This window comes from Evansella vedderi, assembly GCF_030813435.1.
Classification (GTDB): domain Bacteria; phylum Bacillota; class Bacilli; order Bacillales; family Salisediminibacteriaceae; genus Evansella; species Evansella vedderi.
The window spans coordinates 57,672-115,342 of the sequence record NZ_JAUSUG010000013.1; the positions used below are offsets into that span (position 1 = coordinate 57,672).

Genomic DNA, 57,671 nt, shown 5'->3' on the forward strand with positions numbered 1-57,671 from the left:
TTTCTAGTTTGCCAATGCTGATATTATACCCATTTCTTCAACGCTATTTTGTAACAGGGTTAATGATTGGCTCTATTAAAGGATAAAAAATAAGGGGTGGTTATTTTGAAAATGAATCTTTTTGTTACTGTATTTGTGCTACTTTCACTTGTATTGGTAGGTTGTTCAGATTCAACAACTGGTATTTCTGAAGAGGACAGAGAAAGTGCTTTAGAAAATTTAAATGACGAAGGTTTTCCAATTGTTAATGAGAAAATTGAAGTTGAAGGGTTTGCTGCAAAGTTTTTTGCTGCTCAGGATTGGAATAACTTAATGCTTTGGGAAGAGTATGAGAAAAAATCCAATATTAAAGTCAATTGGGAAACAGTTACAACAGAAGTATTAGCTGAAAGACGGAATCTCAAGCTTGCGAGTGGTGATTATCCAGAAATTATGTTTGCATCTGCATTATCTAGGACAGATTTAGCGCAATATGGTAACCAAGGGACATTTATTGCATTAAATGAATTAATAGATTTATATGCTCCAAATTTCAAAAAAATTATGGAAGAATATCCGATAGTGGAAAAGGGTATTACGATGCCGGACGGAAATATATATGGGTTCCCAGCAATATTTGACCCAGATTTTAAAGGGTTACACATAGGAACACCATGGATTAATAAAGAGTGGTTGGAGAATCTAGAATTAGAAGAGCCAAAAACTTTAGAAGAACTATATGAAGTATTAACAGCATTTAAAGAGCAAGACCCTAATGGAAGTGGAAAGGATGATGTCATTCCATGGGGAGGGGTATCAATTAATGGTGTAATTAATTATTTAAGAGGTGCTTTTGAATTAAATAATCGCGGTGTTGCAAACCTTCACATAGACCAAGATCCACAAACGGGTAATGTTCGGTTTATACCAACCACAGATAATTATAAACAGTTACTCGAATATGTAAACAAACTATACAGCGAAGGGCTGATCGATCAAGAAATCTTCACGATTGCATATCATGAGTTTACATCAAAAGGAACACAAGGTATTTACGGGGTTATTAACGGTATAGATCCAGGGACTTTAATGAACTTAGAAGGCTATGTTGGACTACCAGTATTAGAGGGAATTAACGGAAAGCGGTTAAATACTGCTATAGGATCTCCACTCGGAAATATAGGAATGTTTGTTATAACAGATAAAGCTAAAAACCCTGAAGCAATGGTAAGATGGATAGACTATTTCTATGGAGATGAAGGAGCGAAAAACTTTTTCTTAGGATTTGAAGGGATAACATATATTGAGACTGAAGATGGAGTATATGAATATACAGAGGAAATTACTAATAACCCTGATGGATTAAATTTGGATCAGGCAATTAGTCAATATTTAACCTGGCCAGGTGGTTTTTATCCAGGGATCGTAAAAGAACAATATTTTAAAGGAGCAGAAGGTAATGAGGCATCTAGGGCTAGAGCTGAAAAAGCAGAACCGTATACTTTAGACATGAATGAAGTTTGGCCAGTTTTTAACTTTACATTGGAAGAACATGAAGAACTTACAGTAATTCAGAATGATATTAACACCTACGTAGAGGAATCTACTGCTGAATTCGTAACAGGCAGACGTTCTTTCTCCGATTGGGATAATTATGTAAATCAATTAGAAAGAATGGGGTTAAATCGCTATTTAGAAATTATTCAAGCAGCCTACGAACGGTATTTAGAAGAATAACTATAGAGAGCATGCGAAGTTATTCGCATGCTCTCCTCAAAAACAAAAAAAACTAAAGTTGATGAATCGAATAAAAGACAGGTGTGAGGCACTGTGGTTAGGGGAATTTTTCAAGGACTGTATAGTATAGGAGATTTCTTATTAAAAATTCTTTATTTACAACTATTGTGGGTAATATTTACATTGTTGGGGTTTGTAATTTTAGGTATTTCACCAGCTACACTCAGTTTATTTATTGTAATAAGAAAGTGGTTAAGGGAAAAACAAAGACAAATATCATTTGGGAAATTATATTGGCAAACTTACAAAGAAGAATTTATAAAAGGAAATATACTGGGGTGGGGATTTGGACTTATAGGTTATTTTATTATAGTAAACATTCTTTTATTAAAATATATTGATAATTATTTCAAGATTGTGGTCTTAGTACTAGTAATAGCTGTTGCGTTCATTTTTATAATTATGTTAATTTACATATTTCCAGTTTATGCTCATTTTAAAGTTCCGTATTTGAGGTATGTTACCTTAACACTTATTATAGCAGTTTCTTTTCCCGTACATACGGTTGGTATAATTGTAGGATTATTTGTTCTATATTATTTATTTATATATGTACCGGGTTTAATTCCATTCGTAAGTGTAAGTCTTGTTGCAGTATTTATTACTTGGGTTGCATTAAATGCCTTTTACAAGATGGAAAATTTAACAAATGCCTCATAAATTTTGACTGAGAAAGATGATAAGAAAGTAGAAGAATTAGCTGATTGGACAATTTCGGTAAATACGAAAGGAAATATAGTACAAACGATTTTTATCTAGCATTATTTTATATTATCTTTGCAAAAAGTTTAGCTTTAAAAAAGTCTATTAATCTTGCTCTAACTCCGGATAATCCAAGCCCAGATGGACGTGTAAATCGAGTTGTTAAGGGTGTTACTATTTATGATTATACCGTATAGAAAAACAATGTAACAAATTAGGAGGAACAATCTATGGGCTATTTGCAAAATACAAAGTAAATGTTAATGAAAGCTACTAAATAGAAGTATGCTGTACCTGCCTTCAATATCCATAACCTTGAAACAATTCAAACCGTTGTTGAGGCTGCATTGGAAATGAGAACCCCGGTAATATTAGCAGCTACTCCTGGGACGATGAATTATGCCGGTAGGGCATATATCCAAGCCATAGCTGAAGTAGCTGCGAAAGAGAATGATATTCCTATTGCATTACATTTGGATCACCATGAAACTATTGATCTGATTGTTGAATCATTAAAACTTGGAACAAAGTCGGTGATGATTGACCGCTCACATAAAACTTTTGAGGAGAATATAGAAATCTCTAAAAAAGAAGTTGACATTGCTCATAAATATGATGCAACGGTAGAGGCTGAGCTTGGGAAATTAGTTGGGCAAGAAGATTTGATTGTTGAAGCAAGTGATGCAGCCTATACAGACCCTGATACGGTGTTGGAATTTGTTGAGCGGACAGGAATTGATTCATTAGCGGTGGCAATCGGAACGGGTCATGGTCTATAAATGAATTAGGTGAACTACTGGGAAAACTAGTTACTAATGATATTCAATTATTTGAAGCTGTAAATGACCCTTTATTCGACGATGTTGAGTGGATTGTTATTCCTTTAGGAGCAGATGGTGCAATAGTTTAAGCATAACCAAATAAACTATCGTGTAAAGATACCACCTGTAAAAACAATAAATCCAGTTGGATCTGGAGACTCCGTATTAGCTGGGTTCACTGAAGGTATATATAGGAATCTTTTTGGTCAGGAGTTAATAAAATTTGGTTTAGCAATGGGAGTACTAAATGCAATGGAATACACAACAAACTATATAAACTTAACTAACCTAAATTGGTGTTTAAAGGAGATAGAAGTTGAAAAAATAATGTAGGTAGAGAAAGAAGGCATAGGGAGTGGTGAACAAATTATTGCTTATTTGATATATCAATAGCTTCTCAACTCTTACATAGAAAGTAAAAATGTAGCTCAAATAATATAGTCTAGAAAGCCACTCATTTACCTATATTTTAGGGGAAATGAGGTTTTTTGTTTACTTGGTTACAAGTTTGTTATGTAGTGAATGTTTAAGTTTTCATCTACTCATAAAATATCTGCGTCCTTCCCCTTCGCTATGCTCCCTTTTCTACCGTATTGATTTATTTGTTTCGCAGGGTTGATAGACGCCATTTGCATGATGTCTTGCAAACTTGCATCGGTATATTTAACTATATTTTTGACGCCATCAATCATAGTGAGAATACTACCAGCTAAGTTGCCATTGTCCAGTCTAACAGTTGTTCCTGACACGGTGACATTTTGTCCTCCTAAATCATAGGTTCCTGATCCTAAACCTTTGGCACGGATGGAATCAGTAATAAGCATAAGTCTGTCTGGTCTAATCGTCTTAAATAGTAGCTTAATCATTTCTGGGGAAACATGCTCTCCGTCTACAATAAGCTGACTTTGTAAGTCCTTGATGAGCATTGCAGCTCCTACGGCTTCCACATCCCGATGGTGGACTCCATTCATAGCAAAGGGTGCTGCTTTCCCCCATGGGAAACGGTAGTTTGCATTTCTTGAAATCAAGCCATTAAAGGGGATCACCAGCTTCACAGAAGAAATGCTATCGAGAAATATGACCCCGACTTCGTCTGTGATTAGCTTTAAAGAGGTGGAAGCAAAAGGAGATATAATTGAGAAATTAAAGTTGGACGAGGGCTCCATCGTATTTGAAATTTACCGTGTCCGTTTAGCTGATAGTAGTCCCATTGCTGTTGAATTGACGTATACACCGAAAAGTATTGTAGGAAACTTGTCGGAAAAGGAATTTAACCACTCCTTTTATGACTATATTGAAAATACGCTTAACCTTAAAATTTTCCATGTTGACTAAGAAATTGAATCCGTTTTGGCAAATGAAATGGAAATTGAGTAATTAAAGCTAGAAAAGGGAGAACCAGTTCTATTAGTACATCGACTCACTATGCAAAAGGGAGGTACCCCTTTTTAGTACTGTAGTACTACATATCGAGCGGACAAATATAAATACAAAATAAAGCTGGAAAGGTGATTAAATACTGACATTTTGTTTCGGTCTTTATCATTTGGAAGAAAACTAGTATTCAATTATGGGTGCTAGTTTTTTTACGTAATTAAACTGTACTTAATATAACGAATGGAACAGTTTGAATTAATGTTGTCAAAATTGAAAATAAATTTGACAATAACTTTTCTAAATGTTACTATTTTTTTGAAAACTTAAGTCAGGAGAACAAAGGAGGGAAGACGCTTTCGGTTCATGTTAATATTGTAGGCGCTTACTTGTTTTGAGAGAATACGAGAAAGGTGGAGAGGTACGATGAAAAAAGCGGTGGTAACGAGTTTCATTTTAGTAGCTTTTACACTAGTTTTTGTTCAACAAGTATTTTCACAGAATAGTCTAGAGAACCCCGAACCTTTATTACGAGTGGAAAATCAGCAAATTGGCGGAGGATATTATACGAATTTAAATAACTATGTGGATAAATTGAAGGAATTAGATGAGGGGACCATCATTGTTAGGTTTCGCCACAATGGTTCCTCCTTCATGTCCTTATTTTCATTAAGCAATTCTAATTTTGCTGATGGACATTTTCATTTTTACGTTTCACCAGGAGCTATAGGAAGTGAGAATCGTTTTGAGAAGCCAGGTGAACCGAAGCATAATACTCACATTAATACGACCTCCGTATCTGTACCGGCGAACGAAGTACATACGGTCGCTATGGTGGTGGATAAGGAAGAAGGCTATAAATATTACTTTAATGGTGAGCTGGTATTGGAAAATACGCAAGCGCCACGGCGGTTCTTAAGTAATATTTACGATCCGAACAGCGCTCAATTAGGTCGGACGGAAAGGGCGGGGAATGCTAACCGCTATCCATTTAAAGGGGATATTGATTTTGCCGAGGTATACAGTGAACCCCTTAGTGATGAAATCCTTAAGCAGATTACAGGAGAAACGAAACAAAAACCTTTAACCAATCCGATGCCAGATAACGTATTTGTAACAGATCCGTATAACGTCTTTTATCCAGGTTTCATGGATTCAAATAATTATAGAATTCCAGCATTGTATTATACAATGCAAGGAACGCTTCTAGCGGGAATTGACAGACGAGTGGAGCATGGTGGTGACTCCCCTAATAATATTGACGCTGTGGTAAGGCGGAGTTTTGATGAAGGGGACACATGGGAGGAAGATGGTATTGTCATTAATGATTACCCAGACCAAGCCTCAAACATAGACCTATCTTTCGTGCAGGATGAAACGAATGAAAGAATCTTTGCTCTAGTGGACGGGTTCCCACATGGTGGCGGACTGATGGGCGGATTTGGTAATAATGCATATAAAGGTACGGGATTCACAGAAATAGATGGCGAACGATACATGTATCTTCTTGATGAGGATGAAGTAGAGTATACGATTCGTGAAGAAGGAAAGGTTTACGACAATAACGGTGAACTGACAAGCTACACGGTCGATCAACGAAGAAACCTTTACTTAAATGGGGTGAAAATTGATAACATCTTTAGTGCAACGTCACCGTTAAAGCCGTTAAAGACTTCTTATTTGGAGCTCTATTATAGCGACGATGAGGGGGAAACCTGGACTGGACCAATTGATTTAAATCCACAAACGAAAGAAGAATGGATGATTTTCTTAGGTGTTGGACCAGGTAACGGGATTCAATTAACTGAAGGAGAAAATAAAGGTAGACTTGTATTCCCAGTGTACTTCTTAAATGAGTACAATAGACAGGCAAGTGCGGTCATTTATAGTGATGATAACGGGGTCACTTGGCACCGTGGACAGTCTCCAAATGAAGGCAGAGTGACAACAGATGGAAGAACGATTAATGAAAGGTACTTTACGGATCATTCCTTACAAATTACTGAATCCCAAGTAGTAGAAATGCCAAATGGTCAATTGAAGCTTTTTATGAGAAACTATTCTGGGTTTGCGCAAATTGCTACTAGTTTTGATGGGGGAGAAACGTGGTATCATGAGGTAGTGACAGAACAGGCATTAGTTGCTCCGTATAGCCAAATGTCGGCGATTCGTTACAACGGACAGGTTGATGGGGAGGAAGCAGTCATCTTCTCCAGTGCCAATCATCCAACAAACCGTATTAACGGTGCCGTTCGTGTTGGTTTAATTACGGAGGATGGTACCCATGAAAATGGAGAAACTCGCTATGTATTTGACTGGAAGTACGAGCAGCTTGTGAAGGAAGGGCACTATGGCTATTCGAGTTTAACTAATTTATCCGACGGAAACATTGGCTTATTCTATGAAGGTACTGCCAATACGGTGATGGATTTTATTAAATTCAATGTGGACTTTCTGAAATGGGAACGAACACTTCCTCCTCCTGAGCCTGCATTAGTGTCTGCGGAAATATTGTCAGAGAGGAATCAAAATGTTTATCGCCCTGGTGATACAATTAGGATTCAAGTAGAATTTGATAATTTTGTAATGCTTATTGGTGAACGTCGTTTGCACGGTGAGGCAGGTGGCGCAACTATAGAATTTGATTTGGTAGAGAACATCGATAATCGGAAGTTTATTTTCGAAGGCACGTTGCCGAATTTACTGCCGAGAAATTATGAGCTGCAAGTATGGTTGGATGAAGGCTTAAATATTTATAATGTCTACGGTCAAATCTTTTCTGAAGATGAAATGTCAGAGGAAATAATGAACAGTAGATTACGAGTCGCTAGAAATTAGGGAGTAAGGAAGACCATCATCCAAGGGTGATGGTTTTCCTTAATTTATGAAGGGGGCATTGCTCGAATTTACAGACTGGCAACCATTGGGCACCTTATGCTTTTCTTAATAAAACTTAGTAGAAATCTCTTCTGCGACTCTTTCTTTATTTTTCTTCGCTTGATCATAAAGCTTGATGGATATGCCAGTACATATAAGGTCGAAAACAAACAATTGGGAAACCTTCGAGATAAGAGAGCCACTATCTAACGGGTTTTCCTTTGCGGATGTTAACAGTAAGTGGTCCGCGAATTTCGTTAGCGGTGACTTAATATAGTTCGTAATCGCTACAACCTTGGCGTTATTTTTTTTTGCTACCTTTACGGCGTCGACAATATCCTTTGTTGATCCAGTTAAACTTATGGCAATGATTAACGTTTTGCTCGATACGGAGATGGAACGAGTAACTTGCATATGGGAATCTGTAATTACTTCAATATGCTTTCCAATCCGCATTAAGCGATTTTGCATATCCAACCCAGCGATTCCGGAAGAAGAAACTCCATAAACGATAACATTGTCCGTTTCGATAATATGGTCAATCACCTTTTGCAGTTCTTCATGATCCACAATTTCATAGGTGTTATGTATCGTTTCAACCATACTGTTTTTTACCCTGTCAATAAATGTTTCATCGCTTTCGGAATGATTAATGGATGCTAACTCTTGTGCGAGAGCGAATTTAAAATCCTGATACCCTTTAAAGCCCAACTTTCTGCAAAACCGTAAAACAGTAGATTCACCAATATCACATGCTAAGGAGATCTCTGTTAAGGATTGATAGATCACTTCTTTTAAATTTTTAAGTACAAAATCATAAACCTTCAGTTCTGATTTAGTTAGACTAGTTTTATTTTGTTCCATTAATAACGTTAATTTTGGTAAGCTTCCTCCTGATGATTCTTCATATTTCATGGCTTTCACCTCCTTTTTTTCCCTTCTTTAATAATATGTTACAGTAACTTCACTTGTTTATGAAGTAACAAAACACGCTTTAAATAAATTATAACTAATTTTGGAGTGAAACTTCAAAATTGAAATTATTATTGACAACTATCATTCTATTTTGTTATTATTTAAAATATAATAAATGTAAACGCTTTATCAAAGGGAGGTTATTATGAAAAAAGTAATTACAGCACTCCTTACTCCTTTTTTCCAGGACGGAACGGTTCATGAAGAAGGGCTTAGGGAAATTGTCCGCTATAACATTGATGAAATGAAGGTTGATGGTCTTTATGTAGGTGGTTCCACTGGTGAAAGCTTCTTACTTGATGAAGGAACAAAATCGAATATATTTCGAATCGTAAAAGAAGAAGCGGGTAACGATGTTATGCTTATTGCCCAAATTGGATCGTTAAATATTGATGAAGCCGTAAGGTTAGGGAGGAAATGTAAAGAATTAGGTTATGATACCTTATCTGCCATTACCCCTTATTACTATAAATTTAGTTTTGAAGAAATTAAAAGCTATTATGAGCGCTTAACGAAGGAAACAGAGATGCCTATGTTACTTTATTCTATCCCAGCATTTACAGGCTCTCAAATTTCTATCAATAATTATGAGAAATTGTTGGCTATCCCTCATGTTATAGGTGTGAAGTACTCTGACACGGATGTGGTGAAATTAGGACAATTAAAAGAGCTTCATCCAGATAAAGTGTTTTACAGTGGGTGTGATGATATGCTATTCGAATTTGCGGTTTCAGGTGCAGATGGAGCCATTGGCAGCACATACCATCTTATTGGTCAAGAAGCAAAACAAATTTATGGCGAAGTTGCTCGTGGAAATGTGGCTGAGGCTCAGAAACTTCAGCTGCAAATGAATAAAGTGATTGATAAGCTTGTAGAATTTGGAGTCTATCAAACTATTAAATATGTTTTAAAAAAATTAAATATTAATTCCGGGTATATGAGATTTCCATTTCGTGAGCTGACAGAAGAAGAAAAGAAATCTGCTGATAGTATCCTGCCGTTACTGCGGGCAAGTCAGTAAAAAATACAAGTCTATCAATGGAGTGGGGAAGGATGTACAGTAAATTAATTATATCTTGTCAAGCATTGGAGAATGAACCTCTCTATAGCCCGTTCATTATGTCGAAAATGGCGTTAGCTGCTTATCAAGGTGGAGCCAGTGGTATTCGTGCGAATGGAATTGAGGATATTCGTGCCATAAAAAAGGAAGTGAATATCCCAATTATTGGCATTATCAAGAAGGATTATGAGGATAGTGAGATTTTCATTACGCCAACGATTGAAGAGGTGGAATTATTAAACGAAGAAGGCGTTGATGTGATTGCATTCGATGCAACCGCTCGTGACAGACCAGAAAACGTATCCTTAAAAAACTTTATTTCAGCTGTAAAACGACGTTTCCCCGAACAAAAGTTCATGGCAGACGTATCGACTCTGGAGGAAGCGGTTACAGCAGAAAAGCTAGGTGTCGATTGGGTTGGAACAACGCTTGTTGGTTATACGGATTACTCTAAGGGTCTTGATCCACTAGAAGTTTTAAAAGAGATTTTAGACAATGTGTCGATCCCAGTAATTGCGGAAGGAAACATTAATACACCAGAAAAAGCGCGGAAGGCTCTTGAGCTTGGAGCACATGCAGTTGTGGTGGGTAGTGCAGTAACTCGTCCAAAATTTATCACTGAACAATTTTTGGATGAGATGAATAAATGTAGTCAATTAAACCAAAGGGGGAATTAACTATGAAGAAAATGGTAGGATTGTTGGTTGCGCTATTACTTACGATCATGATGGCAGCTTGTGGAGAAACGGAAACGGATTCAGAAGCAGGTGGAAATGGAGGGACTGATGCAGGTACAGGGTCTGATGAAGGTTCCAGTACTGAAGAAGCGACAGAACCAGAAGAAGAGGAAGTGGTCCTTCAGTTTGGAATGGTTGCAGGGACACAGTCCAATGAGTACAAAGCTGCAAACTTTTTAGCGGAATATGTGGAAGAGCATAGCAACGGAAGCTTAAAAATTGATGTTTTTCCTGACTCGCAGCTAGGAGATGATCGTGCGATGATCGATCAGCTTCAGGAAGGAACCCTTGATTTAACATTTTCTGAAACAGGACGTTTCGGTATTTGGGTACCAAGAGCAGAACTATTAGGATTACCATATATTGTAGACGATATTGAACATTTAAAGCGTGTCGTTTATGATACAACCTATGGACAAGAGTTACATGAAGAGTTATTAAACGATTTTAATTTAAGAATACTAGGCATTGCATACAACGGAACACGCCAAACAACTTCTAACCGTGAAATTAATTCATTGGAGGATATGAAAGGCTTAAAGCTTCGTGTCCCTCAAGCACAAACATTACTAGATTACGCTAGTTATTCGGGAGCATCCCCGACTCCAATGGCATTTACAGAAGTTTATTTAGCACTTCAAACAAACGCGGTAGATGGTCAAGAAAATCCATTATCGACAATCGAAGCAATGAAATTCTATGAAGTACAAGATTACTTAGCTATGACTAACCATGTTGTTAACGATGCGAATTATGTTGTCAGTGAAAGTACGTGGAACAAATTATCAGAAAATCAACGAAATATTTTACAAGCTGGAGTAGAAGCAGCCGCAGCTTATCACACGGAATTATTTGAAACAGAAGAATCGGATTTAATAAGCTATTTCGAGGAGCAAGGCGTAACAATAACATACCCTGATTTAGATGAATTTAGAGCAGCAGTTTCTGAAGCGTATCCAAGCTATTTTGATGGAATTGGTGAGAATGCAGAAGAATATATGGCTGAAATTGACGAAGTAAGATAACTACTGAAAACAGGTGGGGGAACGAAAATGAAGAAATTTCTGAACAACTTTGAAGAAATTGTTGGTGGAAGCTTATTTATCGCGATGTTTATCGTCTTAGTTGCCCAAATATTTGCAAGGGAATTCTTTAGCTCCCCTTTAGTTTGGTCAGAGGAACTGGCTCAGCTTATCTTTATCTATGTAGGACTTTTAGGGGTTTCTGCCTGTATTAAGGATAATAGCCATGTGTCAATCGATTTCTTTGTTCTAAAGTTCCCGCCTGTCCTTCAGAAGATCATTAATATTTTCATTCAAGTATTGATTTTAGCCTGTGTAGCTTTGATTTTCTTTATTAGCATTCGGATTACAGGGAGACAGGTGCCAATTGACATTGTCTCCTTGAAAATCTCTTCTGTTTATAAGTACATTGCACTCCCTATTCTTTCCTCGCTGATTATTTATCGATTACTTGAGCGCAATTATTTAGCTTGGAAGCGGAGAGAAAGGGGGGTAGAACAATGAGTGTAACTTGGATCTTTATTATTTGGATATTACTTCTATTATTAAGTGTACCAGTCGGATTTTCTTTAATTGCCGTCGCATTTCTTTATTTTATTATGGGTGATTGGGCATTAGTTTTCCCTTCTGGTCAAAGACTTATTTCTGGAATTGACAGTTTTGCCTTATTAGCAGTCCCGTTCTTTATTCTAACGGGAAGCCTGATGAATTCATCGGGTATTACGGATCGTATTTTCACCTTTGCTAAGACGTTAGTTGGGCATTTGACTGGTGGAATGGGGCACGTGAATATAATGGCCAGTCTTATGTTTTCTGGAATGTCCGGCTCTGCGTTGGCGGATGCGGGAGGATTAGGTCAGCTGGAAATTCGTACAATGAGAAAGGCAGGCTACGACGATGATTATAACGGAGGGCTTACAGCTGCCTCTGCTATTATTGGACCATTAGTTCCGCCGAGTATTCCTATGATTATTTATGCGATTATTTCTGGCTCGTCTATTGCGAAGATGTTTTTAGCTGGAATTATACCAGGTATTATTACAGCATTTTCTTTAATGACAGTTGCCTACTTCTTAGCGAAAAAACGAGGTTACCCCCGTTTACCAAAAGCGACGGCAAAAGAGTGTGCTACAAGCTTTTGGAAAGCGTTTTGGGCCTTGTTAACGCCGTTTATTATAATCGGTGGTATTTTCTCAGGAAAATTTACCCCGACTGAAGCAGCTGTTATTACTACTTTATATGCCATGATATTAGGGTTTTTCGTATACAGGGAGTTAACCTTTAAGAAGTTGTTTGAAAATGTCGTGTATTCTTTTAAGTTAACTGGTGTTGTTGTTCTAATGATTATGGGGGTAGAATTTCTCGGTCAAATGATTGCTCGCGAAAGAATTCCTACTAAAGTAGCAGACTTCTTTATCGCTGTAACGGACAATCAAATTTTACTATTATTTATGATCGTTTTATTGTTAATCGTACTTGGTACTTTTATCGAATCGTTAGCTTTATTAGTTTTATTAGTTCCTATTTTAGTACCAGTTGTAGTCAATGCTGGAATTGATCCTATCTTTTTTGGAATCTTAACAATTTTAACACTGATGATTGGAATTTTAACTCCTCCAATGGGGATGGCCTTGTTCGTTGTTGCTAGAACGGGGGATATACCAGTTGGAACCATCATTAAAGGGGTTATTCCATTCTTGATTCCATTATTCGCTACTTTAATTCTATTAATCTTGTTCCCGCAAATCGTCCTTTTCTTACCGAGTCTCTTTTAGCTAGTAAGATGTAAGGGAGGTGCGGATATGGAAAGGGGAGGAAGCTTTGACGTGAATATCATAGTCTTTGATATTGGCGGTACAAATATTAAGTATGGGGTAATCAATGAGGCAGGAGAAATATTATATAAAAGTTCAGTAGCGACGGCAATAACTGCTGAATCCAATGACATTGTTCGTCAACTCCTTGACTTAGGTAAAGAGCTGAAATTAAAGTGGGGGGCTACTGGAGTTGCCATCAGCAGTGCTGGACAAATCAACTCTCATACAGGAGAAGTTATCCACGCAACAGACACGATTCCCGGTTATAGGGGGACGAACTTAAAGCAGGAAATTGAATCGGTTTTAAACGTACCAGTAGTCGTAGAAAATGATGTGAATTGTATGGCTATCGGGGAATATTGGAAAGGTGCGGCGAAGGGGAAGGAAAACTTCTTATCCCTCGCCTTAGGCACTGGGATTGGTGGGGCAATTGTTTTAAATGGCTCCCTCCATACTGGTGCAAGCTTTTCGGCAGGAGAATTAGGACATATGACTCTTTACCCCAAGGGAAAGCTCTGTACGTGTGGTGATAAGGGTTGCTATGAAATGTATGCCTCGAGCTTAGCATTGGAAAAAAAGGCGCGGGGAGTTTTGCAAACCGATGTCACCTTGCCTGAACTTTTTGCTGGAGCCAAATCTGGAAATTCAGTAATGGAATCGGTTATTGATGAGTGGATAGAGGATATGGCACTTGGAATAAAAACACTCGTTCATATTTTTAATCCAGAACTTATTGTTATTGGTGGAGGAGTTTCTGCCCAAGGAAGTTATTTGCTAGAGAAGCTGCGGCCTTCTGTATACGGTAAAATAATGCCACCCTTTAGGAGTTTAATGAGCATTGAAGTGGCACAACAAGGAAATGATGCTAATTTAATTGGTTCTAGCTTCCTGTTTTTCAGAGATTTGGAAGCTAGGCATAATGGTGACTATGTTGAGAGTAGTATTACTTGTGATAAAAAGTAATCAACTGGTAGGTTTTTTATAATTTTTTTATCTAAACGATCTTTGTTTTAATTGAAACAAGACTTTAGCAACAATCAAATGTAGCAGGGGATGTATTGTATTATTTGTTAGTAGAAAAAATAGATGGATTTATTTTATGTGATAATTGACTTTTAAATTAATTTGTTTTAGATATGCCAGTACACTTTATGTAAAAACAATAAAAGTGTACTGGCTTGCTTTGATTTATATTAGTTTAATGCTTGTAATTCTCGTTTTTTTATAATGGGAAGGTTGTAAAGCGGTATATTCGCTTTGTGAGAAGATAACTCGATACAACCAAAATTGACGATTCCAGTTTACGGACAAAAAAGGAGCCCTCACCCACCAGCACAGGCTCCTTTATCAAAAACCGTAGTGTCTACTTTATGGAACGCGACACACAGGCACCACAGCAAGATTTATTTCGTCGCGAACTCTGCGGCTACTTTTGAGTGAATGTAAGTTGTATTAAACAAAGGCAGGGATGTGTCGTTCTGGTTAATGAGCAGTGGGATTTCTGTGCAGCCAAGAACTACACCCTGTGCACCTTTGTCAGCAAGCCTTGATAGAATCTTCAAGTAAGCTTCCTTCGATGATTCTTTTATAACTCCCTGGCAGAGCTCCTCATAAATGACATTATGGACGATTTGCTGGTCCTCCTCGTCAGGAACGATCACATCGATCCCATGTTTTTTCAAACGCTTTTTATAAAAATCCTGTTTCATAGTAAAGTTAGTGCCAAGGAGGCCGACTGTAACCAAGTCTTGCTCCTTTATTTTTACCGCGGTGGCATCGGCGATATGAATCAGTGGGATCTTTACATTTTCTTCTATTACCTCAGCCATCTTGTGCATCGTGTTCGTGCATATGACAATGGCCTCGGCCCCGCATTCCTCCAGTTTTTTCGCCGCGTCTACCATAGTCTGTGTCGCTTTTTCCCATTCTCCGTTATGCTGCATCTCAACTATTTCTGCAAAATTAAAGGAGTGCATCAGACATTTTGCAGAGTTTAATCCGCCTCGTTCTTCTTTCACAAACGTGTTGATGTAACGATAGTATTCTGTGGAAGACTCCCAGCTGAGTCCACCTATTAAACCGAGTGTTTTCATATTAAATACCTCCCTGTCTGTAAAAAAATCATATCATGCTATACTGGTAGGTAATAGATCCACAAACCAGTTAATTTGACAGTACCAGTTAAGGGGCGGGGTGTTATGATTGCTTACTGTAAAGCGCGAGAGTAAGGTATCTCTTACACAACAAGTGTATGAACAAATACGAAACAGTATTTTAGAACAAAAATTTATGGAAGGGGAAAAACTCCCCTCCACGAGAGAACTGGCATCCAGCCTGGAAGTTTCAAGGAATGTCTGTCTGGAAGCTTTCGATCGGTTAATTACCGAGGGCTACCTGGAAGTGAGACCCAGGTCAGGCACTTATGTAGCAAAAGGGATAACCTTTCAGCGGGAGAAGGAACAGCCTCACCCCGTTTTTCCAGCAGTGGTTTCTAATATATCGAAGGACGTTATTGACTTTCGGGCTGCTAATCCTGCAATGGATCATTTCCCGCGAAAAATATGGGGACGTTTAACCAAAGAGGTGTGCAACGACACGCCCGAAGTTGCGTTTGCTTACAGCGGTTCAGAAGGAGTGAAGAAACTCAGAGAGGTGCTCTCCCAGTATTTAATGAAAATAAGAGGGGTACGCTGCCATGCGGATCAAATCATCATTACATCCGGTGCGACCCAAGCGCTGTACATGATTTCTAGGTTAATAACAAACCGAAATGATCAGTTTATTGCAGTAGAGGATCCGGTGACTGATGAGATGAGGCGAATTTTTTCTCTCGCTGGAGCAGAAGTACATCCTGTTCCGGCTGACGAAGAGGGAATTATTCCAGAAAGTCTGCCACTTCACAGAAAGCCAAGCTTTCTTTTCGTCATTCCGTCCCACCAGTTTCCTTTAGGAGGAACACTATCCATTCAGCGGAGAGTAAAGCTTATGGAATACAGCCGAAAAATGGATACCTACATCGTGGAAGATGATTATGACAGCGAATTTACGTATGAAGGAGTTCCAGTTCATTCAATTCAGGGGCTGAATCCAGAGAGAGTACTGTATGTGGGAACCTTCAGTAAAATCCTCTCGCCGGCACTGAGAATAGGATACGCTGTACTGCCACCGAATCTGGTAGACAGTTTCCGCGAGCTTAAATGGTACACCGATCGTCATACCTCCTCGCTGGAACAGCTCGTATTAGCCAGGTTTATTGAAGAAGGCTTCCTTGACCGCCATGTCAGACAAATGAAAAAAATTTATAAAAAACGACGCGAAGCACTGACAGCAAGCATTCGTGATCATTTCCCGTCTGCAAAAATATTAGGACAGTCAGCGGGGATGCATTTAGTGGTGGAGTTCCCGGGAGTCGTATTTTCTGAAGAGGTGAAGGAGCTGCTCTGTGAAACTGGAGTGCTCGTCTACCCAGTGGAAGATTATGCACTCACCAAAGGTGCTCATCAGCACAAAATTGTCTTAGGGTACGGCAGCTTAACAGAGAAGAGAATTGTGGAAGGTGTGAAGAGACTGAGTGAAGGACTGCAGAAATATACCTGAACAAGTAGCACAGGGACAGTTCTTTATGTTATTGTTAGACGAAATTACAGACAAAATTTAGTAAAACCTTGAAATACCACACTATTCGCACACTTATTTTCTCAGGTTGACTGGCAGCGAAGAGGTCGTGCCATGCTCCACTTTACATATTGTGTAAACGATACGTTTTTTCGCAGGACGAGGGGGTGTGTCGTTTTTTTATTTTTTGCTCTGTTAAAGGATAATTTTGATTTTTAAACATAGTTGATTGAAGCGTAAGATATGAGACTCCTACGGGAAAAGCAAGAGGCCACTGAAAAAGATCGCTTTTTGAGGCCACTGAAAAACTACACTATTTTAGCCGCGCTTATATTTTATATAAATAAAAAAGAACTAAAAATGTTCAAAAGTACCATGATGAACATTTTTTAGTTCTTTTTTTCCTTATCCACTACTAAAATGTGACGTATTCTTGCTACATCTAGTTCATTAATCTTAGAATTCTCTTTATATTAACTGCAAATATGGTGATGGCTGCTTGCATTTCCATGCCAAATAGACCTGAGGAGGACGCCGTTTCAAACCCATGTCTGTGTTTTAATTCACTATTTTTCGCTTCGATTTTATACCTTTCTTTGGCTCTTTCTTTAAAGTAATCACTTTCTTGAAAGTTAATATGATCTTGGTGTGTATGGGACTTGATCGACACGGAGTACGTTTTGGTTTTGGCTCCTTCTTTGTAACATCCCTCACGAAATGGACAACGTTTACACTTCTCAACGTCAAAGTAGTAGGACTCTACGTACCCATTCCCATCTTCTAAGTGTTTATTCGGTCTACTGCTACCTTTTCTAATACTCATATGTCCAGCCTGACAAACGTACATTCCCGCGTCTTTATTAAATTCAAACTTATTTTTATTGATTCTGTTTCCGTGCGTTACGGTTTTACTTAATTTTGATATAAGTTGAAGGTTTTCTTTTTTTGCATATTCTAAATTTTCCTTCTCTGAATATGCGGCATCTCCAATAATCTCAACTACGTCTATACCTGCGGCTTTACTTTTTTCAACTAATTGTTTCAATTCTTTTCCATCATGCTTTTCTCCTGTGGTCACTGTTGCTGCCGTTATGAGTCTTTCTTCACTTAATGCAAGATGCGTTTTGTAGCCAAAAAAAGATGTGTCTGCTGTTTTGTGTCCTGTTTTTGCATCAGTATCATGAGATAGGGCCAAGTATTCTAAGTCATCATTTACGGCTTCCTTTAGTAAATTTAATTTTTCTTTCACCTTTGGGTAATGAACGAGCACTTCGTTTTTTTCGATGACATCGATTAATTTTTGGCTATATTCGATTTCGTCTTCTAATATTCCATTATTCACTTTTGAAGGAAATTGAGCTTTCATGTTTTCGTCTACTTCGTAGACGGATTTCCTCAGTTTTCTCGTATAATCCAGTAGTTGTTCTCTAAGAGATTTTTGATTATATCGTGCACTGGTATGAGTAGAATCCACAATAATGGTTGTACTTTTAATAATTTCTTTTTCGATAGCTATTTCCACTGTTTTATTAATCAATAAATCCAAAAGGTTTATATCCTGCAAGCGAATTTTTCTGAATTTCGTTAGTGAACTTGGATTAATGACACCTTCTTCGGGAGCCATGCCTAAAAAGAATTTAAAAGACATATCATATTTAGAACGTTCCACAACGTCTACATCTGAAAGGTCAAACATCTTTTTTAAAAACAAATATTTAAACATTCTGATAGGATCAATCGCACCGCGTCCGTTATCGTGACAATATTTGGTCGTCAATTCTTCATAAATAAAAGAGAAATCAATCAATTCATTGATATTTCTTAATACGTTATCCTTTGGTATTATAAGATCATAGATTTCATAGTATGGACTTAAAATTAAGTTGGATTGACCCTTCAACATGTTATTGCCTTCTTCTTTCATTAGTAATTAAATTTTACAATAAAAAAGACATGACCCCTACAATTTTTTGAGAGGTCATGCTTTTTTTTTATATTTCAGGACTTTTTCAGTGGCCTTGAAAAGCAATGGCTGAAGACCCCGCAGGGACGAGGAGGCTGAAGCGTTGCCCGGGAACCAGGACGGTGACATTACGCCGTTGCCCACAGGACGTGGGCTGCCATTAGGCGTAATTGGAGTATCTGAAGCGAAAATCAACATCAAAATTTACCAGAGCCTAATTTTTAATAAATCGATACGGACACGAAAAAAGATATATAGAAATTTTGTATTGTTATATAATTTCTTAGGTATTCTTATAATCAAATTTAAGGTATAGTTAATTATTGTAGAAGGAATGGGAGGGAATAGATAAACATGTATCAAAATAGAGTTTCCATGATCATCTTTTTAATATTTTGGATTTTTGTTCTCCGCCTATTCTTTTTTGAAGAGGAACGTTCATTAATCCACTTCTTACTAGGAAGTACCATATTTGTTGTTTTATTAATAAGATATAAAACTTTATCTAAAACGAAAAGAAAATTACAAGGGAATATTACTCTCTTCGTGAGTGCGGTAGTCCTGATTTTCCTTTTCTTTTGGTATATTCAACCGTTTTTTATATAAAAAAACCTTGTTCCAAAAGTGATAATATTAGTCCAAATTATTTTGCCCAATATGAAAAATCAACTCATGTTGGGCTTTTCAATATTTTTAGACTGCGGAGGAATTCTTCGAAGGAGAGTCAATAGGTTAGGAAGATACCTTCTGGTACTCCCTCCTTTCATATACAAGGAATCTCTTAAATTAAATATAAGGGGAGTTCTCAATTGAGGATAATCACTATATTAATGTTATGTATATTATTACCTTTTGCCTTATTAGCCTGTGCAGAGGAAACAGTAACAGATGGGATAGAAGAAACAGTTAGTGGCATCTTTTTTAAAGATGATGAGGGAAATACTTTAGCTTCTTTAGTAGATTTTATTCCAGGTTCTGCAGTGATGACGTTCGAACAAGGCATTCGTATGCAGGCGATTGAATTTCAATTTCAAGATGCAGAAAAGCTAGAAGAAATTACAACAGACAATCTCCATAAATCGATTCACTTCTATTATGGAGAAAATCGCTTGGCATCCCCCATTGTAAGCCAAGTTATTACCGATGGAAGTATATTGATTAATGGTGGTTTTTCGGTAGAACTGGCGGAAGAGCTAGTTGATAAGATTAATAATGATAAACAGGATTAATTTATCAAAGGTTAATAGAGAATAAATGGGAAGGTGCCTCAAAAGAAAAAAACTTTTGAGGCACCTTTCTTAATGAATTTTTACTCTTCTCTTGTTGGCATCCAAATTTTAAATTTTCCACTTAACGCTAGCATAGCGAATAAATAGAGGCAATTATCGTAGTACCGCCGTACGCCTGTGCGAATTGGCGTGTTCCAAAATTGCTCGACGGTTGACTTAGCGTACGGTCCATCAGCTGCGAGGGAAGCCATGGCATTCGTTGCAATTAAACCTACAGGATGTAGCGATTTTTCCTCAAAAGGCTCACCTGCTATAGTGTATCTGCGGTAATCCTCTGGATCTTTCTCTGCAAAGAAGGCTTGAATTCTATTGGCGTTTTCTACTTCCCATTTGTCTCCTCTAAACCATTCGTAATCAAGTCCAATATTTGCTGCAACGCGATAAGAGTCACTAAAGAAGTGTCCAAATCCTCTATCATCGTTTGGAGTGCCATCATAATGAGCATATTCTGGTGCTAGACCTGTTTTTGGATGACAGGCTATTTTTAAATACTCTCTACTGGCTGCTGTAGCTTCTTTCCAGAACTGTTGATCTTCTGGATATGACCATAAACTAAACAATTCATAAAAGTGAGGTAAATGGTAAGAAGGATCAGAATACTCGCAGTTTGGGATAAATTTAATAAGTTTATTGTCTGGATTCCACATTGGATATCCGTCTCCGTTCTCCCCTTTATGAATAACAGTGTGTAATAAGTCTTTTGCTTGCTTACTGTAATCGAAAGGTTCGTCACCATCCCCCCAACGATGAGAGGCAAATAATAACGCAAGTGCAAAATACTCTTCCCCGTCTGGAGCAGGTCCATAAGCATTTTTCTTACCATCTGGACTGCATGACCAAGCAAAATATCCAGCATTTTCTCCTTCTGTCATATACATATATTTCATTGTCCAATTCCAAATACGGTCGAACACATCTTTTCGATCGAATTGAACAGCCATCATCATGCCATAGGACATCCCCTCTGTACGAACATCTAAATTTCCTGTATCTAGAAGGTATCCAAGGTCATCTCCCACTTCATAGTAAATCTTTGTTTCTTCATTATCACCAAACAAATCATTCCAAGTTTCTATTACCTTAGCATTAATTTCTGAATCACTATATCCTAATTCTTTAAAAACATTGCGATACTCACCAGTATAAAAAGCACCTTTAGTAGTTGTCATTTTCCTTATTTCCCCCTATACTATTTGGGAAATTATATCAAACTATTTTTTGTATTATAATGTTTCAAAGTAAAGGATATCTTTTAAAAAATAAAGAAATATGCAGAAGGGGATGTAAATAATTGGCTGATTTCTAAAAGATTGTTTTTTTTGAGAGAATATAAAATGGCTTGGACCTGCTACAGGCGGACGCTTTCCGCGGGCAACGCTTCAGCCACCTCGGGAAAAACACCCTGCGGTGTCTTCAGCTGTTGCTTTTCCCGCTGGAGTCGCCGCCTTTCGCTTCTCCAAGCTTTTCAAAAAAAGCAACAAAGTTTACATAAATGACCAAATAATTATAAAATTTGAAATTGTGACTATAATTCTTAAGCTTCACTAAATTAATTTAAGTGTAAACTATAGTTTAATACCTTTTTTAAAGGTAGAGTTTCGTGTATTATTATTTTTGTATTTTTTATTTGAGAGTTATAAAAATAAAAACGCTTACAACTTTGTTTGCGATTAGAAATAATAAAGTACAAACGAGAGAGGGGTTATGAATGAAAAAATTTAGCTTTTTTCTTATATATGTATTATTATTCCTTCTTCTCCATGCATGTGGAAGTCAAGAAGTGGAAGATGATCATTCTTTAAATATAATGTTTATATCTGAAGTCCCTGTAAACTTTCAAGAAAGCTTTGGACCGTATATCGAAGAAATCCTTTCAGATAGTAAGTTGGCATATGAAGATTTAGACATTAATGTAGAGCTGTTTCCTGTATCCCATGATAAACTGACGATTGAAATCGTTAATAGAGATGTAGATATTTTTATAGTAGATGAGTCTTTACGGCATATATTACTAGATCCATATGGTTTGCAGTCACTAGATCCTTTATTGGAAAATTTACCAGAGTCCTATCCGTATGAAGAGTTTATAATGAATGATGAGGAGACAGGAGAGCCTCACCTTTATGCAATTCCGTTAGATAATGACTCAACATTAGTGAGAGATTTAGGGCTTGTTTTGCCATCTTATATGATTGGTGCAATAACGAGTGTAAGTTCTCATAGAGACATTGGAATGTATATTTTAAGTGAATTTCAGTGAAATGTATTTTAAGAGTCTGTTCAAAAAGGGGTGTTTTTTCCCCGTTTGAACAGACTTGCGGCAATGAGCGGAGTCGCTGATGTACTTTGAAGCTTTCTAGGAGTGGGTTTCTCCTAGAAAGCGTGCAGCGAACGGAGCCATTGCAAATACGCTTTTTGAACACGCTCTTTAAGTGAAATAGTCTGGTCTGAAAGGGTGATATAGTATGCAGCCAAGTTGGATGTCTAGTTCTTTTTATCGTATATGTGAGTGGATTTGGCGAATGTGCTATGTTAATCTGCTTTGGTTAGGAGTTACCTTCCTTGGTTTGGTTATTTTCGGAATCGTACCAGCAACGGTTGCCATGTTATCCATATTTAGAAAATGGTTAATGGGTGAAACGGACATTCCGATCTATCGTACATTTGTTGATTCTTTAAAAAAGGATTTTATTAAAGTTAATATTTTGGCGTTCATTTTTGCAGTAATTGGTTATATTCTTTATTTTAACTATCAATATTTAGGGATAATAGAAGGAATGCAGCATGGGATATTGTCCATTGGATGGTATTTAGGGATGTTTCTATTTGTTATCACCTTGATGTACGTTTTTCCTATTTATGTTCATTTTGAAATGAGATTATTTCAGTATATAAAAACTGCTCTTGTAATTGCTTTAGCTAATCCATTAGCTCTCTTTAGTCTATTAGTAAGCTTGGGTTTGGCTCTTTATTTATTCTATCTTGTTCCTGGTTTAATCCCATTCTTCGGTTCAAGTATTATCGGGTTTTTAATCATGTGGGCGGCATATATGTCCATTGAACGGATTGATAGGAAAAAAAAGAAGCTTGCTGCGAAAACGGAATAGTAGGAAGAAGATTAATATGTTGAAAGTGTCCGTGAAGGGCACTTTTTCTTTTGGAAAAAAGTAAAGATATATGTAAATAAAAAAAGAAAAATATTCAAATTTAATCTAATAATGTAATTTATTGTTGGTTATTTTTTGAAAAAAAGAACGTAAAAACATAATTTCTTTATTTTTTTAGACGAAATATATAGAATTTAGGGTTATGGAAATTGGAAGCGCTTTATATAGTTGAAATTGTAATATTCAGAACTACATAAATTAAAGGAGGTAATTTAATGGGAAAAAAGCGTTTAAAATTTTATTTGATCCAGTTTTTAGTAGTTTTATTAGTTTTCCCACCAGGTTTGGTTACTGTGGCTGCAGAAACAGGAGACCAAACAAACACGGTCTATCACGAAAATTTTGAAAACGGTTTAGGTGTTGCTACACAAGCAGGTGGCGCACAATTACAAGAAGTTTCTGATAAACAATTTGAAGGCAATGATAACGGATACGCTGTCTATGTAAGTAATCGATCAAACAACTGGGACGGCGTTGATGTCAGCTTTAGCAGCGTTGGCATGGAAGACGGCAAAACATATACAATTACAGTCACTGGATATGTTGATGAAGATGTAACAGTTCCTGAAGGTGCAGAAGCCTATCTTCAAATTCCATCAGGAAATTATCCTTTATTGGCGAACGAAGATTTTGTAGCAGGACAAGCTTTTACTTTAACGGGGCAGTATACCGTTAATGAAAGCACGGATTCAGCATTCCGTATTCAGTCAAGCCCGGCGGGGGCATCGGTTCCTTTCTACGTAGGAGATATCCTGATTAAAGAGGAAGTAACGACTGAACCAGAAACAGATCAAGAAGAGCAAGAAGTATACCACGAAAATTTTGAAAACGGTTTAGGTGTTGCTACACAAGCAGGTGGTGCACAATTACAAGAAGTTTCTGATAAGCAGTTTGAAGGCAATGATAACGGGCACGCGGTCTATGTAAGCAATCGAGCAAACAACTGGGACGGCGTTGATGTGAGCTTTAACAGCGTCGGCATGGAAGACGGCAAAACGTATACAATTACAGTCATTGGATATGTTGATGAAAATGTGACTGTACCTGAAGGCGCAGAAGCATATCTTCAAATTCCATCAGGAAGTTATCCTTTATTGGCTAACGTAGATTTTGTAGCAGGCCAAGCTTTTACTTTAACAGGTGAATATACTGTTAATGCAAGTACAGATTCAGCATTCCGTATTCAGTCAAGCTCAGAAGGAGCGACGGTTCCATTTTACATTGGAGATATCCGTATCACCGGCGGTACTACTTCAGGGGGCGGTGACGAGGAAGAGCCAGCAGAACCAAGACCACCTGCAAAAGAATTCACAAAAATTGACTTTGAAGATGGTACAACAGGAGGCTTCGAACCTCGAGGCACTACGGAGGTACTTACTGTTACAGATGAAGCTAACCGTACTGAGGGAGGCTCTAAAGCATTAAAAGTCGAAGGGCGTACCCAAAACTGGAATGGTCCATCACTTCGGGTGGAGGAGTATATTGACTTAGGTCATGAATATCATATTTCTGTTTGGGTGAAGTTGATTTCACCATCAAGTTCACAGCTTCAGTTATCCACTCAAGTTGGAAGTGGTAATAACGCGAGTTACAATAACATTCAGGGGAGAACTGTCAGCGCTGGTGACGGATGGGTTCAGCTTGAAGGAACTTTCCGTTATAACAGTGTAGGTGGTGAACATGTAACCATTTATGTTGAAAGCTCAAATAATGCTACTGCATCTTTCTATATTGACGATATAACTTTCGCACCAACTGGTACAGGGACAGTTGATATACAGAGAGATTTAACTCCAATTAAAGAGGTGTATGAGGATTACTTCATGATTGGAAATGCAGTTTCATTTTCAGAATTTGAAGGTCTCAGATTTGACCTTCTCGAGATGCATCATAATCTTGTTACAGCAGAGAATGCAATGAAACCTGGCTCTGTTTATAATGGTACAGAATTTGATTTTACTGCTCAAAATGATCTTGTAAATAGAGCATTAGAAGCAGGATTTGATGTTCATGGCCACGTACTGGTCTGGCATCAGCAATCACCGTCTTGGTTGTGGCAAAACGAAGATGGAACTCCTCTTAGCCGTGAAGAAGCAATTGAAAATATGTATCGACATATAGAAGCTAATATTCTTAATTATGGAGACAACGTAATTTCTTGGGATGTTGTCAACGAAGCGATCACGGTCAATAACAACCATAGGGACGATCTATCAAATTGGAGAAACCATTTACGACAATCTGGCTGGTTACGTGCAATTGGCGATGATTTTGTAGAATTAGCTTTCCGAAAAGCAAGGGAAGTTATTAACGAACATGATCTGGATATAGTGCTTTACTATAATGATTACAACGATCATTTCCAAGATAAAGCAACAGTTATGTATTATATGATTAAAGAGCTAAACGAAACTTATTATGCTGAAAATGGGGAAATTCTTATTGATGGTATAGGAATGCAAGGTCACTATCATTTACACGAGAATAACACCGCGGAGAGAGTAAGACAATCATTAGAGAGATTTCTTACACTAGATGGGGTAGAAATTGGTATAACCGAGCTTGATATTACTGCAGGATCAGGCGGTGTTCTTACAGAAAGAGAAGCGAAGGAGCAAGCTTACTTATTCGCTCAGTTGTTTAAGTTATACAAAGAACACCACGACCGCATCTCCCGTGTAACATTCTGGGGTTTAGATGATGGAACGAGCTGGAGATCTGATCGAAACCCGTTAGTATTTGATAGGAATTTGCAAGCAAAAGAGGCTTACTACGCGATCATCGATCCAGAGGGATACATTGAGAACTTCCAATATGTAGACGAAGATGATACAACTAGACAAGGAACAGCTGTCTTTGGAACTCCAGTTATTGATGGTACCATCGACGAAGTTTGGAAAGACGCTCCGAAACTACCTATTACTCGTTATCAGTCGGCTTGGGAAGGTGCAACGGGCGAAGGAAGAGTTCTATGGGATTATGAAAACTTGTATGTCTTGATTGAAGTTAGCGACTCTGATCTTGATAAATCAGCTAATGAAGCTCATGAACAAGATTCCGTAGAAGTATTTTTAGACCAGCTTAATTCTAAAGAAACAACCTATGGAGTTGGACATGGCCAATATCGAGTTAACTTTGCTAACGAGAGTAGCTTCAATCCAGGAAGCATTGCAGAAGGTTTTGAATCTGCTACTCATATAGACCCAGCAGGTAATGGGTACAGAGTTGAAATAAAGATTCCATTTACGGAGATAACTCCAGAAGACAACACTGTGATCGGGTTTGACCTGCAAATCAATGATGCTAGAAATGGATCTCGTCAAAGTGTTGCAGCTTGGAATGATACATCAGGTGTTGGTTGGCAAGATCCATCTGTATTCGGCGTACTAACGCTTGTTAAATCTCTAGATGATCAACCTGAGCCACAGGAACCTACGGAACCAGGAGATGAAACACCTGGAGACGGGGAAACACCTGGAGACGGGGAAACACCTGGAGATGGAGAAACACCTAGAGATGAAGAAACTCCAGGAAAAGGTGAAAACAATAAAGGTCAACAAAAAGCCGGTGAAAAAGCTTCAGATAAAGGGAAAGAAACTGCTGCAGAAAAAGCAGGAGATAAAGGTAATGCCGGTGATAAACTTCCAAATACAGCGACTAATAATTATACACTAATGCTGATAGGTACATTATTGGTATTGTTAGGGGCTATAGCTTTTATTGTAATGAAAAGAAAAAGATTATTAAATTAAAGGCTATTTTAGCATACTTTATTGCTTTTTTAGAAAGCTTGGAAAAGTGGAAGGCGGCGACTCCAGCGACGAGCGTTTACTTCACGAGTAAGCTTCGAGTTGTCTCGACGGAAACGCTACGAAGCAATGCTAGTAGAGGAAGAGACAGGACTAAAGGCTGAAGACCCCGGAGGGCGGGTTTCCCGAGGGAGGCTGAAGTGTTGCCCGCGGAGAACCAGGACGGTGACATTACGCCGTTGCCCACAGGACGTGGGCTGCCTTTAGGCGTAATTGGTCCGCCTGTAGCGTATCCAAGCCAATTATATTCTTAGAAAGCAACAAATTCTCTTCATGCGACGAGTAATCTTGTAGAAAAGAGCCAAATTAAATAAAAGACACAAAAGGGAGCCTCATTTGTATGAGGCCCCTTTTGACACTTTTTGTTATATGAAAACGTTTACTGTTTGTTGTATAATAAAATAATATTTCATAATAATTAAATTGCCCCAAAATACATCAATTGAAGGAGTGATATGATGTATAAAGTTGTTTTAGTAGATGATGAAATATATGTACGTCAAGGTTTAGCCAGCTTAATTGAGTGGGAGAAGTGCGGCTACGAAATTGTTGCTGAAGCAGATAATGGAGAAGATGCTTTTCAAATTATAAAAGATACTAATCCAGATGTAGTTATTACAGATATACGGATGCCTGTAGTAGATGGGTTAAGCTTAATACAAAATGTAAAAGAAAAATTCAATTCTAATATAAAGTTCATCATTATAAGTGGCTACAATGATTTTTCGTATGCTCAAAAAGCAGTAAGGTATGGTGTATTTGATTTTGTATTAAAACCAATTGATCAGGATGAACTAGAATCTACTTTATTAAAACTTGCTGAAAAGCTTCAAACAGAAAAAGTGGAACGTTCTAAAAAAGGAAAATTATTGCTTGATCAAATTTTTGCTCAGTCACTGGATGGGAATGACAATGAGATAAGAGAGTGGGCAACATCTCTGAACTTAGATGAAAGTGAGTACTTTTATTATTTATTAATAGAAATTAATAACCTATTGCCTAATGAACCGATAAACAGTGATGAAAATATTAAAAGTATCAAACCGACTATAAAAGAAACTGTTGTTAATATGGGTAAAAGTACAAAGCGGATAGCCTTGTATGAACAACAAGACAATGCTGTAGGTATTTTAATAACATCGGAGCACTTACAAAACTTTAATGGAAACATAGAAGCTTTTGCAGATAGACTTAAAAATGGAGTGAAAAAGAAAATAGACAAGCCAATAACTGTTTATGCAGGGGCTAAAGTCACTGACTTATTATCTTTAAAAAAATCATACGATACAGCAAACAGCATAAGGAATTATAAATATATTAACGATAAAACAAATGTAATTATCTATGATCAAGTAGAAAAGATTCCTGTAGCATATAGTGAAATTAACGAAAAATTATATTTGTCTTTAATGGAACAAATCGAGGAAAACAATACCAAAGAAATTGAAAAAGTTGTGGAGCAAATTTTTACAGAATTTAAAACAAGAAATTTTGCACCTGGGGCAATTCGAACATCGATAAATCGCTGTGTTCACGGGGTCATTCAAACGGTTAATAGTATGGATGGAGATGAAAAGAAAATTATATCTATTGGTGCGATGACACAATGGGAAAAATATAATCTCACTTTAAAGGAATTGAAAAAAGTATTTACCACATTTGTCATTGAAGGTGCTGTTATTATACAAGAGTTGCGCAAGGTAAATATGAAAGGGGATATTTATAAAGTTAAGTCATATGTTGAGAATAACTATCATCAAAATATAAGCTTAAAAAGTATCGCTAGTAAATTTTTCATGAACCCAGTTTATATGGGGCAGCTTTTTAAAAAGACTTTCGGAATTTATTTTAAAGAGTACTTATTATCGCTTAGGATAGATGAGGCAAAAAAACTGCTGAGGCAAACAGATTTACGTGTCTATGAAGTGGCAGAAAAAGTAGGGTTCGGTAGTACAGACTATTTTGTCACACAGTTTGAAAAAATAAATAAAATGACCCCTACAGAATACAGAAATCAATTGCTAAAAAAATAATTAGATTAGGAATAAAAGATCAATGCTAATTTCAAAATATAGCTTTAATAATCTCAAATTAAGAAATAAATTACTGATATTATATATCTTTTGTGTATTTCTCCCTATCGTTTTAACGAATATTATCTTTTATAATGTGACGACAAATAATATTAAAAATCAAAAGATGCATGATATTGAGCTAGTACTAGATCAAATAACGAACGAGTTTATCCATGTAGTAGACCAAGCGGTAGCCATGTCTACAGGGATTTATACAGATAGTAGATTGTATGACTTTTTCGAAGAGGAATACGAGTCAACATTACAATATGTCGAAGCATATGATTATAATTTTAGAGAATTTCATAGATACAGTCCTTTATATTACTCCATTCAATCCATTTATTTTTACACAGATAACCCAGGAGTACTCTATGCTGGTGGAATCCGTCCATTAAACAACGTTGTTAAGGAAGAGGAGTGGTACAAAAAATTAAATGGGTCCACCAACCCTATAGTTATAAGGACGAATCCTTTTATTAACAGCGATTTATTTAGTGTTATAAGGAAATTGGATTTCTTTAAAGATAAAAATCGTTACGAAAAAATTGTACGAATAGATATTAACCCCCTATCAATAAGACAGTTATTCCATAACATGTCTTTTCAAGGAGAAGTTTATTTGTTAAACGGTGAAGGTTACATTGAATATACTACCGATAATAGTTTGTATTGGATGAAGGATTATATTAACTTTGAATCAGTAAATATAGATGATGATTTGATCATTCTAGATGAAAAACGTTTAAATAATAATTATTTTGAAGGATGGAAGGTCGTAGGGACTATATCAGAAAAAGAAATTTTAAAGGAACTTTATAATTCTAGAAGATTTATTATTATGTTAGTATGTATAAACTTTATACTGCCTACGTTAATTATTATTTTTATTTCAAGGTCTATTCATACTCGCATATTAAGAGTGTTAAAGCATATGAAGCGTATGAAGAAGCAAAAGTTTGACACGATACAATTTGCGGGAGATAAGGATGAAATTGGTGAGTTGACAGATGAATTTAATAAAATGTCCCATACAATAAATAAATTAATTAACGAAGTATATGTGGCAAATATTCAAAAGAAAGACTTAGAATTAAAGGAAAAACAGGCACAGCTGAGTGCATTGCAAAGTCAGATCAATCCACATTTTTTATTTAATGCCCTTGAAACAATACGCATGCGCAGTGTAATAAAAGGGGAAAAAGAAACAGCAAAAATTATCCAAAATATGGCTAAAATTTTTAGGAATTCCCTTACTTGGGGGAAGGATTGGGTAACCGTTCGAGAAGAATTGAAATTAATTACTTGTTTTCTAGAAATACAAAAATATCGTTTCGGTGACAAATTAGAATACACCCTAGACATTGATGAAGAAGCGTACGATTGTATTATACCTAATATGGTATTTTTACCATTTGTTGAAAATGCGAGTATACACGGTATCGAATCATTAAAAGAAAAAGGGAAACTTCATATAGCTATACATGTGAAAAGAGGGGAAGTAGTTTTTACTATAGAGGATAATGGAGCGGGGATGTCAGAAGAGAAATTGACGAACTTAATAGAAAGTTTAAAGAATGAAGAAAGTATGGGGGAAAGTGTCGGTATTAAAAATGTTTATTATCGTCTAAAACTCTATTACAAAAATGATTATGACTTTACTATTAATAGTTATCCTGGAAAGGGTACTACAGTACAAATAAAGCTGCCAGTTGCTAAACAAGGTAAATGCTAACAAAAAAGGGTGTGTATAAAGGGAGTGTTAAACCTTTAGTCACACCCTTGATATATTTTATTAATGTATCTTAAATTTCTGTTATTTCATAATAATTTTTTTCTGTTTATTTTAAAAATTAAATACAACTATATTTTTCACAGTGAAAACTATAGTTTAGTGGGTCATCTAAAACTATTGATAGAGATATAATGAAAGTGCTTTCATAAATAGAAGGCGAAATAAATAAACAAAACGAGAGGGGACGTCAAATGTTTAAGAAACTATTATTTTTAATGGCTTTATCGTTACTATTAGTTTTTGCAGCTTGTTCTAACGATAGTGAATCAACTACTAATACAAACGATGGCGATGATTCATCGGATGCAGCTGACACAGAGTTAGAATCGGTTACATTTCATTTCTTTAACGCAGCAGCACCAGGAAGAGATATTGAAACAAAAGATACTGTAATTGGAGAAATGCTATATGAAAGAACGGGCGTTAACTTCCGATTAGAGCACATAGTAGGGGACATTAACCAACGTATCGGTACAATGGTAGCGGGTGGAATTTACCCAGATGTTATCGTACCAGATGCTGAACTTCCAACGTTAATGGATGCGGAAGCCCTTATTCCATTAGATGATCTTCTTGAAGAGTATGGTCAAAACATTTTAGAGGCATATGCAGATTACCTTCATATGTTTAGACATGATGATGGAAAGATTTATCACATTCCATTTGGTCCAACAGTAAACGAATTCGTACCTAACCCGAACATCGACCAAGGGGCATTCTGGGTTCAACTAGGAGTATTAAGAGACGCTGGTTTCCCTGAAATTAATACACTAGATGAGTATATGGACCTTATCATTAGCTATGCAGAAGCAAATCCTGAAATTGATGGAATGAGAACAATTCCTTTCACAGGCTTAACGTACGACTGGAGATTCTTTGCATTCAGTAACGTGCCTAACCACTTAGCAGGTTATCCTAACGATGGTGGCGTAATGATTGACATGGAAACACATGAGGCTTCCGTTTATGCAGATTCTGAATATGCAAAAGAATGGTTAAGAGTATTAAATGAACTTAACGCAAATGGTCACCTTGACCAAGAAATGTTTGTTATGAACTATGACGAGTATTTAGCAAAGTTATCTTCTGGACGAGTTCTAGGATTCTTCGATTATGGATGGCAGTTTGGAAATGCACGTAATGCTATTAGAGATGCAGGGAACCCTGACCGTGAATACATTGCTTTACCAGTTGTATTTGATGGTGTAGAAAAAGATCAATATCTTGATCCTCCTGCATTTGTTGGTAACCGTGGTATTGCAATTACAACAGCAGCTGAAAACCCAGAGCGTATCGTTCAATTCTGGAATGAATTAATCACTGAAGAAATGCAACGTTATGTTATGTGGGGCTTTGAAGATGAGCACTATTCTGTAAATGAAGAAGGACGTTTCTATCAAACAGAAGAGCAAATGGCTCTATTGGAAAATCAAGATTTCAGACAAGAATTCGGTATGACTGTATTTGAGTGGAACTGGCCTCGTCTTAACGGTTCATTCTCTGACGGAAATGCTATTGAAGCACGAAGACAACCAGAGGTTGCTTTACTAGCATACCGTGATTATGAAAAAGAAGTATTAGAGGCATACGGTGTTAACACATTTGCTGAAATGTTTGCTCAACCTGATGAGCGTCCATGGTATCCAGCATGGAGTATAACTATTGAACAAGGTTCACCAGAGCACATCTTCCAGGAGCGTTCAAGTGAACTTCTAAGAAGACACTATGCTCGTATCGTATTAGCTGATCCAACTGATTTCGAAAATGAGTGGAATGACTTCGTAGAAGCGTACAGAGCTCTTGATGTTGAAGGATATGAAAATTTCTTTACTGAAAAAGTTCAAGCACGTGTAAACGGCGAATGGTAATCGATTTTCGAAACAAGTAACATAGGGGCTGTGACAAACCAAATAAAAGGGGTGTCATAGCTTCCCTTTTTTATCATCTTAGGTGTACAACAGGGAGGGAGTAGCGTGTCATTACAGCAAACACCAACACCAGTTGGGACTAGCCCTAAAATGCCGGCTGAAAGACCTACTGGGATAAAGTTGTTTTTTAAAAAATGTAAAGAACAAAAAGCTTTACTTTTAATGAGTTTACCATTTGTTATCTGGTTATTTATTTTCAGGTACGTTCCATTATACGGATGGACAATGGCTTTCCAAGACTTTAGACCTGCTCGTCCATTATTGGAGCAGGATTGGGCTGGAATGAAACATTTTGTGTTCCTATTTACGGACCCAAGATTTTTTGAGGTATTACGAAACACATTAGCAATGAGTTTTATTAACTTAGTTCTTGGATTTGTAACGGCGATTGGTTTAGCAATATTACTAAACGAATTACGTAATTTAACATTTAAACGTATTGTACAAACGATTAGTTATATGCCACACTTCCTATCTTGGGTAGTAGCTGCAGGTCTTGTTTCTGCTGCTTTATCTGTAGAAAGCGGTATTATCAATATTATCCTAAATAACCTTGGATTAATTGAAAACAATATTATGTGGTTAGGTGTACCAGAGTACTTCTGGGGAATCATTGGTGCGGCTGATGTTTGGAAAAACGTTGGTTGGAATACAATTATTTATTTAGCGGCGATCACGATGATTGATACGGAACAATATGAAGCGGCAGAAATTGATGGAGCTTCCCGTTTACAGCGAATTTGGTACATTACGTTACCAGGTATGCGTCCAGTTATTGTTATCCTATTAATCATGAACCTAGGTTACATTTTAGAATCAGGTTTCGAAGCACAATATTTATTAATGAATCCAATGAATATGGATTATGCGGAAAACTTGGACATATTCGTATTACGTTATGGTATTAACATGGGGAATTTCTCCTTAGCTACAGCGGCTGGAATATTTAAAACGGTAGTTAGCTTCATTTTCCTATTCTCTGCAAACTCACTTGCAAAGAGACTTGGTGAAGCGAGACTATTCTAGAGGAGGGACATCATGAAGTTTTTACAAAAATTAGCAGGTAAACGCCGAGGGATAGATGATTTAGTTTTCGATTCAGTGAACGTCGTATTTATGATCTTCCTATGTATCGTTATGCTATATCCAATGGTTAACACGTTGGCAGTAGCGTTGAACGAAGCAACGGATACAATCCGAGGTGGAATTTATCTTTGGCCAAGATCATTTACTTGGTACAACTTCGAGCACGTATTCGGTGAATCACAATTAATGCATGCCGGTATGATATCTGTCTTAAGAACGGTAATTGGTACTGCTGTATCTGTATTCTGTACAGCGATGGTTGCCTATACAATCAGTAGAAAAGAATTTGTATTAAAGAAATTTGTAACTATTGCGTTCGTTTTAACAATGTATTTAAATGGTGGGTTAATCCCAACATACCTATTAATGAGAGAGTTATCTTTAATTGGAACATTCTGGATTTACATCATTCCTGGATTAATCGGAGTATTTAACTTAATCGTTATTCGTTCCTTTATTGAAGGATTACCAGATACAATCTTTGAATCTGCGAAAATTGATGGTGCTGGTGAATTTACACAATTCTTTAAAATTGCATTGCCACTTTGTATCCCTGTTATCGCGACTGTTTCCCTTTTCGTTGCGGTAGGTCAATGGAATCAATGGTTTGACGTATTTATTTATAACTCGCACAAACCTGAACTGAGTACGTTGCAATATGAGTTAATGAAGATCTTACAAAACTCAAATGCCTCCATGACATCTGGAAATGCAGCGAGTGCCTTTACGCAAGCACAAGGTGGAGTTACAGAAACGGTAACACCGCAATCGATCCGTGCAGCTATGACAATTATTGTATCTGTACCGATTATCTGTGTATACCCATTCTTACAGAAATACTTCGTTAAAGGTTTAACTTTAGGTGGAGTAAAAGGTTAATAGGTTAGTAATTACTATCAACCTATTAAAGTATAGTTTTCACTGAATAAAACAAAGTATACCATTTAAACTTTAGATGTCAACCATACAAATTAAATATATTTTAGGGAGGAATAAGGTATGAATCATTCTATGAATGTACCTTCACTCCATTCTATTTATAAGGATTATTTCCCGATTGGTGCTGCCGTAAATTCGACCACGTTACATTCTGATAAAGATTTATTAGCAAAGCATTTTAATAGTTTAACGGCTGAAAATGAAATGAAATTTGAAAATTTACAGCCGAAAGAGAATGAATTTACCTTTGATAAAGCAGACGAAATGTTAAACTTTGCTAGTGATAATAACATGAAGTTTCGTGGTCACACCCTTGTCTGGCATAACCAAACGCCAGAATGGGTGTTCACTGAAAATGACGGCAGTACAGTTACCCGAGAGAATCTCCTAAATAGAATGGAAAACCATATTTCAACTGTTATGGGACGCTATAAAGGCCGTATATATAGTTGGGATGTTGTTAATGAAGCAATTTCTGATGAGTCAAGTGAGTTTTTAAGGAAATCAAATTGGTTAGAGATAATTGGGGAAGATTTTATTTCCAAAGCCTTTGAAATGGCCCATAAAACCGATCCAGCTGCCGCACTCTTTTACAATGACTATAACGAATCAAATCCAGAGAAGCGTGAAAAAATTTATCGATTAGTAAAATCATTAGTAGAAAGAGAAGTACCTATTCATGGTGTTGGCTTACAAGCTCACTGGAATGTATCACAGCCTAGTATTGATCATATTCGTGAAGCTATTGAAAGGTATGCATCATTAGGTATGCAAATTCAAATAACGGAAATGGATGTATCTGCTTTCGACTGGGATGATCGAAGAACAGATCTTACGAAACCTACTGAAAAAATGGCAGAAATGCAGACTCGGCGCTTTGAAGAGTTCTTCCAGTTGTTTAGAGAATACAAGGAAATAATTACTAGTGTTACTTTCTGGGGAATTAGCGACAGCTATACTTGGTTAAATGATTTCCCAGTCAAGGGGAGAAAAAACTGGCCATTTGTATTGGATGAAAAGGGAGAACCGAAAGAGTCTTTTTGGAAAATTATCGACTTTAAATAGTTTTTTGGATGTAGTGTTATTCTAAACAACTGACATTACATCCTTATAGATTGGAGGAAAACGATGTTAGACCTGATTAAGAGCGGGGAAACTAGCTACAACAGTTGGCTCCAGTATAGTAAAATTACAGATTCACCTTTGGTAGATAACTATAGTCCATTTTTAGAACATGTAGTAATACCTGAAAATACAGAAGTAATTAACTCTGCAAAAGAGGAACTCCTTTGTGGAATCTCTTCTATGTTTGGGAAATCTTTAAATATTTCAACGGAACTGAAAAAGGAATCTTTCATCTTCTTAGGAACAGAAGATAAGTATGAAATGGTGAAAGAGTTAATTGGAGTTGACTTATTAGGTCAGCTTAATAACGAAGGATATATTATAAAGTCTTTTGAAAGTAATAACAGTATTATTATTTTTGGAAAAAACGATAAAGGTGTTTTGTACGGAGTTTTCCATTTACTTCGACTAATCCAAACTGATTCTAGTTTGAATAATATAGATATTTTTGAAAATCCAAAAAACCAGTTACGCATGATAAACGAGTGGGATAACATGGATGGTAGTGTAGAGCGCGGATATGCTGGTAATTCTATTTTCTTTGAAGAGAATCGTTTTGTAAGGGATTGGGATAGAATTAAGGATTATGCTAGAATGTTATCCTCCGTAGGTATTAATGCCATTGCCTTTAATAATGTAAATGTTCATGAAGTGGAATCAAAGCTGATTACTACTGAATTTCTTCCGGACGTAGCAAAGGTGGCGAGCATCTTTAGAGCCTATGGCATAAAAACGTTTTTAAGTATCAACTATGCTAGCCCAATTCAGATTGGTGGCTTAGATACAGCTGATCCACTGGACGAAAAAGTTCGTAATTGGTGGAAGGAAAAGACGAAAGAAATTTATCAATATATTCCGGATTTTGGCGGCGTATTAGTAAAGGCAGATTCGGAGCACCGTCCTGGTCCGTTTACGTACAATCGTACGCATGCAGATGGTTCCAATATGTTAGCGGAAGCTATAGAACCATTTGGAGGAATTGTACTTTGGAGATGCTTCGTCTATAACTGCATGCAGGACTGGCGTGACCGCTCTACAGATAGAGCAAAAGCTGCATATGATCATTTTAAACCGTTAGATGGCCAATTTAAGGATAATGTAGTTTTACAAATTAAGAACGGCCCGATGGACTTCCAAGTGCGAGAAGGGGTATCTCCATTATTCGGAGCTATGCCAAAGACAAATCAATTACTCGAGTTCCAAATTGCCCAAGAGTATACAGGGCAGCAACGGCATGTTTGTTATTTAATTCCTCAGTGGAAAGAAATTTTGGATTTTGACACGTATGCCAATGGGGAAGGAACACCTGTTAAGTCCGTAGTCGATGGAAGTCAATTCCAATATACACATTGTGGAATTACAGCTGTATCCAATATTGGTAACGATGTAAACTGGACTGGTCATACATTAGCGCAGGCGAATCTATATGGCTATGGCCGCTTAACTTGGAATCCAGATTTGTCTTCTGAAATAATTACGGATGAGTGGGTTAAAGCGACGTTTGGCACTGACTTAGATGTTGTAAGTGAAATTTCGGACATGTTGCTACAATCTTGGAGAATCTATGAAAATTATACTTCCCCATTAGGCGTAGGCTGGATGGTTAATCCGGAGCATCATTATGGACCGAATGTGGATGGCTATGAGTATTCTGTATGGGGCACTTACCACTTCGCTGACTGTAAAGGGATTGGTGTTGACCGGACCATTTCTACTGGAACAGGTTATACTGGACAGTATTTCCCAGAAAACCAAACCATGTATGAGTCGTTAGATACGTGTCCGGATGAATTATTACTATTTTTCCACCACGTACCGTATACACATGTCTTAAAGTCTGGTAAAACTGTTATTCAACATATTTATGATACTCACTTCGAAGGTGTGGAACAGGCAGAAGGGTTGAAACAGCGCTGGTTAGCTTTAGAAGGGAAAATTGACCCAACTCGTTTCCGTGGGATTTTAGAAAGGCTCGAGCATCAAGCTGAGCATTCCAAAGAGTGGCGTGACATTATTAATACTTACTTTTACAGAAAATCAGGTATTCCAGACGAAAAGAACAGAAAGATCTATTAGAAGAAGTAAAAGGAAGAGGGTTTCCTTAAGCTCGATGAACATCGACTTTAGAAGGAACCCTCTTTTCTTTATAACAATTATTTTAAATAACTATAAACTAATTGAAGAGCGTGTTCAATTAGTTGTATTGCAATGTCTTCACACGCTGTGCGCCTACTAAGAGAACCTCACTCCTAGAAGGCTTTAAAAGACAGCTGCGGTTCCGCTCATTGCTTTAAAACTGTTCAAACGGGGGAATACCACCCCTTTTGAACAGAATCTTAATTTAATATATCTGACTTTAAAAAGTTTTCAGTGGCGTAAGAGGATACGCCTAATGCTGCGGAATAGATAGACAGCTTTGCAAATGTAATTTGCAGCTCTCTTTGATGCTGTTTCAGCGTATAGTCTTCAATTACTTGCTTAAGAGGGGCTTCCATCCACTCTTTCCCCATCGCTAATCGATTGCCAATGATTATCTGTTCAGGGTTAAATGTATTGATTATATTATTAATGCCAACTCCTAAGTAATAACCAGTTTGTTCAAAAAGAGATGATAATTTTTCGTTTCCTTCTGCATTCTCAATTAAATATTCTAGCTCTAAATGATTCACATCAGTATCACCTGTGGATAAAGACGCAGCATCCTCAAGAAGAGCTTTTTCAGAAGCATATAACTCCCAGCATCCTTTACTACCACATTTACATTCTTTCCCGTTAATTTCAATAATCATATGCCCCATCTCACCAGAGAAGCCTTGCGCACCTCGATATAGTTCATTATTTAAAATAAATCCTACACCAATACCGATACCGGCACTTATATAAATAAGATCTTCAAAGTCTTTTCCTGCACCAAAGCACTTTTCCCCGTATGCTCCAGCATTTGCTTCGTTTTCTATTATTATAGGAAGCTGAAACTCCTCTTCTAAATCACTTTTTAAAGGAATTTGTTTCCAGCCTAAGTTTGGAGCCAGTAATATATCTCCTTCTTTATTAACAATTCCAGGCACTCCTATTCCAATTCCGATAATGCCATAATGACTTTCTGGGGCGTTAGAAATTAAAAAGTATATTATGTTTTTCATATAGCTAAGTGTTTGATCATACGTTTCTACGTTTACGTTTAGCTTTTTTTCATTAATAATGTTTCCGTCTAAGTCAGTAAGTACTCCCAAAATATAATTAACACCTAAATCTATTCCAATGGAATAGCCTGCTGCTTTATTAAATACTAGTAGGACAGGACGTCTGCCACCACTAGATTCTCCAGGTCCAGTTTCATAGCATAATTTAGCTTCTATTAATTCATTTACTAGAGAGGAAACAGTTCCTTTTGTTAATCCCAGTTGCTGTGCAATATCTGCACGGGATATTGGGCCTTGATTTTTAATCGTTTGTAACACGAGTGATTTATTATTTACTTTAACTATTTGTTGGTTCCAGCTCATTTTATTTCTCCTCAAAATGGAATTTGCACCTATCGTTTAGAATCTATGTTGTTTAATAAGCATGATTATAGTATTCCAGTTACTTATATTATAAGTTATAACATAATAAATCCGAAAATTAAATAAAAGTTTATTCATTGGATGAACTAATAGAATTAGAAAAATGACTTTTATGTAAATGACTAAAAACATAGCGATAAATAGAGGGGACTTACAATATTCATAGTAAAAATTATTTTTTAAAATTCTTTGTTCATTCAATAGACAAACTATGTTTTTTCCGTTACAATAACATTAAACGTTTTCAACAATTCAATACTTAAAGTATAAATGAGGTGTTGTAAGCGAATAATAAAATGTTGTTTTTTAAAAGGATGGGATTAAAAAGTCCATCTACCAAAAATAAAATGGAAAAATGGAGGAATGAAAATGAGTTATTTCAAAAATGTAAGTCAAGTAAAGTATGAAGGTCCTAATTCTAATAATCCATTCGCATTTAAATATTACAATCCAGAAGAGCAAATTAACGGACAATCTATGGAAGAGTTTATGCGTTTTGCAGTATCTTACTGGCACACTTTCACTGGAGAAGGTGCAGATCCATTTGGAGCAGGAACAGCAGTACGACCGTATGATCATCTAAAAGGGATGGATTTAGCAAAGGCTCGTGTAGAAGCTTCTTTTGAATTTTTTGAAAAATTAGATGTACCATTTTTCTGTTTCCATGATTTTGACGTGGCTCCTGAAGCTGACAACTTATCAGAAACATTTAAAAACTTAGATGAAATCGTAGCAATGATTAAAGACTACATGAAAACTAGTAAAACGAAGCTTTTATGGAATACAGCGAATATGTTTACACACCCACGTTGGACATTCGGGGCAGCAACAGCTCCTAATGCAGATGTATTTGCTTATGCTGCTGCTAAAGTTAAAAAAGGATTAGAGATTGGTAAAGAGCTAGGATCTGAAAACTATGTATTCTGGGGTGGCCGTGAAGGATACGAAACACTACTTAACACAGACATGAAGCTGGAGCTTGATAACCTAGCGCGCTTCTTCCATATGGCAAAAGATTATGCAAAAGAAATCGGCTTTGATGCACAATTCTTAATTGAGCCAAAACCAAAAGAGCCTACTAAGCACCAATACGATTTCGATGTGGCAACTGGTTTAGCGTTCTTACATCAATATGGTTTACAAGATGTATTTAAGTTCAACATTGAAGCAAACCACGCAACACTTGCAGGTCATACGTTTGAGCACGAACTACATTTAGCACGTATTAACGGTATGTTAGGTTCCGTTGATGCTAACCAAGGAGATACACTATTAGGATGGGATACGGACGAATTCCCAACTGATCTATACTCCACTACGTTAGCTATGTATGAAATCATCAAAAATAACGGTCTTGGAACTGGAGGATTAAACTTCGATGCCAAAGTACGTCGTGGTTCCTTCGATACAGATGACCTATTCCATGCACACATTGCAGGTATGGACAGCTTTGCAATTGGAACAAAAGTGGCGAAGCGTTTACTTGAGGACAAAGTTCTTGAAGATTTCATTGCAGACCGATACAAGAGCTACACAGAAGGAATCGGTAAGGATATCGTAGAAGGAAACACAGATTTCCATAAGTTATCTGCTCATGCATTAGAAATGGGAACAATTACTAATAACAAATCTGGTCGTCAAGAGAATTTACGTGCGATCTTAAACAAGTACTTACTTGAAGCAACCCAAGGATAATCGTTATCTAACCTTTTCGTAAATATCAAAATGAATACAAAAAATATGCTGGATTACACTCTGTTTTCCAGCATATTTTGTAGGGATTTTGTTTTATCGGGTAGACCCATGCAAGTGAAATTTTGTACCATGGAGTATGAAAAATTGATTTATTTTAATTGTGAAAGAGCGTAAACCTACGACACTCCTGCGGGAGAAGGGTCTAGCCGAGACCCCGCAGAGCGAAGCTCGAGGAGGCCTGGCAGATCCCCCGCGGAAAGGGAGTAGGTTGTAGCGAACGAACAACCTGATTTGTATTTTCAGGGTCAAAACAACCGAAGGGAGATTTATAGATGAAATACGTAATTGGTGTGGACTTAGGAACGAGTGCAGTAAAAGTTATTCTAATGAATGAAAAAGGTGAAGTATGTAACGAAGTTTCCAAGTCATATCCCCTTATTCAAGAAAAGTCAGGATACAGTGAGCAAGATCCGAATGAATGGGTAGAGAAAACAACAGCCGCATTAAAGGAGTTAGTTAAGCAATTTAACGGAGAAGTAACAGCTATTGAAGGGATTAGCTTTTCTGGACAAATGCACGGACTAGTATTATTAGATGGAGAAAAAGAAGTATTACGTCATGCGATTCTATGGAATGATACAAGAACAACAGAGCAGTGCCAGCAAATTTATAGTGCTGTAGGTGAAAAACGATTATTAGAAATTACAAAAAACCCAGCTTTGGAAGGATTTACTTTACCTAAACTCCTTTGGGTAAAGCAATATGAAAGTGAAATTCTAGAAAAGGCTTCTGTTTTTGTTTTACCAAAGGACTACCTCCGATATAAGATGTCTGGACAAATTCATATGGATTATTCTGATGCAGCAGGTACGCTTCTTTTAAATGTTGCAGATAAATCATGGAGCGCTGAAATATGCGACCTAGTAGGAATTGATAAAAGTCTTTGTCCTCCATTAGTAGAGTCCCATGAGCTAGTAGGAACTATTACGGAAAGTTTTGCTGCAGAAACTGGATTAGCTCCAACAACAAAAGTATTTGCAGGAGGAGCAGATAACGCTTGTGGTGCTATTGGATCAGGAATTTTAACTGATGGTAAAACATTATGCAGTATTGGAACCTCTGGTGTTGTTCTTTCTTATGAAGAAACGAAAGATCGCAATTTTGATGGAAAAGTTCACTACTTTAACCACGGTCAAGAAGATGCTTTTTATACAATGGGTGTAACATTAGCTGCCGGTTATAGCTTAAGCTGGTTCAAAGATACATTTGCAAAGGACGAAGCGTTTGAATCTCTTTTAGAAGGTTTAGAGAAAGTACCTGTTGGAGCGAATGGTCTTCTTTTCACCCCATACTTAGTAGGGGAGAGGACTCCACATGCGGATGCAGTTATACGTGGGAGCTTTATTGGAATGGACGCTTCTCATAAACGTATTGATTTTGCCCGTGCCGTTATTGAGGGGATCACCTTTTCATTAAATGAGTCTATAGACATTTTCAGAGAAAGTGGAAAAACAATCGACACAATTATTTCCATCGGCGGAGGAGCGAAAAATGAAACGTGGCTCCAAATTCAAGCAGATGTATTTAATGCTAAAATTGTGAAGCTTTCTAGTGAACAAGGGCCAGCAGTTGGTGCTGCCATGCTAGCAGCATATGGTTCAGGATTATTTAATTCCTTGCAAGAATGTGCAGAAGTATTTACAGCAGAAGAAACATCTTATGAACCAATTCCTGAAAATGTAGATAAATATCAACAATTATTCAAACTGTACAAAGACGTATATGAAAAAACAAAAGACTTAAATGAAGGATTAAAAGGTTTTCGTAAAAATTAATGGCTGTTTTCGCAAAAATTTTTGATTTTTAAAGCTTGGAGTACCGAAAGGCGGCGACTCCAACCAGGACGGTGACATTACGTCGTTGCCCACAAGCGGAGCCTGAAAAGCTTCCCCGAGTAAGTTTGCTTCGAGTAATCGCAGACGCAGGACGTGGGCTGTTTTTAGGCGTAATTGGTCCGCCTGTAGCGTAGCCAAGCCATAGTAATTTGCTAAAACAACAAACTTTTAGATAATAGCTAAATAATAAAGTAAGGTAAAGTTCACGACTAGAGGTGAAGAACTTTGAAAATGACATTTAGGTGGTTTGGCGAAGGAAACGACTCTGTAAGTTTAAACCACATTAAACATATACCTGGCGTTGAAGGAATTGTTTGGGCACTTCATGATGTACCGGCCGGAGAAGAGTGGCCAATGGATAAAATATTGGAGATAAAAGAGCAAGCTGAAGCCCATGGACTTAATATTGATGTTGTAGAGAGCGTGAATATCCATGAGGATATTAAGCTCGGATTACCGACTCGAGATAAATATATTGAAAACTATAAGAAAACAATTGAAAAGCTAGGAAAGGTTGGAGTAAAGGTTATTTGCTATAACTTTATGCCTGTATTTGATTGGACGAGAACGAACTTATTTCAAGAATTAGAGGATGGCTCTACGGCACTTTTTTATGAAAAAGCCATTGTAGACGATATGGATCCTATAGAGCTCGTTTCTACTATTTCTAATAATCCAGACTTTACTATGCCTGGATGGGAACCAGAGAGACTGGAGCATTTAACAGATTTATTTCAGGCATATAAGGAAGTTTCCGAAGTGGATTTGTGGAACAATCTTCACTATTTTTTAGAGGCAATTATTCCTGTAGCAGCGGAGAATGACATTAAAATGGCAATTCATCCAGATGATCCACCATGGCCTATTTTCGGATTGCCTAGAATTATAACGAGTCAAGAAAATATAAGACGGCTCTTAAACCTTATTGATAGTCCGTATAATGGAGTAACTTTATGCAGTGGCTCTTTAGGTGCTAATCCAGAAAATAATGTAGCTGAAATGGTAAGAGAATTTGCTGACCGCATTCCTTTTGCCCACATCCGTAATGTCAAGGTATACGAGAATGGAGATTTCATTGAAACTTCCCATAGAAGTGAGGACGGGTCTGTCGATATTCTTGAAATTATGAAAGCTTATCACGATATTGGTTTCAAAGGATATGCTAGACCAGACCACGGAAGACATATCTGGGATGAAAAATGCAGACCAGGATATGGACTATACGACAGAGGCTTAGGAATTATGTATTTATGGGGAATTTGGGATAGTCTAAATAGATATAAAGAACAGGGGGATGTAAAATGATAACCCTTAACGAGAATATAAAAGGAAAAGTAGCTGTTATCACTGGAGGAGGCGGCGTCCTTTGTGGTGCAATGGCAAAGGAATTAGCCCGTCACGGTGTAAAAGTAGCCATCCTTAATAGAACTGCAGCAAAAGGTGAAGTAGTTGCACAAGAAATTAGAGATGCTGGTGGAGAAGCATTAGCTATTGCTTGTGATGTAGTAGACGTAGAAAGTGTTAAAAGGGCTGAGGAGATCGTTTCTAAGGAGTATGGTCCGTGTGATATTTTAATCAATGGTGCAGGAGGCAATCACCCTGACGGATCCACAACAAATGAAACATTAAATGTAAAAGATATAGATGACCCGTCTGTAAAGTCCTTTTTTGATTTAACATTTGAAGGATTTAATCATGTATTTAACTTAAATATTATTGGTACAGTGATCCCAACTCAAATTTTTACGAAAAAAATGATCGAGCGAAAAGGTGCAATCGTTATAAATATATCTTCTATGGCTGCTCCAAGTCCAATGACAAAGGTACCAGCTTATGGTGCTGCAAAAGCAGGGATTGATAACTTTACACAATGGCTGGCTGTCCATATGGCCCCAGTCGGTGTACGTGTCAATGCCATTTCACCTGGATTCTTCTTAACAGAGCAAAACCGAAGACTCCTTACGAACGAAGACGGTTCATTAACGGAGCGTTCTGAAAAAATACTATCACACACGCCAATGAAGCGATTTGGTTCACCAGAAGATCTACTCGGAACGTTAATATGGTTAGCCGATGAGAATATGTCTGGATTCGTTACTGGAATTTCTGTTCCTGTTGATGGCGGTTTTATGGCTTATCCAGGAGTTTAAGTTTTACGGTTAATGATTGTTTGGAGGAAAGTAGAAAACATTCATCCATGAAGATTGAAAAAAATTAACATTTCGTTCTGATAATGCAGTAGAAATAACGAAAGTTGGCTTTAAGGATTATGTAGCAAAGCTATCGGAAGTAAGTGAAATGACGATTAATAGTTATGTAAATGCCGCGGATTATTTTAATATTGAAGTAGAATAATAGTTATTGGTGATTTATAGATAAAAAATTAAATACAACAAATGAGGAGTGTTCATTATGAAATTTTTCCTAGATACTGGTAATATTGACGAAATTAAAAGAATTGCAAAATTAGGCTTAGTGGATGGTGTAACGACAAACCCAACTTTAATCGCGAAAGAAGGCCGCCCATTTAAGGAAATTATTAAAGAAATCTGTGAAGTAGTAGATGGCCCTGTAAGTGCTGAAGTTATTGGATTAACAGTAGAAGAAATGGTTAGTGAAGCTGAGGAATTAGCAGCGTGGGCTCCAAATGTAGTGATTAAACTTCCAATGACAGAAGCAGGACTAGAAGCAACGTATGAGTTAACTCAGCGAGGAATTAAAACAAATGTAACGCTAGTTTTCTCCGCTGCACAAGGTTTGATGGCAGCAAAAGCAGGAGCTACATACATCAGCCCATTTGTAGGTCGGTTAGATGACATCGGTACGGAGGGGATGTCACTAGTAAGAGATTTAAAAACGATTCTAGCAAACTATGGTTTCGAAACAGAAATCATTGCTGCAAGTATCCGCAACATTGACCATGTTGAGAAAACTGCAATTGCAGGTGCTGATATAGCAACCATCCCAGGATCATTATTACCTAAACTATGGAAGCATCCTTTAACAGACAAAGGTATCGAACAATTCTTAGCAGACTGGGAAACCGTACCCAAGGTGTAAATTACCAAAGGCCGTACTTTGCCTTTGGTAATTTACACCGGCACGTTGGTGAAGTCGTCGCACTCATTTAAAAGTCTTTTATGAGCGTACTTCTCATAAAAGACGCGCGACGAGCGAAACCAACGTAAAAAAAAAGGCCGTACTTTGCCTTTGGTAATTTACACCGGAAACTCTAAATCTCCAAAACAAATATATATCCTTAGCAGGAGGAAAGAACAAAATGACAAAAGTAGCAACTTCAATTGAACAATTAGCAGTAAATAGTATTCGAACATTATCCATTGATATGGTAGAAAAGGCGAACTCAGGCCATCCTGGTATGCCAATGGGAGCGGCGCCTATGGCCTACGAATTATGGGCAAACCATATGAAGCACAATCCAACGAATCCAAATTTCTTTGACCGCGACCGGTTTGTTCTATCCGCAGGACACGGATCAGCCTTACTCTACAGCTTGCTTCATTTAACAGGATATGATTTACCGTTAGAGGAATTAAAGAACTTTAGACAATGGGGAAGTAAAACCCCAGGTCACCCTGAGTTCGGTCATACCGTAGGGGTTGAGGCAACGACAGGTCCACTTGGACAAGGAATCTCTACAGCAGTAGGTATGGCAATGGCAGAAGCACATTTAGCAGCTACTTATAACCGGGAAAATTTCACTCTAGTAGACCACTATACGTATACCATTTGCGGTGACGGTGATTTAATGGAAGGAATTGCTTCCGAAGCAGCATCCATGGCAGGTCATATGGGACTAGGAAAATTAGTCGTTTTATACGATTCCAATGACATTTCTTTAGATGGAGATCTCCATATGTCCTTCACGGAAAATGTGGAGCAACGCTTTAAATCCTACGGATGGCATTATATCCGAGTTGAGGATGGAACCGACCTTACCTCTATCGGAAAAGCAATTGAAGCAGCAAAAGCTGAAGTAGCTCGCCCTACGCTAATTGAAGTTCGCACTGTTATCGGTTACGGGAGCCCAAATAAATCGGGGAAATCAGCTTCTCACGGATCACCCCTAGGTACAGATGAAGTAAGCTTAACGAAACAAGCATACGGATGGGAACACGAAGCCTTTGAAGTACCAGCAGTAGTTCGTGACCACTTCAAAAAAGTAGTACAAAAAGGACAAGCTGAGGAAGCTGAATGGAACAATAAATTAGCACAATATAAAGAAACATATCCAGAGCTTGCATCACAGTTCGAACAAGCAATCAGCGGTCAATTACCAGAAGGCTGGGACAAAGACCTGCCATTATATGATGTCGACGCTCCAAAAATGGCCACTCGTCAATCATCTGGAGCAGCACTTAACGCTATCGCCAAAAATCTGCCGACAGTTTTCGGTGGCTCCGCTGACCTAGCTGGATCGAATAATACAACTCTAAAAGGCTTACCGATTTTTAATAAAGAAGATTACGCAGGAAGAAATGTATGGTTTGGAGTAAGGGAACATGCCATGGGAGCAGCGTTAAATGGATTATCCCTTCACGGTGGTGTACGTCCGTATGGAGGAACTTTCTTTGTTTTCTCTGACTACCTAAGACCATCGATCCGTTTAGCAGCTATGATGAATCAGCCTGTCGTATATGTCCTAACTCATGACAGTATTGCTGTTGGAGAAGATGGACCGACACATGAGCCAGTAGAGCAGCTACCTTCTCTAAGGGTAATTCCTGGTTTAACGGTACTTCGTCCTGCAGATGCAAATGAAACAACAGAAGCATATCGTTATGCTTTCGAGCAAAAGGAATCACCTGTGGCAATGGTACTTACTCGCCAAGCATTGCCTGTACTAGAAGGCTCTAAAGAACTTGCACATGAAGGAGTAAGAAAAGGAGCTTATGTCATCTCCGATTCTGACAGAGAGGCCGACGTGATTTTACTAGCAACTGGTTCAGAGGTAAGCCTTGCAGTAGCTGCAAAAGAAGAGTTGACAAAGCAAGGGGTTGCTGTACGTGTTGTAAGTATGCCTAGCTGGGAATTATTTGAAAAACAATCAGGTGAGTATAAAGAGTCCGTACTACCATCTTCGATTAAAGCAAGGGTTGCCATTGAGATGGCCGCACCACTAGGGTGGGAACGCTATGTAGGTGACAAAGGAAAAGTAATTGGAATCCATACTTTCGGTGCTTCCGCTCCAGGAAACGTAGTGTTAAAAGAATATGGATTTAGTGTAGAAAATGTAATAGTTAATGTGGAAGAAGTATTAAAAGGTAACGAATAGGAAAGTTTAATAGAGAATAAACGATAAATTATTTTCGGGGGTGTCTCAAGAGGTAAAAATACCTGTTGAGTCGCCCTCTCTCTTTTTAGAAAATTGACAAATTGAACTTTATATCTTAATAATGATTTAAACATGCATCACTTTTAATATTAGAAAGGTTGACGATTGTTGTTGAAAAAATTTTCAAAATACAACACATTAAGAAATCAAATTTCTGCTGTATTTTTGTTAGTTATGTTTATTGTTTTGCTTCTAATCGGAGCTATTACGTATAATATTGTTTCCACCTTGCTTACTTCGAATGCAGAAAGACAAATTCAGCAAACTGCTATCCAAGCAAGTAGTCACATGGATGCTCTTTATGAGCAAATTGATATGTTAACAAGTCAAGTAGCAACAGATTCTTATGTACAAGATTTATTGTATGACGAAGTAGAAGGAGTCTCAGCCAGTTTTAACCAAAGGCAAAGTCTCATGCAATTAGTAAACTCATACCAAGCATATTTTAGAGGGGTATACTCTTTTGAATTATATTTGAGTAACTACGACCGTCTATTTCCACTAAACGAGGCAAGTTTAATAGGACGACTGGATGTAATGGCTATTCGTGACGCTAAAGATAAAAACGGTCAACTCGTATGGGTTGGAGAGGATCCAGAGGATAGTAATTTTTTCTTGGTTTTACGACAGGTTAATCTAATTGATCGTTGGTTTTCTCCAGGTGGTTTTCTTTTAACGAGAGTAAATCGTAGTTATTTGCAGTTTAACGAACAATCTAATCCCAGAAATGAACAAGAAGAGGGGTACATGTTTCTGTTAAATAAGAATAATGAAGTAATTTATTCTAGCTCTGAAAATATGTTTGATTTAATTCCTCCTCAATATGAACAGACAGTTAAAATAAATAACGAGGAATTCCTTGTAGTAACCCATACTTCTAAATTAACCGGTTGGACTACAATGATATTAACCCCTTTATATACACTAACAGAAGATACAGATGTACTAAGAACGGCAATTCTTTTATCTGGTGCTGTTGGATTTATTATTTTTCTATTGTCTTCATTGGTTCTCTCAACAATGATTACAAAACCAATTCAAAAATTAACGAAAACGATGAGCTTTTCAAAATTAGGTACTCTTAAACGAAATCCTAATATTTCTTCCACCGTTGAGATTAATGAATTAAACGATACCTATAATCAAATGGTAGATAGTATTAATCATTTAATCCAAGTAGTATATGAAAAAGAAATTACTAGAAGTAGAACAGAGCTAAAAGCACTTCAAGCACAAATAAACCCACATTTTCTGTTTAACACATTAGAAGCACTTTATTGGTCTTTAGAAGAAAATGGAGAGGATGAATTAGCGGAACACGTTATTGCAATGTCTGAATTATTTCGTTATACGATAAGTACTCCCAAAAAAGACAGCGAATGGGTTCGATTAAAGGACGAGTTATCCCACATAGAAAGATACATGCGAATAATGACAATGAGATTCGGTGAACGTTTAACATGGAATATTAAGGTCAATGAAGAAGATCTATTAACCAAAATACCTAAGCTGTTAATTCAACCTTTAGTTGAAAATGCTATATTACATGGAGTTGGAAATAAAAAAGGGGCAGGCCATGTGTCAGTTAATATAGAACGAAATATAGAAACCTCTAAACTTGTTATCAAAGTAAATGACGATGGACCAGGAATGGACAAAAACAAAGTAAACCTTCTATTAAAATCTTTAAAAGAAGGAGTAGCAGCCTCTGATAAAGGTAATGGAATGGCACTAGCTAATGTTAATAAAAGACTGCAGCTATACTATAGTAAAGATGTTGTTAATGGTTTGGCCATTAATAGCGAAATTGGACAAGGTACCTGTGTATCATTTGAAATTCCAATGAATGGAGGGGTTGGATGATTAAGTCTAAAACGATATTGATAGTAGACGATGAACCAAGGACAAGAGAAGGGATAAAGAAAAAGCTGGATATATGGGCAGAAGGAAAATTAGAAATTTTAATGGCATCTGATGGCAGTGAAGCAATGGAAATATTTAATAGAAAAAAAATAAATTTAATTATTACAGATATCCGAATGCCAGAAATGACTGGTTTACGTATGTTAGAGTCTATAAAACAGAAGAAACAGAATCCTGTTGTTATCATTATGTCAGCATATTCTGAGTTTGATTATGCACAAGAAGCCATTCGTCTTGGTGTAGTAAATTATTTACTAAAACCTGTATCGAGTAAAAAATTAATAGAAGCTGTGGAAGAAGCTCTAGAAATAGAAGCTCTGCGTGATAGAACTGGCAGGATAGAAAATGCTATTGATCACAAGTTAATTGACTTAAAACAAATAGAATTAGAAAAGGAATCCCCCATTCAAGAAGCAATGAAATTCGTGGCCGAGAATTTACAAACCCAATTCAATTTAAAAGATGTGGCAAAACATATTCATCTTAATCCAAGTTATTTTAGTGCACTATTTAAAGAACAAACGGATTTGAATTTCAGTGAATATGTAACAAGAAGTCGGGTTCAAAAGGCAAAAAAACTATTATTAACTACAAATTTATCTATTAATGAAATATCTGAAAAAGTGGGCTATCAAACAACGAAATACTTTATAAAAGTATTTAAAGAGTACGAAAAAATGACCCCATCCAAGTATCGAAAAGAATTTACTGATAGTGAAAGCGTATTCTAAAGATAATGGTATTTTCCCTGAAGGTTGTTACCTTATTGTATTCCAATTCCGGTGCTATACTTTATTTATGGAAGCGGTAACACTATACTACAAAAAAACTAGGGGGAATTGAAAAAATGTTTAGAAAATCGTTTACCACTTTATTTGTGGTTAGTATTCTATCAATTTTATTTGTTGCGGGATGCTCAAACAATGAATCCAGCGGTAATCAAGGGGCTGAAGGTGAAGAAGAGGTTACTATTAATTTCATGCACTTATGGCCAGCTGGTAGTTCACCGGATCATCATAGAATTGTAAATGAAATTATTGCTGAATTTGAAGAGTTACATTCTAATGTAACTGTAGAATTGGAAGTTTTAGAGAATGAGCAATATAAAAATCAGTTACAAGTAATTTCCTCATCCAACCAATTGCCAGATGTCGGTATGACATGGCCTGCAGGATTTATGGAGCCTTACGTAAGAGGAGAAAGATTTGCATCACTTGATGATATTTTAGATGATGACTTCAAAAATTCTTTCGTTGCCGGTACTAGGGAAGCTTATGAAGTGAATGGAACAACGTATGCTCTACCGTTAGAATTAAATATTGCACCTGTTTTCTATAACAAAGCTATTTTTGAAGAAAATGGAGTTGAAGTTCCAGAAACGTATGAAGAATTTTTAGAAGTAGTAGATACATTGGTAGCTAACGGTGTGACACCAATCGCACTTGGTAATAGAGATCGTTGGACTGGCTCTTTATGGTATATGTATTTAGCTGACAGAATTGGTGGAGATACTGCCCTTAATTCAGCAATTGACCGTAGTGGATCCTTTGAAAATGAAAGTTTAATAGAAGCAGCTGCAGAAATTCAAAACTTAGTAGAAAGAAATGCCTTTATACGAGGGTTTAATGGTTTGTCTGACCAAGAAGCGAAATCAGAGTTTATGAACAGCAATGCAGCAATGTATTTAATTGGATCATGGGATTTACCAAATTACACAACAAATGAAGAGGTTCCTCAAGAGTTTAGAGACAGCATAGGTTTCTTTAAATTTCCACAAGTAGAAGGTGGCGCTGGAGATATCAATAGCTGGGTTGGTGGACCTGGAGTTGGACTCTTTGTTTCTGAGAACTCAGATGTTAAAGAAGAAGCAAAAGCATTTGTTAAGTACTTTGTGGAGAGATGGGGAAATCAAGCAGTTGTGGACGCTGGTGTTATTCCAGGAACACAAGTAGATACGGAAGCAGTAGACTTACCTGATTTATTCATTGAAGTATTAGAAGATCTAAACAATGCTTCTAATATTACATTGTTTGCAGATGTACAAATGAGTGCAAGTGTAGCAGAAACTCATCTAGACTTAATTCAAGCGTTATTTGGAAATGAAGTAACCCCTGAAGATTATGCAAAACAACATGAAGAAGCATTGTCGCAAGAAGATTAATTAACCATAAAACTATTACAGTAGGTTTCAAATAATTTTCATGAATGCTGTAAGAGGGTGACAATTGCAGGGAGTGTTTACACTTTGCAGTCACCCTCTTTATTAAAGGCTGTTTTCGCAAACTTTGTTGCTTTTTTAGACAGCATGGAGAAGCGAAAGGCGGCGACTCCAGCGACGAGCGTTGCTTCACGAGTATGCTTCGAGTTGTCTCGACGGATGCAGCTCCAGAGAGTTACTAGTAGAGGAAGAGACAGAAACTTTAACAGCTGAAGACACCGGTGCGACGAGTAATCGCAGGAGCAATCTATGCGAAAAGATCCTTATAAAGCATAGTTATTTTTTATAGAAGGGGGAGAGGTTAAATGAATAAAGTAATGTCTGATAAAAAGGTTATTGCATTGTACGTGCTTCCTGCATTCCTATTACTTATGATTCTCGTTTATGTCCCAATCGTCCTGACAGGCTATTACGGGTTAATGAAGTGGGATGGTATTGGGAGAATGGAATTTATTGGTTTAGATAATTATATCAGATTATTATCCGATGGAATGTTTTGGAGAAGTGCTTACCATTCTTTACTGTTAGCCATATTTTCTGTAATTAGTTTAGTAGGTTATTTAATTATCTCTCTTGTATTATCAGGAAAGATTAAAGGTGCAGATTTATTTAGAAAAATTTATTTAATTCCTATGCTACTGTCCTCTGTAGCGATTGCTCAACTATGGATGCGAATATATCACCCAACGAACGGTGTAATGAATAGATTTCTTATGTCATTAGGTATAGATGAACCGCCTCTCTGGCTAGCGGATACGAATATTGTTCTTTATGCCATTTTCATTCCGATTATTTGGCAATACGCTGGATTTTATATTTTGATTTATTATGCTGCATTACGTAATGTTCCTAATGAATTAGTGGAAGCAGCGAGAATTGATGGGGCAACACCTTGGCAAATTGGATATAAAATCAAATTGCCTTTAATTGCTGGAGTAATAAAAGTAACAATTGTTTTAGCCATTGTAGGTTCACTAAAGTACTTTGACTTAATTTGGGTAATGACTGGTGGAGGACCGAATGGAGCCAGTGAAGTAATTGCCTCGTACATGTATAAGCAAGCATTTAGTCAATACAATTTTGGATATGGTAGTGCTATCGGCTTCTCTTTACTTCTACTTTGTTTAGGGGTAACTTGGCTAATTCGTAAATTAACAGTAAACAAAGATGATCAAATACAATACTAAAAGGAGGATTGGCAATGCAGACAGAAATTCAAAGTAAAACAAATACGTCAGCAGCAAAAACGAATGTATCGTTATTACAACGTATAGCTAAAATCTTTTTATATTTAACCCTTATTATTGTAGCTATTGTCCAAGTCCTTCCTTTAATATGGTTATTTCTATTTTCATTAAAAAATAATCAAGAGGTGTTTAATTCCCCGCCACTATCTATCCCAACAGACCCTAAATGGGATAATTATATTAGGGCGTGGACAGAAGGAAACATCGGACAATACTTTTTTAATAGTGTATTCATTACAGCATCAGCCGTTATTTTAACTGTTCTGTTGGCCAGTTTAGTGACTTTTGCAATTACACGTATGAATTGGAAGTTAAATAAACTAGTTTTGGGCTTATTTATGGTAGGACTTATGATTCCCGTCCATTCCACTCTTATCCCTTTATTTAACTTCTTTATCAATATTAACTTAATGGACCATCCGTTAGCGATTATTTTAACGTACACGGCATTTAATTTACCAATTACAATTATGATTTTACTAGGATTTTATTATACACTCCCACGAGAATTGGAAGAAGCAGCAATTATGGATGGTTGCTCCATACACCGTTTATTCTTCCGAATCGTATTACCGATGACTGCACCAGTTGTAGCAACGACAGCAATCATTAATATGATTTACAATTGGAATGAATTTGTATTTGTAAATACATTTATAAGCTCTGACAAATATAAAACCCTAACCGTTGGTATTCAAAATTTTATAGGACAATACCAAACAGATTGGGGCGCCATTGGTGCAACTTTAATGATAAGTATACTTCCAATTTTAATTGCATTTGTAATATTAAGTAATCGTATAGTGGAAGGTATTACTTCAGGTTCAGTAAAGGGTTAATGAAATTTAAGATTTGTGTATCGTATAAACTAGTCCCCTGCATAGGTGTGGGGGGCTTTTTATAAGAAGAACCTAGTGTATTATCTATTTTGTTTTTATGTTCAATAAATGAAAGCGTTATACTTTCTTAAGTATATACTAAATTATCCATGGATTTTATCTGTTAAACGCTATAGTATAATAGTTTTATATTCTGTTTTTTAGACTGGAGGAGGTTTATCATGGCAACAATTCAAAATCCAATATTAACAGGTTTTAACCCAGACCCAAGTATTTGTCGCGTAGGTGAAGACTACTATATAGCTGTATCTACCTTTGAATGGTTTCCAGGAGTGGGAATCTATCATTCAAAGGATTTAAAAAATTGGCGATTAGTTTCTAGACCATTAAATAGATTAAGTCAATTAAATATGATGGGTAACCCAAACTCTGGTGGTATTTGGGCTCCACAGCTTTCACATGCAGATGGACAGTTCTATTTAATTTATACAGATGTAAAAGTAACAGAAGGTCAATGGAAAGATTCCCACAACTACTTAACTACTTGTAAAACGATTGATGGAGAATGGGCTGATCCTATATACATGAACAGTTCAGGCTTCGATCCGTCTTTATTCCATAACGATGATGGAAAAAAATATTTTGTAAACATGGTATGGGATCAGCGTGTAGGCAACCATCCATTTTACGGAATCGTACTGCAGGAATATAATCACGAAGAACAAAAGCTAGTTGGGAAAAAGGAAGTAATTTTTAAAGGGACAGATATTAAATTAACAGAAGCACCACATCTTTATAAAATTAATGATTACTACTATCTATTAACAGCAGAAGGTGGAACCAAGTACGACCATTGTGCTACAATCGCACGTTCTAAGGATCTATGGGGACCATATGAAGTTCATCCAGAGAATCCTTTAATTACTTCATTCCCTTATCCGAGAAATCCATTACAAAAGGCAGGGCATGCTTCGATTGTACAAACCCATACAGACGAATGGTTTTTAGTACATTTAACGGGACGCCCATTATCGAGAGAAGGTCAACCTTTGCTAGATCCTAGAGGATACTGTCCCCTTGGAAGAGAAACGGCGATCCAAAGGTTGGAGTGGAAGAACGATTGGCCATATGTTGTTGGCGGAAATCAACCGTCCCTTGAGATTGAAGGACCGAAGATCGAAGAACATGTTTGGGAAAGTGATTATCCTGAAAAAGACGATTTCGATTCGGAAACATTAAATTTAAACTTCCAATCATTACGTATTCCGTTAGGAGAAGACATTGTTTCTCTAAAAGATAACCCAGGGCATTTACGTCTGTACGGAAGGGAATCCTTAACTTCTAAGTTTACACAAGCCCATGTAGCACGACGTTGGCAGCATTTTAATTTTACAGCGGAAACAAAGGTAGCATTCCAGCCAGAATCATTTCAACAATCTGCAGGGTTAGTAAACTATTACAACACGGAAAACTGGACGTCCCTGCAAATTTCATGGCATGAGGAAAAAGGAAGAATTCTAGAACTTTACACATGTGATAACTTTACTTTTGCTCAACCGTTAAGTGGGAATGAAATTGTCATCCCTGAAGATGTGGAATATGTTTACCTCCGTGTTGATGTGAAAACGGCAATTTATAACTATTCCTACTCCTTTGATGGAGAAAATTGGACGGAGATTCCAATTGATTTTGAATCTCACAAGCTTTCTGATGATTATATTCAAGGCGGCGGATTCTTCACAGGGGCATTTGTAGGAATGCAATGCCAAGATACTTCCGGAGAAAAAAAGTTTGCTGACTTTGATTATTTTATTTATAAAGCCCAAAACTAATAGTCAAACGTTTCAAATAGAGCTAGAAAGGCAAGGTTGATGAGACCTTGCCTTTTTAAGTCTTAAGTACATGGAATTTACTTATTATTTGTACTTCGGTAACCAATCCCCATGTGCTTCAATAAGGTCATCACACATAGAGATGATATCATCCATAGATAGCTCCGAATTGGTGTGGGGATCTAAGAGAGCAGCTTGATAAATATGTTCTTTCTTTAACGTAATAGCAGCTTCAATCGTTAAAAACTGTGTATTAATGTTGGTACGGTTCAATGCAGCTAATTGCTCTGGTAATTCTCCCACATAGGAAGGAAGAACTCCACTTCGGTCAACTACGCACGGAACTTCTACACAAGCCTTCGTCGGTAAGTTAGAGATTAATCCTCCTGTGTTTAGGACGTTACCGCCAAATTTAAACGGAACATTCGTTTCCATCGCCTCAATTATGTAAGAACTATATTCGTGTGTTCTTTCATGGTGCAACTGCCTGTTATTTACCATTTCTTCACGCATTTTTGTCCAATTATTGATCTGTTCCACACAACGACGTGGATATTCATCTAAAGGAATGTTAAAACGATCAATTAATTCCGGATAACGCTCTTTAATGAAATATGGGTGATATTCTGCATTGTGTTCCGAAGATTCTGTTACGTAATACCCAAATTTATCCATTAATTCGAAACGGACCATATCATTATGCTTCGACTTCTGCTTCTCCTTGGCACGCTTTTTTATTTCTGGATATAGATCTACTCCATTTTTTTTAACCTCTAGTAACCATGCCATATGATTGATCCCTGCAATTTTTTCTTGAATACCATCATGTTCCATATCAAGAGATTTAAATAAATGCTCCGTACAAATTTGGACACTATGACATAAGCCTACCGTTTGAATATTAGTATAACGAAGCATGGTTCCCGTTAAGGTGGCCATAGGGTTTGTATAATTTAAAAACAAGGCATCAGGGCAAACCTCTTCCATATCCTTTGAAAAATCTAGCATTACTGGAATAGTTCTTAGGCTGCGGAAAATACCCCCTATTCCAATGGTATCAGCAATCGTTTGTCTTAAGCCGTATTTTTTAGGGATTTCGAAGTCAATTACCGTGCTAGGTTCATAACCGCCTATCTGTACGGCGTTGA

At 37.1% G+C, this 57,671-nt stretch carries 44 protein-coding genes and 3 pseudogenes (2 of these 47 cut by a window edge); 40 read left to right on the forward strand and 7 right to left on the reverse strand.

The features are described from left to right. The 6 genes and pseudogenes from J2S74_RS15965 to J2S74_RS27455 all read left to right on the forward strand — a co-directional run. Positions 1–86, forward strand: partial view of a carbohydrate ABC transporter permease gene (locus J2S74_RS15965; protein ID WP_307327123.1) — the final stretch only. The gene continues 793 nt to the left of window position 1, outside the view; 86 of the gene's 879 nt are visible here — the last part of the coding sequence; the start codon falls outside the window, past its left edge; the stop codon is at positions 84–86. A 25-nt stretch (positions 87–111) separates the two neighbouring features. Continuing rightward, positions 112–1,716 carry an extracellular solute-binding protein gene (locus J2S74_RS15970; RefSeq protein WP_307327281.1) on the forward strand — a complete coding sequence of 535 codons (1,605 nt, stop codon included), beginning with the start codon at positions 112–114 and terminating at the stop codon, positions 1,714–1,716. A 93-nt stretch (positions 1,717–1,809) separates the two neighbouring features. After that, entirely contained in the window at positions 1,810–2,436 is a 627-nt protein-coding gene (locus tag J2S74_RS15975) for a YesL family protein (RefSeq protein ID WP_307327125.1), read from the forward strand. 86 nt (positions 2,437–2,522) lie between these two features. Further along, positions 2,523–2,675, forward strand: a pseudogene (locus J2S74_RS15980) (SIS domain-containing protein); the annotation flags it as partial. An 87-nt stretch (positions 2,676–2,762) separates the two neighbouring features. Next, positions 2,763–3,254: pseudogene (locus tag J2S74_RS15985) on the forward strand (class II fructose-bisphosphate aldolase); the annotation flags it as partial. Between the two features lie 144 nt (positions 3,255–3,398). Next, entirely contained in the window at positions 3,399–3,632 is a 234-nt protein-coding gene (locus J2S74_RS27455) for a PfkB family carbohydrate kinase (protein WP_370876024.1), read from the forward strand. Positions 3,633–3,841: 209 nt separating this feature from the next. Here J2S74_RS27455 and J2S74_RS15990 read toward each other — a convergent pair whose 3' ends face one another. Continuing rightward, the gene (locus J2S74_RS15990) at positions 3,842–4,354 is read right to left on the reverse strand and encodes an amidohydrolase family protein (RefSeq protein ID WP_307327129.1); all 513 of its coding nucleotides are present in this window, start codon (positions 4,352–4,354) and stop codon (positions 3,842–3,844) included. Between the two features lie 22 nt (positions 4,355–4,376). On the opposite strand from J2S74_RS15990, the gene J2S74_RS15995 reads away from it, so the two are divergent. Together J2S74_RS15995 and J2S74_RS16000 are read left to right on the forward strand one after the other, a co-directional pair. Beyond that, a complete protein-coding gene (locus tag J2S74_RS15995; RefSeq protein WP_307327131.1) occupies positions 4,377–4,634 on the forward strand; it encodes a UTRA domain-containing protein in 258 nt (85 codons plus the stop codon). Positions 4,635–5,099: 465 nt separating this feature from the next. Beyond that, positions 5,100–7,511, forward strand: coding sequence for a sialidase family protein (locus J2S74_RS16000; protein WP_307327133.1), 2,412 nt, complete (start codon positions 5,100–5,102; stop codon positions 7,509–7,511). Between the two features lie 105 nt (positions 7,512–7,616). Here the strand turns inward: J2S74_RS16000 and J2S74_RS16005 are convergent, their stop codons facing one another. After that, complete coding sequence (locus J2S74_RS16005) at positions 7,617–8,465, reverse strand: MurR/RpiR family transcriptional regulator (protein ID WP_307327134.1); 849 nt, start codon at positions 8,463–8,465, stop codon at positions 7,617–7,619. Positions 8,466–8,670: 205 nt separating this feature from the next. Here J2S74_RS16005 and J2S74_RS16010 point away from each other — a divergent pair, with 205 nt between their 5' ends. From J2S74_RS16010 to J2S74_RS16035, 6 genes are read left to right on the forward strand one after another with little or no spacing between them, the layout of a single operon-like run. After that, positions 8,671–9,546, forward strand: a complete 876-nt coding sequence (locus tag J2S74_RS16010) for an N-acetylneuraminate lyase (protein WP_307327136.1) — start codon at positions 8,671–8,673, stop codon at positions 9,544–9,546. A gap of 32 nt (positions 9,547–9,578) precedes the next feature. Beyond that, positions 9,579–10,262 (forward strand): N-acetylmannosamine-6-phosphate 2-epimerase, encoded by a 684-nt coding sequence (locus J2S74_RS16015; RefSeq protein WP_307327138.1) that lies wholly within the window; start codon positions 9,579–9,581, stop codon positions 10,260–10,262. A 2-nt stretch (positions 10,263–10,264) separates the two neighbouring features. Beyond that, complete coding sequence (locus J2S74_RS16020; RefSeq protein WP_307327140.1) at positions 10,265–11,347, forward strand: sialic acid TRAP transporter substrate-binding protein SiaP; 1,083 nt, start codon at positions 10,265–10,267, stop codon at positions 11,345–11,347. Between the two features lie 27 nt (positions 11,348–11,374). Continuing rightward, on the forward strand, positions 11,375–11,848 hold the full coding sequence (locus J2S74_RS16025) for a TRAP transporter small permease (RefSeq protein WP_307327142.1): 474 nt from the start codon (positions 11,375–11,377) through the stop codon (positions 11,846–11,848). Then, positions 11,845–13,119 carry a TRAP transporter large permease gene (locus tag J2S74_RS16030; protein WP_307327144.1) on the forward strand — a complete coding sequence of 425 codons (1,275 nt, stop codon included), beginning with the start codon at positions 11,845–11,847 and terminating at the stop codon, positions 13,117–13,119. The genes J2S74_RS16025 and J2S74_RS16030 overlap by 4 nt, the downstream gene beginning before the upstream one ends. Positions 13,120–13,146: 27 nt before the next feature. Further along, on the forward strand, positions 13,147–14,124 hold the full coding sequence (locus J2S74_RS16035; RefSeq protein ID WP_307327146.1) for an ROK family protein: 978 nt from the start codon (positions 13,147–13,149) through the stop codon (positions 14,122–14,124). Between the two features lie 440 nt (positions 14,125–14,564). Here the strand turns inward: J2S74_RS16035 and J2S74_RS16040 are convergent, their stop codons facing one another. After that, a complete protein-coding gene (locus tag J2S74_RS16040; protein WP_307327147.1) occupies positions 14,565–15,254 on the reverse strand; it encodes an aspartate/glutamate racemase family protein in 690 nt (229 codons plus the stop codon). 109 nt (positions 15,255–15,363) lie between these two features. On the opposite strand from J2S74_RS16040, the gene pdxR reads away from it, so the two are divergent. Continuing rightward, a complete protein-coding gene (gene pdxR, locus J2S74_RS16045) occupies positions 15,364–16,758 on the forward strand; it encodes a MocR-like pyridoxine biosynthesis transcription factor PdxR (protein ID WP_370876022.1) in 1,395 nt (464 codons plus the stop codon). Between the two features lie 460 nt (positions 16,759–17,218). Here pdxR and J2S74_RS16050 read toward each other — a convergent pair whose 3' ends face one another. Continuing rightward, positions 17,219–18,679 (reverse strand): IS1182 family transposase, encoded by a 1,461-nt coding sequence (locus J2S74_RS16050; RefSeq protein ID WP_307327149.1) that lies wholly within the window; start codon positions 18,677–18,679, stop codon positions 17,219–17,221. A gap of 869 nt (positions 18,680–19,548) precedes the next feature. On the opposite strand from J2S74_RS16050, the gene J2S74_RS16055 reads away from it, so the two are divergent. Next, positions 19,549–19,968 (forward strand): SecDF P1 head subdomain-containing protein, encoded by a 420-nt coding sequence (locus J2S74_RS16055; protein WP_307327151.1) that lies wholly within the window; start codon positions 19,549–19,551, stop codon positions 19,966–19,968. An 80-nt stretch (positions 19,969–20,048) separates the two neighbouring features. Here the strand turns inward: J2S74_RS16055 and J2S74_RS16060 are convergent, their stop codons facing one another. Continuing rightward, positions 20,049–21,197 carry a family 8 glycosyl hydrolase gene (locus J2S74_RS16060; protein WP_307327152.1) on the reverse strand — a complete coding sequence of 383 codons (1,149 nt, stop codon included), beginning with the start codon at positions 21,195–21,197 and terminating at the stop codon, positions 20,049–20,051. 539 nt (positions 21,198–21,736) lie between these two features. On the opposite strand from J2S74_RS16060, the gene J2S74_RS16065 reads away from it, so the two are divergent. The 10 genes from J2S74_RS16065 to J2S74_RS16110 all read left to right on the forward strand — a co-directional run bounded on the left by J2S74_RS16065 (position 21,737) and on the right by J2S74_RS16110 (position 38,028). Then, positions 21,737–22,288 (forward strand): hypothetical protein, encoded by a 552-nt coding sequence (locus J2S74_RS16065; RefSeq protein ID WP_307327154.1) that lies wholly within the window; start codon positions 21,737–21,739, stop codon positions 22,286–22,288. A gap of 205 nt (positions 22,289–22,493) precedes the next feature. Then, positions 22,494–23,135 (forward strand): YesL family protein, encoded by a 642-nt coding sequence (locus J2S74_RS16070; protein WP_307327155.1) that lies wholly within the window; start codon positions 22,494–22,496, stop codon positions 23,133–23,135. A gap of 275 nt (positions 23,136–23,410) precedes the next feature. Beyond that, positions 23,411–26,947 carry an endo-1,4-beta-xylanase gene (locus J2S74_RS16075; RefSeq protein WP_307327157.1) on the forward strand — a complete coding sequence of 1,179 codons (3,537 nt, stop codon included), beginning with the start codon at positions 23,411–23,413 and terminating at the stop codon, positions 26,945–26,947. Between the two features lie 515 nt (positions 26,948–27,462). Then, on the forward strand, positions 27,463–29,037 hold the full coding sequence (locus tag J2S74_RS16080; protein WP_307327159.1) for a response regulator: 1,575 nt from the start codon (positions 27,463–27,465) through the stop codon (positions 29,035–29,037). Positions 29,038–29,173: 136 nt separating this feature from the next. Further along, a complete protein-coding gene (locus J2S74_RS16085) occupies positions 29,174–30,814 on the forward strand; it encodes a cache domain-containing sensor histidine kinase (RefSeq protein WP_307327161.1) in 1,641 nt (546 codons plus the stop codon). A gap of 251 nt (positions 30,815–31,065) precedes the next feature. Beyond that, positions 31,066–32,742, forward strand: a complete 1,677-nt coding sequence (locus tag J2S74_RS16090; protein ID WP_307327163.1) for an extracellular solute-binding protein — start codon at positions 31,066–31,068, stop codon at positions 32,740–32,742. Positions 32,743–32,892: 150 nt separating this feature from the next. Continuing rightward, positions 32,893–33,828 (forward strand): ABC transporter permease, encoded by a 936-nt coding sequence (locus tag J2S74_RS16095; protein WP_307327285.1) that lies wholly within the window; start codon positions 32,893–32,895, stop codon positions 33,826–33,828. Between the two features lie 12 nt (positions 33,829–33,840). After that, positions 33,841–34,767: a carbohydrate ABC transporter permease gene (locus J2S74_RS16100; protein ID WP_307327165.1), complete on the forward strand. Its 927-nt coding sequence runs from the start codon at positions 33,841–33,843 to the stop codon at positions 34,765–34,767. A 120-nt stretch (positions 34,768–34,887) separates the two neighbouring features. Next, the gene (locus tag J2S74_RS16105) at positions 34,888–35,892 is read left to right on the forward strand and encodes an endo-1,4-beta-xylanase (RefSeq protein ID WP_307327167.1); all 1,005 of its coding nucleotides are present in this window, start codon (positions 34,888–34,890) and stop codon (positions 35,890–35,892) included. Positions 35,893–35,955: 63 nt separating this feature from the next. After that, positions 35,956–38,028, forward strand: a complete 2,073-nt coding sequence (locus tag J2S74_RS16110; protein ID WP_307327169.1) for an alpha-glucuronidase family glycosyl hydrolase — start codon at positions 35,956–35,958, stop codon at positions 38,026–38,028. A 260-nt stretch (positions 38,029–38,288) separates the two neighbouring features. On the opposite strand, the gene J2S74_RS16115 is transcribed toward J2S74_RS16110, so the two are convergent. Then, positions 38,289–39,458, reverse strand: a complete 1,170-nt coding sequence (locus tag J2S74_RS16115; protein ID WP_307327171.1) for an ROK family transcriptional regulator — start codon at positions 39,456–39,458, stop codon at positions 38,289–38,291. Positions 39,459–39,887: 429 nt separating this feature from the next. Between J2S74_RS16115 and xylA the strand changes: the two genes are divergently transcribed. The 14 genes and pseudogenes from xylA (at position 39,888) to J2S74_RS16180 (ending at position 56,523) form a co-directional block, all read left to right on the forward strand. Then, a complete protein-coding gene (xylA, locus tag J2S74_RS16120) occupies positions 39,888–41,213 on the forward strand; it encodes a xylose isomerase (RefSeq protein WP_307327172.1) in 1,326 nt (441 codons plus the stop codon). Positions 41,214–41,545: 332 nt separating this feature from the next. Then, positions 41,546–43,048 carry a xylulokinase gene (xylB, locus tag J2S74_RS16125; RefSeq protein ID WP_307327174.1) on the forward strand — a complete coding sequence of 501 codons (1,503 nt, stop codon included), beginning with the start codon at positions 41,546–41,548 and terminating at the stop codon, positions 43,046–43,048. Positions 43,049–43,119: 71 nt separating this feature from the next. Continuing rightward, positions 43,120–43,242 carry a hypothetical protein gene (locus tag J2S74_RS16130; RefSeq protein ID WP_307327176.1) on the forward strand — a complete coding sequence of 41 codons (123 nt, stop codon included), beginning with the start codon at positions 43,120–43,122 and terminating at the stop codon, positions 43,240–43,242. Between the two features lie 91 nt (positions 43,243–43,333). Then, a complete protein-coding gene (gene uxuA, locus J2S74_RS16135) occupies positions 43,334–44,413 on the forward strand; it encodes a mannonate dehydratase (protein WP_307327177.1) in 1,080 nt (359 codons plus the stop codon). Next, positions 44,410–45,258, forward strand: a complete 849-nt coding sequence (locus J2S74_RS16140; protein WP_307327180.1) for an SDR family oxidoreductase — start codon at positions 44,410–44,412, stop codon at positions 45,256–45,258. Before uxuA ends, J2S74_RS16140 begins: the two co-directional genes overlap by 4 nt. Before the next feature lie 79 nt (positions 45,259–45,337). Beyond that, positions 45,338–45,463: pseudogene (locus J2S74_RS27460) on the forward strand (hypothetical protein); the annotation flags it as partial. Between the two features lie 57 nt (positions 45,464–45,520). After that, entirely contained in the window at positions 45,521–46,168 is a 648-nt protein-coding gene (gene fsa, locus J2S74_RS16145) for a fructose-6-phosphate aldolase (RefSeq protein WP_307327182.1), read from the forward strand. A 220-nt stretch (positions 46,169–46,388) separates the two neighbouring features. Continuing rightward, positions 46,389–48,404: a transketolase gene (tkt, locus tag J2S74_RS16150; RefSeq protein WP_307327184.1), complete on the forward strand. Its 2,016-nt coding sequence runs from the start codon at positions 46,389–46,391 to the stop codon at positions 48,402–48,404. Positions 48,405–48,572: 168 nt separating this feature from the next. Further along, positions 48,573–50,327: a cache domain-containing sensor histidine kinase gene (locus tag J2S74_RS16155; protein ID WP_307327187.1), complete on the forward strand. Its 1,755-nt coding sequence runs from the start codon at positions 48,573–48,575 to the stop codon at positions 50,325–50,327. Continuing rightward, entirely contained in the window at positions 50,324–51,118 is a 795-nt protein-coding gene (locus J2S74_RS16160) for a response regulator transcription factor (RefSeq protein ID WP_307327189.1), read from the forward strand. Before J2S74_RS16155 ends, J2S74_RS16160 begins: the two co-directional genes overlap by 4 nt. A 116-nt stretch (positions 51,119–51,234) precedes the next feature. Beyond that, the gene (locus J2S74_RS16165) at positions 51,235–52,548 is read left to right on the forward strand and encodes an extracellular solute-binding protein (protein WP_307327191.1); all 1,314 of its coding nucleotides are present in this window, start codon (positions 51,235–51,237) and stop codon (positions 52,546–52,548) included. Between the two features lie 362 nt (positions 52,549–52,910). Continuing rightward, positions 52,911–53,792, forward strand: coding sequence for a carbohydrate ABC transporter permease (locus J2S74_RS16170; protein WP_307327192.1), 882 nt, complete (start codon positions 52,911–52,913; stop codon positions 53,790–53,792). A gap of 14 nt (positions 53,793–53,806) precedes the next feature. Continuing rightward, positions 53,807–54,691 carry a carbohydrate ABC transporter permease gene (locus tag J2S74_RS16175; protein ID WP_307327194.1) on the forward strand — a complete coding sequence of 295 codons (885 nt, stop codon included), beginning with the start codon at positions 53,807–53,809 and terminating at the stop codon, positions 54,689–54,691. A gap of 221 nt (positions 54,692–54,912) precedes the next feature. Then, positions 54,913–56,523: a glycoside hydrolase family 43 protein gene (locus J2S74_RS16180; RefSeq protein ID WP_307327196.1), complete on the forward strand. Its 1,611-nt coding sequence runs from the start codon at positions 54,913–54,915 to the stop codon at positions 56,521–56,523. 84 nt (positions 56,524–56,607) lie between these two features. Here J2S74_RS16180 and J2S74_RS16185 read toward each other — a convergent pair whose 3' ends face one another. Continuing rightward, positions 56,608–57,671: the 3' portion of an alpha-glucosidase/alpha-galactosidase gene (locus J2S74_RS16185; RefSeq protein ID WP_307327198.1), read on the reverse strand. The gene runs 238 nt beyond the window's last position; the window shows 1,064 of its 1,302 coding nt (coding positions 239–1,302); its start codon lies off the right edge, out of view; it ends in the stop codon at positions 56,608–56,610.

What these genes read in the sequence shown, in the direction of transcription:
- J2S74_RS16025 (WP_307327142.1), top strand. Translation starts at nt 11,375, where the DNA reads ATGAAGAAATTTCTGAACAACTTTGAAGAAATTGTTGGTGGAAGCTTA.
- J2S74_RS16060 (WP_307327152.1), bottom strand. Translation starts at nt 21,197, where the DNA reads ATGACAACTACTAAAGGTGCTTTTTATACTGGTGAGTATCGCAATGTT.
- J2S74_RS16140 (WP_307327180.1), top strand. Translation starts at nt 44,410, where the DNA reads ATGATAACCCTTAACGAGAATATAAAAGGAAAAGTAGCTGTTATCACT.
- fsa (WP_307327182.1), top strand. Translation starts at nt 45,521, where the DNA reads ATGAAATTTTTCCTAGATACTGGTAATATTGACGAAATTAAAAGAATT.
- J2S74_RS16100 (WP_307327165.1), top strand. Translation starts at nt 33,841, where the DNA reads ATGAAGTTTTTACAAAAATTAGCAGGTAAACGCCGAGGGATAGATGAT.
- J2S74_RS16175 (WP_307327194.1), top strand. Translation starts at nt 53,807, where the DNA reads ATGCAGACAGAAATTCAAAGTAAAACAAATACGTCAGCAGCAAAAACG.
- J2S74_RS16010 (WP_307327136.1), top strand. Translation starts at nt 8,671, where the DNA reads ATGAAAAAAGTAATTACAGCACTCCTTACTCCTTTTTTCCAGGACGGA.
- J2S74_RS16115 (WP_307327171.1), bottom strand. Translation starts at nt 39,458, where the DNA reads ATGAGCTGGAACCAACAAATAGTTAAAGTAAATAATAAATCACTCGTG.
- J2S74_RS15970 (WP_307327281.1), top strand. Translation starts at nt 112, where the DNA reads ATGAATCTTTTTGTTACTGTATTTGTGCTACTTTCACTTGTATTGGTA.
- J2S74_RS16005 (WP_307327134.1), bottom strand. Translation starts at nt 8,465, where the DNA reads ATGAAATATGAAGAATCATCAGGAGGAAGCTTACCAAAATTAACGTTA.
- J2S74_RS16110 (WP_307327169.1), top strand. Translation starts at nt 35,956, where the DNA reads ATGTTAGACCTGATTAAGAGCGGGGAAACTAGCTACAACAGTTGGCTC.
- J2S74_RS16065 (WP_307327154.1), top strand. Translation starts at nt 21,737, where the DNA reads ATGAAAAAATTTAGCTTTTTTCTTATATATGTATTATTATTCCTTCTT.
- J2S74_RS16035 (WP_307327146.1), top strand. Translation starts at nt 13,147, where the DNA reads ATGGAAAGGGGAGGAAGCTTTGACGTGAATATCATAGTCTTTGATATT.
- J2S74_RS16170 (WP_307327192.1), top strand. Translation starts at nt 52,911, where the DNA reads ATGAATAAAGTAATGTCTGATAAAAAGGTTATTGCATTGTACGTGCTT.
- J2S74_RS16090 (WP_307327163.1), top strand. Translation starts at nt 31,066, where the DNA reads ATGTTTAAGAAACTATTATTTTTAATGGCTTTATCGTTACTATTAGTT.
- J2S74_RS16020 (WP_307327140.1), top strand. Translation starts at nt 10,265, where the DNA reads ATGAAGAAAATGGTAGGATTGTTGGTTGCGCTATTACTTACGATCATG.
- J2S74_RS16030 (WP_307327144.1), top strand. Translation starts at nt 11,845, where the DNA reads ATGAGTGTAACTTGGATCTTTATTATTTGGATATTACTTCTATTATTA.
- J2S74_RS16070 (WP_307327155.1), top strand. Translation starts at nt 22,494, where the DNA reads ATGCAGCCAAGTTGGATGTCTAGTTCTTTTTATCGTATATGTGAGTGG.
- J2S74_RS16040 (WP_307327147.1), bottom strand. Translation starts at nt 15,254, where the DNA reads ATGAAAACACTCGGTTTAATAGGTGGACTCAGCTGGGAGTCTTCCACA.
- xylB (WP_307327174.1), top strand. Translation starts at nt 41,546, where the DNA reads ATGAAATACGTAATTGGTGTGGACTTAGGAACGAGTGCAGTAAAAGTT.
- J2S74_RS16075 (WP_307327157.1), top strand. Translation starts at nt 23,411, where the DNA reads ATGGGAAAAAAGCGTTTAAAATTTTATTTGATCCAGTTTTTAGTAGTT.
- J2S74_RS16000 (WP_307327133.1), top strand. Translation starts at nt 5,100, where the DNA reads ATGAAAAAAGCGGTGGTAACGAGTTTCATTTTAGTAGCTTTTACACTA.
- J2S74_RS16080 (WP_307327159.1), top strand. Translation starts at nt 27,463, where the DNA reads ATGTATAAAGTTGTTTTAGTAGATGATGAAATATATGTACGTCAAGGT.
- J2S74_RS16095 (WP_307327285.1), top strand. Translation starts at nt 32,893, where the DNA reads ATGCCGGCTGAAAGACCTACTGGGATAAAGTTGTTTTTTAAAAAATGT.
- J2S74_RS15995 (WP_307327131.1), top strand. Translation starts at nt 4,377, where the DNA reads ATGACCCCGACTTCGTCTGTGATTAGCTTTAAAGAGGTGGAAGCAAAA.
- J2S74_RS16160 (WP_307327189.1), top strand. Translation starts at nt 50,324, where the DNA reads ATGATTAAGTCTAAAACGATATTGATAGTAGACGATGAACCAAGGACA.
- xylA (WP_307327172.1), top strand. Translation starts at nt 39,888, where the DNA reads ATGAGTTATTTCAAAAATGTAAGTCAAGTAAAGTATGAAGGTCCTAAT.
- J2S74_RS16180 (WP_307327196.1), top strand. Translation starts at nt 54,913, where the DNA reads ATGGCAACAATTCAAAATCCAATATTAACAGGTTTTAACCCAGACCCA.
- J2S74_RS16050 (WP_307327149.1), bottom strand. Translation starts at nt 18,679, where the DNA reads ATGTTGAAGGGTCAATCCAACTTAATTTTAAGTCCATACTATGAAATC.
- J2S74_RS16105 (WP_307327167.1), top strand. Translation starts at nt 34,888, where the DNA reads ATGAATCATTCTATGAATGTACCTTCACTCCATTCTATTTATAAGGAT.
- tkt (WP_307327184.1), top strand. Translation starts at nt 46,389, where the DNA reads ATGACAAAAGTAGCAACTTCAATTGAACAATTAGCAGTAAATAGTATT.
- J2S74_RS16165 (WP_307327191.1), top strand. Translation starts at nt 51,235, where the DNA reads ATGTTTAGAAAATCGTTTACCACTTTATTTGTGGTTAGTATTCTATCA.
- J2S74_RS16015 (WP_307327138.1), top strand. Translation starts at nt 9,579, where the DNA reads ATGTACAGTAAATTAATTATATCTTGTCAAGCATTGGAGAATGAACCT.